The sequence below is a fragment of the Streptomyces sp. NPDC041122 genome, from assembly GCF_055592445.1.
Genome location: NZ_JBVIYQ010000003.1, coordinates 396,608 through 453,293, shown reverse-complemented (window position 1 = coordinate 453,293; position 56,686 = coordinate 396,608). Strand labels below are relative to the sequence as shown.

51 protein-coding genes and 1 pseudogene (2 of these 52 cut by a window edge) are annotated in these 56,686 nt (G+C 73.0%); 26 read left to right on the top strand and 26 right to left on the bottom strand.

The features are described from left to right. Nucleotides 1-316: the 3' end of a 5-methylcytosine restriction system specificity protein McrC gene (locus ACZ6B8_RS14370; protein ID WP_471607402.1), read on the top strand. 998 nt of this gene lie to the left of the window's left edge; only the last 316 of its 1,314 coding nucleotides appear in the window; its start codon lies off the left edge, out of view; it ends in the stop codon at nt 314-316. A gap of 147 nt (nt 317-463) precedes the next feature. Continuing rightward, nucleotides 464-1,846, top strand: a complete 1,383-nt coding sequence (gene phoA, locus ACZ6B8_RS14365; protein WP_471607401.1) for an alkaline phosphatase — start codon at nt 464-466, stop codon at nt 1,844-1,846. 134 nt (nt 1,847-1,980) lie between these two features. On the opposite strand, the gene ACZ6B8_RS14360 is transcribed toward phoA, so the two are convergent. After that, on the bottom strand, nt 1,981-4,254 hold the full coding sequence (locus tag ACZ6B8_RS14360; protein WP_471086885.1) for a TerD family protein: 2,274 nt from the start codon (nt 4,252-4,254) through the stop codon (nt 1,981-1,983). A gap of 289 nt (nt 4,255-4,543) precedes the next feature. On the opposite strand from ACZ6B8_RS14360, the gene ACZ6B8_RS14355 reads away from it, so the two are divergent. Beyond that, a complete protein-coding gene (locus tag ACZ6B8_RS14355; protein ID WP_471607400.1) occupies nt 4,544-6,403 on the top strand; it encodes a bifunctional metallophosphatase/5'-nucleotidase in 1,860 nt (619 codons plus the stop codon). Between the two features lie 129 nt (nt 6,404-6,532). Here ACZ6B8_RS14355 and ACZ6B8_RS14350 read toward each other — a convergent pair whose 3' ends face one another. Then, a complete protein-coding gene (locus ACZ6B8_RS14350; RefSeq protein WP_471607399.1) occupies nt 6,533-6,763 on the bottom strand; it encodes a hypothetical protein in 231 nt (76 codons plus the stop codon). A 199-nt stretch (nt 6,764-6,962) separates the two neighbouring features. Between ACZ6B8_RS14350 and ACZ6B8_RS14345 the strand changes: the two genes are divergently transcribed. Together ACZ6B8_RS14345 and ACZ6B8_RS14340 are read left to right on the top strand one after the other, a co-directional pair. Continuing rightward, the gene (locus ACZ6B8_RS14345; protein WP_471086876.1) at nt 6,963-7,793 is read left to right on the top strand and encodes a DUF1838 domain-containing protein; all 831 of its coding nucleotides are present in this window, start codon (nt 6,963-6,965) and stop codon (nt 7,791-7,793) included. A 171-nt stretch (nt 7,794-7,964) separates the two neighbouring features. Then, nucleotides 7,965-8,330, top strand: coding sequence for a PH domain-containing protein (locus ACZ6B8_RS14340; protein ID WP_361732807.1), 366 nt, complete (start codon nt 7,965-7,967; stop codon nt 8,328-8,330). 76 nt (nt 8,331-8,406) lie between these two features. On the opposite strand, the gene ACZ6B8_RS14335 is transcribed toward ACZ6B8_RS14340, so the two are convergent. Then, the gene (locus ACZ6B8_RS14335; RefSeq protein WP_471607398.1) at nt 8,407-9,252 is read right to left on the bottom strand and encodes a hypothetical protein; all 846 of its coding nucleotides are present in this window, start codon (nt 9,250-9,252) and stop codon (nt 8,407-8,409) included. Nucleotides 9,253-9,359: 107 nt separating this feature from the next. On the opposite strand from ACZ6B8_RS14335, the gene ACZ6B8_RS14330 reads away from it, so the two are divergent. The 4 genes from ACZ6B8_RS14330 to ACZ6B8_RS14315 all read left to right on the top strand — a co-directional run bounded on the left by ACZ6B8_RS14330 (nt 9,360) and on the right by ACZ6B8_RS14315 (nt 13,134). Then, a complete protein-coding gene (locus ACZ6B8_RS14330; RefSeq protein WP_471086869.1) occupies nt 9,360-10,025 on the top strand; it encodes a TetR/AcrR family transcriptional regulator in 666 nt (221 codons plus the stop codon). A 77-nt stretch (nt 10,026-10,102) separates the two neighbouring features. Next, the gene (locus ACZ6B8_RS14325; RefSeq protein WP_471607397.1) at nt 10,103-10,678 is read left to right on the top strand and encodes a GNAT family N-acetyltransferase; all 576 of its coding nucleotides are present in this window, start codon (nt 10,103-10,105) and stop codon (nt 10,676-10,678) included. Nucleotides 10,679-10,810: 132 nt separating this feature from the next. Next, nucleotides 10,811-12,055 (top strand): abortive phage infection protein, encoded by a 1,245-nt coding sequence (locus ACZ6B8_RS14320; protein WP_471607396.1) that lies wholly within the window; start codon nt 10,811-10,813, stop codon nt 12,053-12,055. A gap of 104 nt (nt 12,056-12,159) precedes the next feature. Next, nucleotides 12,160-13,134, top strand: a complete 975-nt coding sequence (locus ACZ6B8_RS14315) for an SGNH/GDSL hydrolase family protein (protein ID WP_471607395.1) — start codon at nt 12,160-12,162, stop codon at nt 13,132-13,134. Here the strand turns inward: ACZ6B8_RS14315 and ACZ6B8_RS14310 are convergent. Both ACZ6B8_RS14310 and ACZ6B8_RS14305 read right to left on the bottom strand, forming a co-directional pair. Beyond that, nucleotides 13,115-13,399, bottom strand: coding sequence for a DUF397 domain-containing protein (locus tag ACZ6B8_RS14310; protein ID WP_471607394.1), 285 nt, complete (start codon nt 13,397-13,399; stop codon nt 13,115-13,117). The genes ACZ6B8_RS14315 and ACZ6B8_RS14310 overlap by 20 nt on opposite strands. Further along, nucleotides 13,359-14,207: a helix-turn-helix domain-containing protein gene (locus tag ACZ6B8_RS14305; protein WP_471086854.1), complete on the bottom strand. Its 849-nt coding sequence runs from the start codon at nt 14,205-14,207 to the stop codon at nt 13,359-13,361. The genes ACZ6B8_RS14310 and ACZ6B8_RS14305 overlap by 41 nt, the downstream gene beginning before the upstream one ends. Before the next feature lie 142 nt (nt 14,208-14,349). Between ACZ6B8_RS14305 and ACZ6B8_RS14300 the strand changes: the two genes are divergently transcribed. The 3 genes from ACZ6B8_RS14300 (at nt 14,350) to ACZ6B8_RS14290 (ending at nt 16,829) form a co-directional block, all read left to right on the top strand. Continuing rightward, nucleotides 14,350-14,808, top strand: a complete 459-nt coding sequence (locus ACZ6B8_RS14300) for a DUF7144 family membrane protein (protein ID WP_471086851.1) — start codon at nt 14,350-14,352, stop codon at nt 14,806-14,808. Between the two features lie 32 nt (nt 14,809-14,840). Next, nucleotides 14,841-16,118, top strand: a complete 1,278-nt coding sequence (locus ACZ6B8_RS14295) for an ion channel protein (protein WP_471607560.1) — start codon at nt 14,841-14,843, stop codon at nt 16,116-16,118. A 330-nt stretch (nt 16,119-16,448) separates the two neighbouring features. Then, nucleotides 16,449-16,829, top strand: a complete 381-nt coding sequence (locus ACZ6B8_RS14290; protein ID WP_471607393.1) for a hypothetical protein — start codon at nt 16,449-16,451, stop codon at nt 16,827-16,829. Nucleotides 16,830-16,875: 46 nt separating this feature from the next. On the opposite strand, the gene ACZ6B8_RS14285 is transcribed toward ACZ6B8_RS14290, so the two are convergent. From ACZ6B8_RS14285 to ACZ6B8_RS14250, 8 genes are all read right to left on the bottom strand, one after another. Next, entirely contained in the window at nt 16,876-18,000 is a 1,125-nt protein-coding gene (locus ACZ6B8_RS14285; RefSeq protein WP_471607392.1) for a transaldolase family protein, read from the bottom strand. A 1-nt stretch (nt 18,001) separates the two neighbouring features. Then, a complete protein-coding gene (locus tag ACZ6B8_RS14280; RefSeq protein ID WP_471088777.1) occupies nt 18,002-19,012 on the bottom strand; it encodes a ketoacyl-ACP synthase III family protein in 1,011 nt (336 codons plus the stop codon). A 38-nt stretch (nt 19,013-19,050) separates the two neighbouring features. Further along, a complete protein-coding gene (locus ACZ6B8_RS14275) occupies nt 19,051-20,157 on the bottom strand; it encodes a VOC family protein (protein ID WP_471607391.1) in 1,107 nt (368 codons plus the stop codon). Between the two features lie 65 nt (nt 20,158-20,222). Beyond that, the gene (locus tag ACZ6B8_RS14270) at nt 20,223-21,008 is read right to left on the bottom strand and encodes an SDR family oxidoreductase (protein WP_471088773.1); all 786 of its coding nucleotides are present in this window, start codon (nt 21,006-21,008) and stop codon (nt 20,223-20,225) included. A gap of 115 nt (nt 21,009-21,123) precedes the next feature. Continuing rightward, on the bottom strand, nt 21,124-22,221 hold the full coding sequence (locus ACZ6B8_RS14265; protein ID WP_471088771.1) for a zinc-dependent alcohol dehydrogenase: 1,098 nt from the start codon (nt 22,219-22,221) through the stop codon (nt 21,124-21,126). A 16-nt stretch (nt 22,222-22,237) separates the two neighbouring features. Further along, nucleotides 22,238-22,693 (bottom strand): pirin family protein, encoded by a 456-nt coding sequence (locus ACZ6B8_RS14260; RefSeq protein WP_471088769.1) that lies wholly within the window; start codon nt 22,691-22,693, stop codon nt 22,238-22,240. Continuing rightward, complete coding sequence (locus ACZ6B8_RS14255; protein ID WP_471088767.1) at nt 22,690-23,517, bottom strand: cupin domain-containing protein; 828 nt, start codon at nt 23,515-23,517, stop codon at nt 22,690-22,692. Before ACZ6B8_RS14255 ends, ACZ6B8_RS14260 begins: the two co-directional genes overlap by 4 nt. Next, nucleotides 23,510-24,811 (bottom strand): sedoheptulose 7-phosphate cyclase, encoded by a 1,302-nt coding sequence (locus tag ACZ6B8_RS14250; RefSeq protein ID WP_471088765.1) that lies wholly within the window; start codon nt 24,809-24,811, stop codon nt 23,510-23,512. Before ACZ6B8_RS14250 ends, ACZ6B8_RS14255 begins: the two co-directional genes overlap by 8 nt. Before the next feature lie 202 nt (nt 24,812-25,013). On the opposite strand from ACZ6B8_RS14250, the gene ACZ6B8_RS14245 reads away from it, so the two are divergent. The 4 genes from ACZ6B8_RS14245 to ACZ6B8_RS14230 all read left to right on the top strand — a co-directional run bounded on the left by ACZ6B8_RS14245 (nt 25,014) and on the right by ACZ6B8_RS14230 (nt 30,044). After that, nucleotides 25,014-25,925, top strand: coding sequence for an NADP-dependent oxidoreductase (locus tag ACZ6B8_RS14245; RefSeq protein ID WP_471607390.1), 912 nt, complete (start codon nt 25,014-25,016; stop codon nt 25,923-25,925). Nucleotides 25,926-25,978: 53 nt separating this feature from the next. After that, complete coding sequence (locus tag ACZ6B8_RS14240) at nt 25,979-27,289, top strand: MFS transporter (protein ID WP_471607389.1); 1,311 nt, start codon at nt 25,979-25,981, stop codon at nt 27,287-27,289. A 198-nt stretch (nt 27,290-27,487) separates the two neighbouring features. Beyond that, the gene (locus tag ACZ6B8_RS14235) at nt 27,488-29,128 is read left to right on the top strand and encodes an FAD-binding oxidoreductase (RefSeq protein WP_471607388.1); all 1,641 of its coding nucleotides are present in this window, start codon (nt 27,488-27,490) and stop codon (nt 29,126-29,128) included. Nucleotides 29,129-29,240: 112 nt separating this feature from the next. Then, on the top strand, nt 29,241-30,044 hold the full coding sequence (locus ACZ6B8_RS14230) for an alpha/beta fold hydrolase (protein WP_471088757.1): 804 nt from the start codon (nt 29,241-29,243) through the stop codon (nt 30,042-30,044). A gap of 70 nt (nt 30,045-30,114) precedes the next feature. Here the strand turns inward: ACZ6B8_RS14230 and ACZ6B8_RS14225 are convergent, their stop codons facing one another. The 5 genes from ACZ6B8_RS14225 to ACZ6B8_RS14205 form a co-directional block, all read right to left on the bottom strand. Next, nucleotides 30,115-30,564 carry a MarR family transcriptional regulator gene (locus ACZ6B8_RS14225; protein ID WP_471607387.1) on the bottom strand — a complete coding sequence of 150 codons (450 nt, stop codon included), beginning with the start codon at nt 30,562-30,564 and terminating at the stop codon, nt 30,115-30,117. Nucleotides 30,565-30,781: 217 nt separating this feature from the next. Continuing rightward, entirely contained in the window at nt 30,782-31,993 is a 1,212-nt protein-coding gene (locus ACZ6B8_RS14220) for an acyltransferase family protein (protein WP_471088754.1), read from the bottom strand. Between the two features lie 43 nt (nt 31,994-32,036). Further along, nucleotides 32,037-33,410, bottom strand: a complete 1,374-nt coding sequence (locus tag ACZ6B8_RS14215) for an MFS transporter (RefSeq protein ID WP_471607386.1) — start codon at nt 33,408-33,410, stop codon at nt 32,037-32,039. 96 nt (nt 33,411-33,506) lie between these two features. Further along, nucleotides 33,507-34,787, bottom strand: a complete 1,281-nt coding sequence (locus ACZ6B8_RS14210; RefSeq protein WP_471088750.1) for a sulfotransferase family protein — start codon at nt 34,785-34,787, stop codon at nt 33,507-33,509. An 83-nt stretch (nt 34,788-34,870) separates the two neighbouring features. Beyond that, nucleotides 34,871-35,515 carry a TetR family transcriptional regulator gene (locus tag ACZ6B8_RS14205; protein ID WP_471607385.1) on the bottom strand — a complete coding sequence of 215 codons (645 nt, stop codon included), beginning with the start codon at nt 35,513-35,515 and terminating at the stop codon, nt 34,871-34,873. A 233-nt stretch (nt 35,516-35,748) separates the two neighbouring features. Between ACZ6B8_RS14205 and ACZ6B8_RS14200 the strand changes: the two genes are divergently transcribed. Further along, complete coding sequence (locus ACZ6B8_RS14200) at nt 35,749-36,945, top strand: IS701 family transposase (RefSeq protein WP_471607384.1); 1,197 nt, start codon at nt 35,749-35,751, stop codon at nt 36,943-36,945. A 40-nt stretch (nt 36,946-36,985) separates the two neighbouring features. Here the strand turns inward: ACZ6B8_RS14200 and glpX are convergent, their stop codons facing one another. From glpX to ACZ6B8_RS14185, 3 genes are all read right to left on the bottom strand, one after another. Beyond that, nucleotides 36,986-38,023 carry a class II fructose-bisphosphatase gene (glpX, locus tag ACZ6B8_RS14195; RefSeq protein ID WP_471607559.1) on the bottom strand — a complete coding sequence of 346 codons (1,038 nt, stop codon included), beginning with the start codon at nt 38,021-38,023 and terminating at the stop codon, nt 36,986-36,988. A 310-nt stretch (nt 38,024-38,333) separates the two neighbouring features. Then, nucleotides 38,334-39,032, bottom strand: coding sequence for an HAD family hydrolase (locus tag ACZ6B8_RS14190; protein WP_471607383.1), 699 nt, complete (start codon nt 39,030-39,032; stop codon nt 38,334-38,336). 103 nt (nt 39,033-39,135) lie between these two features. Next, complete coding sequence (locus tag ACZ6B8_RS14185; protein WP_471607382.1) at nt 39,136-39,765, bottom strand: ScbR family autoregulator-binding transcription factor; 630 nt, start codon at nt 39,763-39,765, stop codon at nt 39,136-39,138. Between the two features lie 120 nt (nt 39,766-39,885). Here ACZ6B8_RS14185 and ACZ6B8_RS14180 point away from each other — a divergent pair, with 120 nt between their 5' ends. Next, nucleotides 39,886-40,836 carry a ScbA/BarX family gamma-butyrolactone biosynthesis protein gene (locus ACZ6B8_RS14180; RefSeq protein WP_471607381.1) on the top strand — a complete coding sequence of 317 codons (951 nt, stop codon included), beginning with the start codon at nt 39,886-39,888 and terminating at the stop codon, nt 40,834-40,836. A 61-nt stretch (nt 40,837-40,897) separates the two neighbouring features. Here ACZ6B8_RS14180 and ACZ6B8_RS14175 read toward each other — a convergent pair whose 3' ends face one another. Then, on the bottom strand, nt 40,898-41,809 hold the full coding sequence (locus ACZ6B8_RS14175) for a LysR family transcriptional regulator (RefSeq protein ID WP_471607380.1): 912 nt from the start codon (nt 41,807-41,809) through the stop codon (nt 40,898-40,900). A gap of 151 nt (nt 41,810-41,960) precedes the next feature. On the opposite strand from ACZ6B8_RS14175, the pseudogene ACZ6B8_RS14170 reads away from it, so the two are divergent. Then, nucleotides 41,961-43,251: pseudogene (locus tag ACZ6B8_RS14170) on the top strand (SGNH/GDSL hydrolase family protein). 39 nt (nt 43,252-43,290) lie between these two features. Here the strand turns inward: ACZ6B8_RS14170 and ACZ6B8_RS14165 are convergent. Then, nucleotides 43,291-43,689: a hypothetical protein gene (locus ACZ6B8_RS14165; RefSeq protein ID WP_471088734.1), complete on the bottom strand. Its 399-nt coding sequence runs from the start codon at nt 43,687-43,689 to the stop codon at nt 43,291-43,293. 56 nt (nt 43,690-43,745) lie between these two features. Continuing rightward, complete coding sequence (locus ACZ6B8_RS14160) at nt 43,746-44,129, bottom strand: SH3 domain-containing protein (RefSeq protein ID WP_471088732.1); 384 nt, start codon at nt 44,127-44,129, stop codon at nt 43,746-43,748. 389 nt (nt 44,130-44,518) lie between these two features. Between ACZ6B8_RS14160 and ACZ6B8_RS14155 the strand changes: the two genes are divergently transcribed. The 3 genes from ACZ6B8_RS14155 to ACZ6B8_RS14145 all read left to right on the top strand — a co-directional run bounded on the left by ACZ6B8_RS14155 (nt 44,519) and on the right by ACZ6B8_RS14145 (nt 48,612). After that, nucleotides 44,519-45,439, top strand: a complete 921-nt coding sequence (locus ACZ6B8_RS14155) for a hypothetical protein (RefSeq protein WP_471607379.1) — start codon at nt 44,519-44,521, stop codon at nt 45,437-45,439. Nucleotides 45,440-45,483: 44 nt separating this feature from the next. Beyond that, complete coding sequence (locus ACZ6B8_RS14150) at nt 45,484-46,533, top strand: endonuclease/exonuclease/phosphatase family protein (RefSeq protein WP_471607378.1); 1,050 nt, start codon at nt 45,484-45,486, stop codon at nt 46,531-46,533. A 72-nt stretch (nt 46,534-46,605) separates the two neighbouring features. Further along, nucleotides 46,606-48,612, top strand: coding sequence for an FUSC family protein (locus ACZ6B8_RS14145; protein ID WP_471607377.1), 2,007 nt, complete (start codon nt 46,606-46,608; stop codon nt 48,610-48,612). A 209-nt stretch (nt 48,613-48,821) separates the two neighbouring features. On the opposite strand, the gene snpA is transcribed toward ACZ6B8_RS14145, so the two are convergent. Continuing rightward, entirely contained in the window at nt 48,822-49,481 is a 660-nt protein-coding gene (gene snpA / locus ACZ6B8_RS14140; RefSeq protein WP_471088725.1) for a snapalysin, read from the bottom strand. Nucleotides 49,482-49,703: 222 nt separating this feature from the next. On the opposite strand from snpA, the gene ACZ6B8_RS14135 reads away from it, so the two are divergent. Beyond that, nucleotides 49,704-50,690 (top strand): LysR family transcriptional regulator, encoded by a 987-nt coding sequence (locus tag ACZ6B8_RS14135; RefSeq protein WP_471607376.1) that lies wholly within the window; start codon nt 49,704-49,706, stop codon nt 50,688-50,690. 187 nt (nt 50,691-50,877) lie between these two features. After that, a complete protein-coding gene (locus tag ACZ6B8_RS14130) occupies nt 50,878-52,185 on the top strand; it encodes a hypothetical protein (protein WP_471607375.1) in 1,308 nt (435 codons plus the stop codon). Between the two features lie 90 nt (nt 52,186-52,275). On the opposite strand, the gene ACZ6B8_RS14125 is transcribed toward ACZ6B8_RS14130, so the two are convergent. Then, nucleotides 52,276-54,372: a PhoX family protein gene (locus ACZ6B8_RS14125; RefSeq protein ID WP_471088719.1), complete on the bottom strand. Its 2,097-nt coding sequence runs from the start codon at nt 54,370-54,372 to the stop codon at nt 52,276-52,278. Between the two features lie 954 nt (nt 54,373-55,326). Here ACZ6B8_RS14125 and ACZ6B8_RS14120 point away from each other — a divergent pair. Together ACZ6B8_RS14120 and metG are read left to right on the top strand one after the other, a co-directional pair. Continuing rightward, entirely contained in the window at nt 55,327-56,172 is an 846-nt protein-coding gene (locus ACZ6B8_RS14120) for a VWA domain-containing protein (RefSeq protein WP_471607374.1), read from the top strand. A gap of 128 nt (nt 56,173-56,300) precedes the next feature. Beyond that, nucleotides 56,301-56,686, top strand: partial view of a methionine--tRNA ligase gene (gene metG / locus ACZ6B8_RS14115; protein ID WP_471088715.1) — the 5' portion only. The gene runs 1,243 nt beyond the window's last position; only the first 386 of its 1,629 coding nucleotides appear in the window; the start codon lies at nt 56,301-56,303; its stop codon lies beyond the right edge, outside the window.

Sequence of the window (56,686 nt, the reverse complement as noted above, 5' to 3'; positions counted from 1 at the left end):
CGAGAAGAAGAACGTCTCCTCCACCGACCGACACCAGCTACTCACCTACATCGCCGGATACACCGACCCCGCCACCCCGCTGGCCCTCGTGGTCCATCCTTCGCCGGACGGCCCCGTGCGACGGGTGCTGCGGGTGGAGGGCCCGCGTGGGCGCCTGGGACTCATCGAGGTGCTGGGTCTGGATACCCGCGGCGCGCCGAAGGACGCCTCCGGGCCACTGCGCGAGGCGATCGCCGGGTTCGCGGGCGTGGGCGGCGCGGGACCAGCCGGGGCCGTCGCCCCGTCGGGGCCCACCGGCGCCGTGGCGCGGCGGTAGCACACGTCACGTCGGTAGCGCACGTCACGTCGCCCCCGCGCCACCAACAAGGCACCGGCACGTCCCGTCCGGTTCATGTGGTGCTGGTGAGGTGGCCGGACCGTACCGGGGGAAGCCCCGTACCGAGACATCCCCTAGGAGTTCCGCATGGCCGGACCGCGTCTGTCCCGTCGTCGCCTGACCGTCGCCGCATCCGTGGTCGCCGCCACCGCCGTGGCGGTGACCGTCACCGCCTCCGCCGGGGCCTCCGACACCAGGGACCAGGCCCGGCGGGCCATCCAGGGCGGCAAGGCGAAGAACGTCATCCTGCTCATCGGTGACGGCATGGGCGACTCCGAGATCACCCTCGCCCGGGACTACACGGTGGGCGCGAACGGCCGGCTCAACATGGACAAGTTCCCGCTGACCGGCGCGTACACGACGTACGCCGTGCACAAGGACGGCACGCCCGACTACGTCACCGACTCCGCCGCCTCCGGCTCCGGCTGGGCCACCGGCGTGAAGACCGTCAACGGGCGCATATCGAAGACGCCGGGCAGCGACAAGGCCGTACCGACGATCCTCGAACTCGCGCAGAAGAAGGGGTACGCGACCGGGTCCGTCACCACCGCCGAGCTCACGGACGCCACCCCCGCCGTCCTCGCCTCGCACGCCACCGACCGCAGCTGCCAGGGCCCGGCCGACATGGCCAAGTGCCCGACGGACACCATCGCCAAGGGCGGGCCGGGGTCCATCGCCGAGCAGAGCGTCGACCACAAGGTCGACGTGCTCCTCGGCGGCGGCAAGCAGCGCTTCGACCAGAAGGTCACCGACGGCAAGTACAAGGGCCTCACGGTCACGCAGCAGGCCCAGCGCCTCGGGTACCAAGTCGTCACCAACGAGCGGGAGTTGGGCGCCGTCAAGAGCGTCAACGGCGGCAAGCCCGTCCTCGGGCTCTTCGCGCCCGGCAACGTGCCCGTCGAGTGGACCGGCAAGGCCGCGGCCAAGGGCGGCACCGAGCCGCAGCGCTGCACGACCTCCAACCCGGGCCGCCCGGCCGGCACGCCCGCCCTGCAGGACCAGGCGAGCAAGGCCATCAAGCTGCTCGAGGCCAAGCAGAAGGCGACGAAGAGCAAGCGGGGCTTCTTCCTGCAGATCGAGGGCGCGTCGATCGACAAGCAGGACCACGCCGCCGACCCGTGCGGTCAGATCGGTGAGACGGCGGCGTTCGACCGCGCGGTGAAGGTGGCCCGCGCCTACGCGGCCAAGCACCACGACACGCTGGTCGTGACCACCGCGGACCACGCGCACACCAGCCAGATCGTGCCGCTGGAGGCGCAGCCGCCCGGCCTCTCCTCCACGCTCGTCACCGACGAGGGCCAGCAGCTGAAGGTCAACTACTCGACGAACACGCCGGGCGCCTCGCAGGAGCACACCGGCACGCAGGTCCGGATCGCGGCGCAGGGCCCGCAGGCGTACCGCGTCCTCGGCGTCACCAACCAGACCGACCTGTTCGGGACGGTGCGGGAGGCGCTGGGGCTGCGCCGCTGAGCTGACCGCGGTGGCGGTGGCGGGCGTGAGGTGTCAGGCCCGCCACCGCGGTAGCCGCGCCGGTCAGTTCTGGTGCACCGGCCGGACGGCGGCGGGATCGCAGTGGTCCGGGCCGGCCGGCTCCTTCGTTCACCTCACTCGCTGAGCGCCAGACCGGCATCCGGTGAGGCGCCCTCCGCCCCTTGCCCGACGAGGGCCTGACGCGGCAGCCGCCTCGCCGACCCCGGCCCCGGCGCCGTTCCCCCTCCCGGTGCGGGCGGGCGCGGGATGGACCGTTCCAGCGGTGCCGCCACCGTCGCGTGGAAGCGGTGCACGGCGTCGTCGACGCTGCGGATGAAGCCCGACTCGGCGTTGCCGCGGCTGCTGCCCATGCCCTTGAAGAGGGAGAGCCGGAATCCGGTGATCTCCACGCCTGCCTTCGGCAGCAGGTCCGCGGGCTCCGGACGCAGCCGCTCCAACGTGCCACGGGGTCCGCCCGCTTCGCCCTCCACCAGCGTCTCGATGTGGAGGTCGGCGGGCGCGTCCGCGAGGGTCCGGATGAGGCGCTTGACGCGGGTCAGGGGATAGCCGTTCTCGGGCGCGGGGATGTCGATGGACGTCCGGAGCTTGCCCGTGCGCAGGTCGGCGGTGACGGCAAGGACGCCGGGCGTGCCCTCGACGCGCAGCTCCGCCAGCAGTCTGCCCTCGCGGCAGAGCTGGTCCGCGCGGGCGGACCGGCGGGCGGCGGGGTCGGTGCCGCGCTTGTACCGCTGGACCGGCAACACCTTCTGCCCGAGTTCACCGCCGAGCCGGAGGCAGACCTGGCGGATGAGACGCTCCCAGCTCTTCACCACCTCCAGGGCGCGGGAGTCCCCCTGGCACAGGGTCTCGTCGTCGATACCGTTGCGCACCGGGACCCAGGCGGCCCCCATGTTCTGGAAGCCGTGGCAGCCGGAGTTCTCGTGCTGGAGGTAGTGCAGCAACTCCTGGAGCAGCCAGGCGTGCGCGATGTTGCCGACGCCCTCGTGCCGGATCAACATCTGGGCCTGATACGTCACTTCGGCCCAGGACAGGTGCCACAGGGCGACCGTGTGCTTGCGCCGGCCGTCGACCTTCACGTCGACCAGCGGGGTGCCTTCCAGGGCGACGTCGTTCGAGAGCGTGATCACGGCCTCGTAGCCCCGGCGTGCGGCGATGTCCATGTACGCCTGCACCTGGTCGGCCCGCAGGGCGTTGCCGTTGGTCTTGGTCTCGACGAGCGCCGTCCACAACTTGCCGGCCCGCTCCACACGGATCACGCCGTCGGGCCGGCGCGGGGTGTCGCCGTGCGGCAGCGAGACCTCGGTGTACGTCTCCATGCGGCCCGCCGGTGCCCCGAACGCGGCGGTGAGTCTCCTGCCGAACTCCGGGATCTGCGCCATCACCGACAACAGCACGGAAGTGGCGCGCATTTCGCGGTCGTGGTCGCTCTTGAGGGCGGAGACCGGGAAGAGCCTGGACTCCTTCCAGGCGTCGTTCTCCGCCAGGGACTTCTTGGCCGCCTTCGGCAGGGTGACCTTCCGCTTCGCGGTGCGGGGGCGGGGTGTGGCCTTCTTCGGTGCCTCGGTCGGCACGGCGGTCGAGGCGGGGGGCGGTGCGTCGGTCGGCGCGTTCGTCGGGGCCGGGTTCGGTTCGAGGGCCGGGTTTGGTTCGAGGGCCGGTTCCGGGCGGCTGCCGCCTCCAAGGCCGGCTTCCTGAGCAGCCCGGGGCGGCAGGGTCTGGGGGACGTTCGCCTGGGCCGCGATCGCCTGGGCCGGGGCCGCTTCGGTGGCGGCTTCCTGAGGGAGGGCTTCCGTGGCGACGGCCGCTTGCGGGCCCGGCTCCGCCGGCGGGTCCGCCTCCGCGTCGTCGTCGATGTCCACACCGAAGTCCGTGGCCAGGGCCGCCAGGCCCGCCTCGTACCCCTGGCCGACGGCCCGGAACTTCCACTCCTCGCCGCGCCGGTACAGCTCGCCGAAGATGAACGCGCCGACCGCTCCCGTCTCGTCGATGCCGAAGCGGAGCAGTCCCTCGCCGGCGCTGTCGGCCAGCGTGAGCTGCAGATCGTCCAGTTCCCCGAAGTGGGCACCGTCGTACCGGCTCGCCGCGACCACGATCCGGGCGACGCCCTGCGGGATCGCGGTCAGGTCGAAGCTGATCCGGTCCCTGTCGCCGCTCCCGGTCGGCGTCTTGCCCAGGAGCTGGACGCCGCCGTCGGCGGCCACCGGGTTGTTGTAGAAGCAGAAGTCGGCGTCGCTCCGCACCCTGCCGTCGGCGCCCAGCAGCAGCACCGACACGTCCGCGTCGCCCTCGCCCGTCGGGCTGGTCCAGTCAAGGCTCACGATCACGGCGTCGGAGTTCTCGCTCAGCGTCGCGAGTCCTACGTTGCCGCCCTTGGTCAACTCGTACACACGCCCACCCCCATCAGGCGCGCGTCGCACACTCGTCGCCCACCCCGGACCGCGCGCCGGACACATCTTGCGATGCCTCTTGTGATGTACGGCACACCGCCGTACATCGGAACTGTAGTACCGGATGAGTACGTCCTGTGGGCGTCCACCGGAAATGCCGGGGGCATAAGGGCGGGAGATAGGGCAGGGCGGGGCCACGCACCCCGCCCCGAGCGCCCATGGAGTGACAATCGGACTACCGCTGGCGTGTCCGGCGTCCATACGATACGTAACTTTATAACTTCCGAGCGTGACTGAATTCGCGCACCGCACTTCCGCTCGCTCCGCCTGTCTCTTCAAACGTGTCGTCCTCGGCTGTGCCGCTCTCGCGCTGGGGATCGTCCTGCTCGTGCCCAGCCTCGGGGCTCCCGCGGAAGCGTCCGCCTCCGCGCGGGCGGTGAAGCCGGCCGCCGCGGCCGCTCCCGCGCCGCACGGTTCCCGGGGCGGCGTGCCCGTGCAGCTCATCGCGCTCAATGATCTGCACGGCAATCTCGACCCCGTGGAGGGAGCCGCCGGGCGCGTGCTGCGGGGCGGCGGCGGGGGGAGCGGTGGTGGCGGGGCCAGGGGGAGCGGGGTGCAGGCCGGTGGGGTGCCGCAGCTCGCCACCCTCGTGGAGAAGGCCCGGCGCGGGCAGCCGAACTCGCTCACCGTGGCCGCCGGCGACATGATCGGGGGCAGTCCCCTGCTGTCCGCGCTCTTCCACGACGAACCCACCGTCGAGGCGCTCGAACAGCTCGGGCTCGGCGTCAGCTCCGTCGGGAACCACGAGTTCGACGAGGGGGCCCGGGAGTTGGAGCGCATGGCGGGCGGCGGCTGTCACCCCGAGGACGGGTGTGCGCCCGGCGGCGGGTACAACGGCGCGGACTTCCCGTATCTCGCCGCGAACGTGACCCGTAAGGGCAGCAGTGAGCCGCTGCTGCGGCCGTACGACGTGAAGCGGCTGCCCGGCGGGCAGCGGATCGGGTTCATCGGTCTCGTCACCAAGGACGCGCCCGCGGCGGTCAACGCCTCGCAGATCCGCGACCTGGAGTTCCGGGACGAACTGCCCGTCGTGGAGCGGTACTCGAAGGAACTGACGCGGATGGGTGTCAGGGCGCAGGTGCTGCTCGTCCACGAGGGCGAGGCCGCGCACGGCGTCGCCGGGCGGGGTGACTGCGACACCGGCGGGCCCGCGGCCAAGCTGCGCGGCCGCATCAAGGGGATCGCGCAGCAGGCGCCGGGCGCGGTGGACCTCGTCGTCAGCGGCCACTCGCACGACTCATACGCATGCACGGTCAACGACCCGGAGGGGAAGCCGCGTTCGGTGACGCAGGCCGACTCCTTCGGGCGGTCCTTCACCGACCTCCGCTTCCGGCTCGACGGCAGCGGGGACGTCATCCGCGGGACGGTCGCCGCGAGGAACCGTGTCGTGCCGGTCAGCACCCCGAAGCATCCCGGGATGGCCGACCTCGTCGAGACCTGGCGCAAGCGGTCCGCCACGGTCGCCGACCGGACCGTCGGCTATATCTCCGGCGACCTGCCGGGCCGCGGCTCGCCGAAGAAGGAGACCCCGCTCGGCAGCCTCCTCGCCGACGCCCAGACGGAGGCGACCGGCGACAAGGGCGCCGACCTCGCCCTGCTCAATCCGGGCGGCATGCGCGCCGACCTCACGCGCCGGGGCGACGGCGCGGTGACGTACGCGGACGCGTACCGCACCCAGCCGTTCTCGACCTCGCTGACGACGATGACCCTCACCGGTGCGCAGCTGATCGCCGTTCTGAAGGAGCAGTTCACCGGCGCCAACGCCGACGATCCGCTGTATCTACAGCTGTCCTCGGGGCTCCGGTACTCCGTCGACATGAGCCGTTCCGGTGGCGCCCGGCTGCTGACGGACACGGTCCGGGTGAAGGGGGAGCCGGTCCGGGCCGGGGGGACGTACCGGGTGACCGCGAACGACTTCCTCGCGAGCGGGGGCAACGGCTTCGGCACGTTCAAGAAGGGGACCGAGCGGGAGGGCGGGGGCGTCACCGATCTGGACGTGCTCGTCCGCTACCTGGAGAAGCACTCCGGCCCCGACTCCCCCGCCCGTACGCCGGCCACCGGGCGGATCACCTTCCTCAAGGGGCGGTGAGGGGGGGGCCGTAAGGGGCGGTGCCGGGGCCCGTAAGGGGCGGTGCGGGGGGTCCCGTAAGGGGCAGTGCGGGGTCGGGTCGCCGGCCGCCGCCTGGCTCGCCGCCCAGCCAGCCGCCCGGCTCGCCGCCTAGCTCCCACCACCGCCGTCGCCGCCGCCGTCGCCGAGGCTGCTGCCGCTGCTGTAGCGGCTGTTGCCGCGGCGGCTCGCCTTGCTCATGGCCGCGACCACGTCCGCGGAGGCGATCGTCGCCTTCGCGACGCCGTGCACCCAGCGCGGGCCGCCCCGCGAGGCCCACAGCACCGCGGCCAGGCCCACCGCCGCGAGTGCCGCCACGATGCCGAGCAGCACGATCATCATCGGCCCTGCCCCTTTTCCGTCCCGTTTCCCGTGAGCATGCGTTCCTTCCTCTGACAGAGGGGATCGCGCCGGGCACGGTTCCGCGCGGGACGGCACCGCGCGGGACGGCACCGCGGCCGGCCGGGCCTTTCGGACACGCCCGGGTCCGGGTGCCCGGTTGTCCGTCCATCGGGCGCGCGCGTCCCGCAGAGTACGGGGCATGACCTCACCCATACCGGAACCGGCCGCACCCCAGACCCCCGCCGCCCAGGCCCCCGCCGCCCGGACCCCCGCCTCCCCCGGCCCCTCCCCCGCGCAGTCCCTCCGCGACCTGGCCCGCACCCGGGGCTCGCTCGACGGTGCCGACGTCACCTACTGGTGGACCGGCAGCGTGTACTCATGGGCGCCCGACGAGCCCTACCAGCGGCTGTTCGGGTTCGAGGGGCTCAACGTCTCCCGGCTCGTCCAGCACGCCGAGGACGGGCCCGACGCGTACCGGCTCCTCAGCCGGGAGGCCGCCTTCTATCTCGACCCCGACAGCGGCGGGATCCTGGAGACCTGGCAGGGGCTGCCGGTCGTCCACGTGTGGAACGATCCGGCCAACCAGCGGTGGCGCCCGTTCCCCGTCCCGACGACCGACCTCGGTGACCAGGTCTGCTTCAGCATGGAGATCCCGCTCGCCTACCCGTCGCCGTTGCCGGTGGCCCAATACCCGCTCAACTCCGCCGGCGACACGTACAAGGCCCTGGAGCTCTTCCAGTTCTTCGTCGACCGTGCCGATCTCGCGGGGCCGGCGCCGAGCGTCCCGGCCACCATGTCGTGGACACGCATGTCCCCCTGGCTGCCCTGGATGGAGCGGGGGCAGCGGCCCGGTGGTCTCACGTACCACTGCCGGGGGCGCAAGCTCGGCTCGTACGGCGAGGTGCCCGCCCGCACCCGCGCCCATGTCGCCCGTCACCACCCGGAGTTCGCGCGCGCCCCTGAGGAGTGGAGCGAGCCGAACGAGACCAGCTGGACGTACTTCCGCAAGCTCCACCCGCCCCGCGGTTAGGGCGCGCGGCCGTGCCACTCGCACGGGCCTTCGATCTTCTCCGCCCGCCCCGATCGCCCGCCCCGATACAGTGGCAAGATCCCGCACTTCACCGCATCACCCCACTCACCCGTCATACGGGCACCCGTCGTGCGGGGCGGGTCCGGGGTGGCGATCACAGGGGGGCCTGCCATGGCACTGTTCGGAAACGCGCACACCGTCGACCCGATGAAGGCGCAGAGCGAGTACGCGCGTCTGCTCGGGCACGGCGAGCAGGTGCACGCCGCGTACACGCTGATACGCGACACGATGCTCTTCACCGACCGTCGGCTGATCATGGTCGACAAGCAGGGCATCACCGGCAAGAAGGTCGAGTACCACTCGATCCCCTACCGCAGCATCACGCACTTCGCGGTGGAGACGGCCGGGCACTTCGACCTCGACGCGGAGCTGAAGATCTGGATCTCCAGCAACCCGACGCCGATGCAGAAGACCTTCACCAAGGGCGTCGACATCTACGAGGTCCAGGCGATCCTGACCCAGTTCGTGGCCCGATAGCCCACCGCGCCGCGGCGCATGGTGTGACCCACCGCGCCGCGGCACACCTCCCCGGGGGGGGGCGGGTTCCGTGGGTTCAGCAGCCCGACGTCGTACGGGGGCGACCCTCCGCCGAGTCCGAGCCCGAGTCCGAGTCCGAGTCCGAGCCCGAGCCCGACCCCGCTCCCCGCCGCGTCCCCGACTCCGCGCGCCTGCGCCACACCGCCCACGCCCCGGCCCCCAGCGCGAACCCGTACGCCGCCACCAGCCCGTGGCCGTTCTCCTGCGTGAACCACATCGCGAGGCCCAGGACCGGGACCGCCGCCGCGAGGAGCCGGTCCGCCACCGCGCTGCCCGCCCCAGCGCTCTCCGGCGCCGCCCCGCCCTTCGACGACGTGAGCGTCCGGATCAGCAGGGCCGCCGCCAGCGTCGCGCCCAGGAAGTACGTCGCGCCCGAACTGCCCGCGAAATTGCGGGGATCCGTGCTCGTGCCGCCGCCGATGCCCAGCAGGTCGTCGATCCGCTCCGGCAGGAGGATGCCGGCCAGGAAGAACAGCAGCGTCGGGCCGCCGCCCCAGTACCAGTGCGCCAGCGCCGCCACGACCGCGAGCGTCGCGATGTTCCAGAGCGCGCCCCCGACCCCGCCGTTCTGCATGAAGACCGACGTGAACACCCGCCACCAGCCGCTCTCGGACGGGTCGGCGTCCAGCGCCTGCATCGCCCCCGGCCAGCTCAGCTGGAGCAGCACGCCCGCCACGGCAAGACCGCCCAGGACGGCCGCGGCCCACGGGAACGGGCGCCCCCGCAGCACGTCCAGGCCCGACGCACGGGTCCCGGCGCCCGCACCCGCCCCTGCCGCCGCCGGCTCCATCAGCGCGCGCCCGCACTTGGCCATCAGCACCATCAACGCCGCGGTCGTCACGCTGAACAACAGTCCGCCCATGTCCCCCGAACCAGCCTTTCCAACAGTGTTCGAAACCGGTCGATGCCGAGGCTAGCACCGGCGGACGCATTTTCAAACAGTGTTTGAAACGCTGTTACGGTGGAGGCATGAAGCTCACCAAGGAGCGGATCGTCGACGCAGGCATGGCCACGTTCGCCGAGACCGGGTACCACGGGCTTTCGATGCGCCAGGTGGCCGACCGGCTCGGGGCTCACGCGGGCAGCCTCTACTACCACGTGCGCGGCAAGGACGAGCTGCTGGCGCTGATGGCCGACCGCGTCTGCCGGCACGCGTACGACGCCGCCGGCGCCGCCCTCGCCGCCCTCCCGCCCGACGCGGCCTGGCAGGACCGGATCGAGGCGCAGGCCACCGAGTTGCGCCGGAGCCTCCTGCGGCATCCGGGCGGCGCCCTGCTCCTCGCCGACAGCCCCGGCACGCTCAGCACCGGCGCCCTCTCCCTGATGGAGCGGCTCCTGGCGACCCTCGTCGGCGCGGGCGTCCCCGTCGCCGACGCGGGTGTCGCGGCCGACGCCCTCCTCAGCCATGTCACCGGGTTCGTCCTCCAGGAGCGGCCGGAGGAACGGGGCGCGGAGGGCGGGGAGTCCCGGGCCGCCGCGCCACCGCCCGTCACCGCCGAGCTCTACGCCGACCTGTGCGCCCGCTTCCCGCTCGTCATGGAGCAGATGCCCCGGCTCGGCCAGGACGAGAAGTTCCGGCGCAGTGTGCGGCTGCTGTGCACGGCGTTCGAGACGCTCGCGGCGGACGTCCCGTGAGCTGTGGGAGCCGTATCACGCGGGGAGTTCGCCCCACCTCGTTGCGGCGGGGGCCTCTCGCGGACCAGCATGGCGTCATGGAGCGGCCACGGCAGATCATCGACTGCGGAGACTTCGTCCTGCGCCGCTGGCGGGGGCAGAGCGACTTCGCTCCGGCGCTCAAGCTGATCGACGAGTCGGTGGAGCACCTGCGCCCCTGGGAGACATGGGTCACCGGGCACAGCGCGGAGAGCACCCGCGGGTTCCTCGCGGCGTCCGGGGCGAAGTGGACGAGCGGTGATGTGTACAACTACGCCATCGCCGGGGGCGACGCTCTCCTCGGCATGTGCCAGGCCTATCGCGGAGCCGATCCCCGATGCCGCTGCCTGGGGTACTGGTTGCACCCCGCCGCCACCGGCCGGGGCACGGCCACCCGGGCGACGGCGGCCCTGGTCGCCGAGATGTTCACGCTGCCGGACGTCGAGTACCTGGAGATCACGCACGACCTGGCGAACACGTCGAGCGCCGCGATACCGCGCCGGCTGGGCTTCACCGAGGTCCGCCGCGAACAGGGAACACCGCCCGCGGCTCCCTCCGGCAGCGGCGTCGTCGTGGTCTGGCGGCTGCGACGTCCCGCCCCGCCCGAGGACGCCCCCAGCCGTCGGCCTGCCTGACCTAAGTCGCCTTTCCCGTACGGGGTTCAGCCCCTCGGACCCGGACGGGCGACCAAAGGACGATGAACCCGTCCCCCTCCCCTCCCCATGCTGGTCGTCGTACGCGACAGACGACGGACGGGAGACAGCGGCATGCGGCACGACGGCAGCGGCAAGGTCAGCGGCATCAGCAGGGGACGGTTTCTGGCGGGGGCCCTCGGGGTCGCCGGGGCCGCGGGCGGTCTCGGCGCGGCCGGGGCGCTGAGCGGCCTCGGCGCCTCCGAAGCCGCCGCCGCGCCCCGCCCCGGCTCCGGTACCCGCCCCGGGTCCGCGTCCGCCCCCGGCCCCCGGCACCCCGGCCCCCGGCACCCCGGCCCCCGGCACCGCGGCCTCACGCACCGAGGCGTCTGCTACGAAGTCGGTGACGGCGAGTCCACCGCCACCCGCTGGACCGCCCCCCGCATGCGCGCCGACATCCGCGCCATCCGGCACGACCTGCACGCGAACACCGTCTCGGTCTTCGGCACCGGTGTGCGCCGGCTCGCCGCCACCGCGTCCGAGGCCGCCGAACGCGGCCTGCGCGTCTGGCTCCAGCCCCGCCTCGCCGACGCCCCGCACCGCGACATCCTCGACCACATCGCGGAGACCGGCCGGCACGCCGAGCGGCTGCGGCGCCAGGGCGCGGACGTCCACCTCAGCGTCGGCGCGGAGTTCGTGCTGTTCGTCCCCGGGATCGCGCCCGGCGACAACGCCCTGGAGCGCGTCGAGAACCTCCTCAAGGGCAACTTCGACCCCGAGAAGATGGTCCGCCGCCTGCACGACTTCATCGCCCGCGCCGCCCGAACCGGCCGCTCCGTCTTCCACGGACCCCTCACCTACGGCGCCGCGCAGGACGACGACGTCGACTGGTCCCTCTTCGACGTCGTCAGCGTCAACTACTACGGCTACCACCGCAGTCGGGCCGCGTACGTCGAGGAGCTCACGCCGTACCTGCGGTGGGGCAAGCCCGTCGCCGTCACCGAATGCGGCTCCTGCACGTACGAGAACGCGCCCCGCGACGGCGGCATGGGCTGGCACGAAGCCGTCGACTACACCAAGGAACCCCCGGAGATCACCGGCGGCCTCCGGCGCAGCGAGCGGACCCAGGCCGCGTATCTCCTGGACCTCTTCGACGTCTTCGAGTCCATGAACCTGCACGCCGCCCTCGTCTACCAGTTCGTCACGCCGGACGCCCCGCACCGGCCGGACGACCCGCGCCACGACCTCGACCTCGCGAGCTACAGCCTCACCAAGACGCTCTGGAAGCGGCCCGGCGACCCGGCGGCCGGCTGGCACTGGGAGCCCAAGGAGTCCTACCGCGCGCTGTCCCGCCACTTCGAACGCGCCGCCCGGCACTGACCCCACCTGCCCGGACCCCCACTTGGCGGGCGGATGCCTTCCGTCCACCCCGCCCGTGTGTTTGCCTGGGGGCCATTTCGGCTGTCTGGGGCGGGAGTTGCCGTATGCGGGCACGGTATCCGTGGGTCGTGGGCGTGCTGGCCGGTGTGCTGCTGCTCGGCGCGTGCGGGGATCCCGGGGGCGGGGGCGGTGACGGCGGCGGACAGCCCGCCGCGCTGCCGGAGGCCCCGTCCGGCGCGGCCCGGGACGCGGACTCCGCCTCTCCCTCTCCGCGTGCCTCCGCGCCGCCGCCGTCCGCCACGACCCGGCAGCGCGCCGCGCGGAACCCGTCCGCCGAACCCCCCAAGGTGCTGTACCTCGGCGACTCCCTCGCCATGGAGAACCAGGACGTCCTCGGCGACCGCCTCCGCGACCGCCTCGGCGCGCGCTACCGCAGCGCGCCCTACTCGGGCACCACCCTCTGCGACTACCTCGACGGCACCGGCGAGGACTCCCTCGTCCCCGACAAGGACAAGGCCGCCGCGCTCGTCCGCGCGGAACACCCCGACTACGTGGTCCTCCAGTTCTGGGGCAACGCGTGGGGCTACACGCCCTGCATGGACGGCATCACCTACGACAAACAACGCGCCAAGTACTACGACCGGTACGCGGCCGACGCGCGGAGGCTGGTCGCCCAGATCCACGCCGCGGGGAACGCGGGGGGCGCGGGGCGTCCGCGTGTGGTGTGGGTCCTCCAGGGGCCCGATCCCATCACGCCCGACCGCGTACGCGGCGTCAACGACCTCTACGAGGCGCAGGCCGACGCCACCGGCGACCTCGTCGCCGACGCGGGGCGGTCCGTCGCCCCCGCGTCCGGCCGCTACACATGGGTCGAGACGCTCCCCTGCACGGCGTACGAGCGCGCCCACCCCGCGTACTGCGGCTCGGGCCGCGCGGCCCTGCACCGGAGCGGCGACGACTACCTGCACTTCTGTCTGGCGCCCACCACGGCCAAGTCCCGCCCCTGCCCGGTGCGTTCGCCGGGCATCCGGCGGATGGCCTCGGCTATCGCCGCACGGATCAGTGCAGATCTCCGCTGACGGTGGCGGCCACGAAGTGGGTGAAGGCGGCGGCCTTCACGGTGAGGGCGGGACCTTCGGGGTTCTTGCTGTCCCGGATCGCGACGTTTCCGTTGCACTGGGCTTGGGCGAACTCGATGCATTCGCTGCCGGTGTCCCCGCTGTACGACGACTTGCGCCACTTCGTGCCGTTGAGGGGGGCGCACTCGATGCAGTCGCCGCCTGTGTTGCCGCTGTACGACGACTTACGCCACCGCGCGTTGGGCAGATCCTGACTGGTCGCCATAATTCTCCTCCATTACGCGGCTGATCAGCTCCGCCGACTTCCCTTCCGGGAGGGCGGCGGCCTGCAAGTTAGCGTAACGGCGGGCGGCTTCGCGGACTGTTTCGGGGTTAGCGGTCATGTGGCCGGAGATCATGTCTTCCGTATAGACGAGCTCGGGATCTGCCTCGAAGCGCAGCAGGTTGAACGAACCGATGAGGCTGGCGTGTTCACCGGCCTCATAAGGCAGGACCTGAACACTCGTCCAGCGCCTGTCGATGAAGTTCAGCAGATGAGCGAGTTGGTCTCGCATGACATCCCGACCTCCGATCGGACGGTGGAGTACCGCCTCGTCGAGGATCACCAACGACAGTGGCGGGCGATCTCGCTCCAGGAGCCGCTGGCGTTCCATTCGGGCTGCGACCAGGTCGTCGAGCTTGCTCGGCATACCCGTACTCAGCACGGCACGTGCGTACTCCTCGGTCTGCAACAGGCCGTACACCAACTGGGCCTGATACGTGGAGATGTACGTCGCCCGCGCCTCCATCTCCGCGTACGCCTGGAACCAGTGCGGCAACTGGCTCCGCAGCACCAAGCCCGCGAGCCGCGAAAAGTGGCCGTCCGTGCCGAGGGCCGCGTCGACCCGTTCCGAGAAGTCCCGCGTCGGGACCCGTTTCGTCGTCTCGACCTGGCCGACCAGGGACGCCGTCACGAAGACGCAGGAGCCCAACTGGCCCTGGCTGAGGCCCGCCGCCTCGCGCAGGCGGCGCAGTTCGGAGCCGTAGTAGTCCAACGGGGACGCCGTGGGATCGAGGTCGCGCGGTTTGACCATGTAGCTCAGCGTAATCAATTCATCGCGCGCGGGTGACCGGAATCACGTAACCCGTGTAACCCGTTCGGCCCCGCCCCGCTCGCCGCCGTCCGCGGCCCGCCGGACGCTGTGAGTCTCTGACGTCGAGACCGAAGGGGTGGCCATGAGCAGCGCGACCGCACCCGGCACACCGGAGCACGGGAAGCACGAGCGTCACCACCACCACGGGACGCGGGCCGAGAGCCCCTGGGCGGCCGGCGGCACGATGTTCGCCGGTGTCCTGATGCTGGTGAACGGCATCCTCGGCATCTTCGAGGGCATCGCGGGCATCGCCAAGGACGACGTCTACGAGCGCATCGGCGACTACGTCTACAAGTTCAACCTCACCACGTGGGGCTGGATCCACCTGGTGCTCGGCATCCTCGTGGCCGTCGTGGGCTGGGGGATCCTCAAGGGTGCGAGCTGGGCGAAGGGAAGCGGCGTCGCGCTCGCGGCGCTGGCCATCGTGGCGCAGTTCCTGTGGCTGCCGTACACGCCGGTGTGGGCGCTCATCTCGATCGCCATCGGCGTCTTCGTCATCTGGGCGCTGTGCAACGACCGTTCCGACATCGCAGGGCCCTGAGCGCGAGCGCACGCGCGCGGGCCGGGGCAGCTCTGCGGAGGCTGCCCCCGCAGGCCCGCGCGCTGGTTCCGCTGATCGTCCCGGCCCTGCTCGTCGGGGTCGGGGCGAGCCTTTTGCTGCTCGCGCTGAGCTGGGTCGCCGAGCGGATCCAGATCACGTTGTGGGAGCGGCTGCCGGACGCGCTGGGGGTGTCCGGGACGTCGGCGGGGTGGATCTTCGGCACGCTCACCGTGGTGGGCGTCGTCGTCGGGGTCGTGGTGTGGGCGGTGCCGGGACACGCGGGGCCCGACCCCTCGACGACCGGGCTCATCGATCCGCCGTTGCCGGTGCGGGTGCTGCCCGGTCTGGCGCTCGCCGTGGTCATCGGCCTCGCGGGCGGAGTGAGTCTCGGTCCGGAGAACCCGATCACGGCCATCAACATCGCGCTCGCCTACACGCTCGGGATGCGGGCGATGCCCCGTACGAACGCGGTCCTGTGGGTGTCGCTCGCGGCGGCCGGGACGGTGGGCGCGCTCTTCGGCACGCCGGTCGCGGCGGCGCTCATCCTCTCCGAGGTCAGCATGGGCGACGATCCGCGGCCGCTGTGGGACCGGTTGTTCGCGCCGCTGGTGGCGGCGGGGGCGGGGTCGCTGACCACGGTGCTGGTCGCGCATCCGACGTTCCGCATCGACGTGCCGCCCTATCCGGGGGTGCGGATGATCGACGTGGTGTCGGCGCTGGTGATCAGTTCGGGGGCGGCGGCGGTGGGGCTGGCGGCGGTGTACGCCTTCCCGTTCCTCCACCGGGCGTTCCGGCAGCTCGGGCAGCTCGGGGGGCCGGTGGTCATGGTGGGGGTGGGCGGGCTCGTACTGGGGGCGCTGGGGGCGCTCGGGGGGCAACTGACGCTGTTCAAGGGCCTGGACGAGATGAAGGAGCTGACCGAGCACGCGGACGAGCACGGGGCGGGGAACCTGTTGCTGCTGGCGGTGGTGAAGCTCGTCGCGCTGGTCGTCGCGGGGACGTGCGGGTTCCGGGGCGGGCGGATCTTTCCGGCGGTCTTCGTGGGGGTGGCGCTCGGGATGTTCGCGCACGCGGTGGTGGGGGCGGTGCCGGTTTCTCTTGCGATCACTTGTGCGGTGCTGGGGGTGCTGCTCGCCACGACGCGGCAGGGGTGGCTGAGTCTGTTCACGGCGGCGGTGGTGGTGAGCGATCTGGCGTTGCTGCCGGTGCTGTGTGTGGCGGCGTTGCCGGCGTGGCTGGTGGTGACGGGGCGGCGGGAGATGTTGGTACGGGTGGGCTTGGGCCCGGCACCCCTCCGGGGCGAGGATTGATGTGAGCGGCGGGTGTTGTTGTGGTCGCTCGCGCCGTTCCCCGCGCCCCTTAAAGGGCTCGTTGTCGGGTGCGGGTGTCGATGGGGTTGCTCGCGCCGTTCCCCGCGCCCCTTAAAGGGCTCGTTGTCGGGTGCGGGTGTTGATGGGTTGCTCGCGCCGTTCCCCGCGCCCCTTAAGGGGCGCGTTGTCGGGTGGGGGGTTGGGCGTCAAGTCGGTGTCTTGTGGGTGGGGTTGGTGGCTGTGGGATTTGGCTTGATCTTGTCTCCGCGCCGGTGAAAGAGTGGTGCCGTATCTCGCTCCCCGCAGGTTTCGCAGACAGGAACATTTGTCATGAGCACTCTCGGGCTCGCCGGAAAGTCATCCGTCGCCGTCGCACTGGCCTGCGCAGCCACACTGTTGGTGCCGGCCACTCCGGCCGCCGCCTCGGACTGGGACCGGAGCTGTTACAGCATCTCGGCCCCCTACAAGGGCATCAGCGAGATCATCGGCAAGGCCGGCAAGACCCGCAGCGGCTGCACGGATGCCACCATCTCCCTGCAGCGTCACCGCTGGTACGGCTGGGAGGAAGTGAAGTGGACCGCGCTTGAGAGCGGCACCAAGATGGCGTGGTGGACCTGCACGGGTTCCGGCACCTACACCTACAAGACCGTCGTGGGCGTCGACTCCAACCTCGGCACCTACGAAAGCGCCGAACGTCGGCTGACCTGCTAGGACGCTCCTCCCGAGCTGAGCTTCGAGGCGGGGCTGAAGCACCCCGTCAGGCGGGGGTCAGCGGGCGGTGCGGTTCGGGGGTGAGCGGCGTCGGGCGGTGGGGGCGTGCCGTCGGGCGGTGCGGGGGCAGGAGCGCGCCCTCGCGGGGGTCCGTGGTCCGCGCGGTGTCCGTCGGCTCCGTCGGCTCCGTGGCCAGGGACTCCACTCCTATGCCGAACCAGTCCAGGTACGCCAGCGTCCGCTCCGCGTCGGCATAGTGGCGCCACACCCGGTCGCCGCTCACCGTGCCGGACTCGGCCAGCACCCGCGCCGCCGCCGGGGTCATCGACGTCGCCGTCCCCCGTGTCACCAGTTCCTGCACGGCGTGCGCCGCGCGGGCCGGGGTGGTGCCGGCCGTCACCCACAGCGGCTTCGGCTCCGGGACACCGGCGGCGGCCAGCGCTCCCCACCGCGCCGAGGAGAACGTCATCTCGTGCGTACGGTGCGCGAGGCGGGCGCACGCCAGACCGGCCCGGCCCCGGAGCGCCTTCGCCTCGTCGGAGCCGATGAGGTCGAGACGGGCGTCGACGTGCCGTTCCAGGGCGTTGACGTCGAAGGAGATGAGGGACGGCGTGCGGGCGGGAGCGGCGTGCGGCCGGTCGAGGGCCGCGAGCAGGGCGGTCGCCACCTGCCCGTACTGGAGCGGCGAGCGCACCCCCGACACCTCCACGGCGGTGCCCAGCGCGATCAGGGCCCGCAGCGTCGCCGCGTCGGCCGCCCCCGCGGGAACGCGGACGAGAAGGTTGGGGCGCGCGACCTCGTCCCGCAGCGTGCGGGCCCGCGCGGCCCAGGAACCGGCACCGGGTCCCGTCGCCGTCCGTTCGGGCAGCGCGACCGAGACCAGGCCCTTGGCTCCCCCGCTCGCGCGGTGCAGCGGGAGAAGCTGGTCGCAGGCCTGTCTGATCTCGTCCACGGACGCACTGCCCATGCGGGCCCCCGCCGGCACGCCCTGCGCGAGCGCGCGCCGGACCTCGCGCGCGGCGCCCCCGGGGGTCGCCGAGACGTCGATCCACACGTCGACGCCCTCCGCCCGCAGTCGCTTCCAGGCGTGATTCACCGCTGCCTCCCCGTACCCGTACTGCCCGTATCCGTCCTCGTACCGCCGTGCGCCGCCGCGCATCCGTGCCCCCACGTCAGACCCTCTCCAGGACCGCGCAGGTCCAGCTGAAGCCCGCTCCCACCCCGACGAGCAGCACCCGGTCGCCGCCGCGGAGCGTGCCGTCCGCCAGGAGCCTGGCCACTCCGGCCGCCTGGTCACCCGCGCCCAAATGGCCCACCGTCAGGCCGAGTTCCTGCAACGTCACCTCGGGCTCGATGCCGAGCGGGGCCAGGCACTGGAGGCGGGAGAGCCGGGCCCCGAAGAAGGGCACGACGACGGCCGCCATGTCGTGGATGTCGCCGCCGGCCTCCGCGAGGCAGTTCTTGACGGCGGACATCATGCCGCTCTCGTTGCGCGTCGTGATCTCCTCCTGGGAGAGCCCGCGCAGGAAGCCCTTCTTGCGGGCCACCAGGTCGAGCGGGCCCGCCCCGTTCGCGCTGTCGAGGAACGGCTCGTCCCCTCGGTGCAGCCCCTCCAGCATCGGCTGCGAGAAGGACGACGTGGCCACGAGGCGCAGCGGGCCCGGCGTGCGGGAGAGCACGACGGCCGTGCCCGCGTCGCCGAACGCGAGGCCCCGGTCGGTGCTCCAGCGCGGGAAGGCCGGACCGGCGAACCGGTCGCCCGTGGTGACCAGGGCGGCCCCGGTGGCGGGGATCGCCGTGAGGCGCGCCGCCGCGTTCTCCAGGGCGCTCATCCCGCCGTTGGACATCTGGCGCAGCTCGTACGCCACACAGTCGCCGTGGCCGAGCACCTGGTCCTGCACGTACGCCGCCGTGTTCCAGAACTCCAGGCCCTGGTACCAGCAGTCGGCGTGGATCAGCAGTCCCACGTCCCGCGCGTCCCTGCCGCTCGCGGCGAGCGCCGTGCGGCCCGCGGCGACGGCGAGTTCGGGCCCGCTGCGCCCGGCGCTCACCGACACCGAGCGCTGTGCGCTCCGCTCGATCTCCGCCGCGGGCAGCAGGCCCGCGGCCACCGCCTCCCGCGCACTGTGCAGCTCCCCGAACTCGGCGGCCGCGCTCGCCACGTAGATGTCGTCCCAGCGCACTCCCCCACCCCTTCCTGATTCCTTGTCCGCGCTGCCGGTCAGCGGTTGGTCCACCGCGGGCTCGGCCCGAACCTGCGGGCCGCCGTGTACCGCTCGTACGGCATGCCGGGCGGCATGTTGAGCACCTCCAGCTGGAAGCCGCCCACGCCGCGGAAGTACACCCAGCGGTCGCCGTGGATCGGGCCGCCGTCCTCGATCAGCTGGGGGTCGCCGAGCACCTCGGCCCCTTCCGTGCCGTGCAGCCAGGCGGCGGCGCGCTCGACGTCGTCGACGAAGAACGCGAGGTGGTGGCCGCCCACGTCGCTGTTGCGGGGGCGCTCGGTGCGGCGGCCCGCGGCCTCGAAGGCGCTGAGCTCGACCGTGGTGACCGGGCCGAGCCGGATCGCCGCGGTGTCCTTGCGGAACGGTCCGTCCACCGCGTACTGGCCGCGCGCCGTCGCGGCGTCCACCGACTCGCTGGAGCGGTAGGCGAGTTCGCCGCCCATCGGGCCGGTGAAGAAGGCGACGGCCTCGTCGAGGTCGGCCACCGAGTAGCCGACGTGGCCGATGCCGAGGGCGCCGGGCAGGCCGCGCTCCCACTCCCCGTCGGGGCGGTAGACGCGCGCGGCGGTGTCCCGCTCGTAGGGCAACTCGGCGGCGAGCTGGCGCAGTTCGATGCGCATGCCCCAGTTGGTGAGGAGGTGGATCCAGCGGTTGCCGGCCGTCGGGCCGCTCCGGTCCGTGCGGGGCTCGCCCAGGACGCGGACGTGCGGGGAGCGGGCGGCCTTGGCGAGCGCCGCGTCCAGGTCGCGCACGTGGATGCCGATGTGGTGGCCGCCGACGTCGGTGAACTCCGGTGCGTCCCGGCGCTGTTCGGGCGCGGTGTACTGGAAGAGCTCCAGGTTGCTGTCCGGGCCGAGCCGCAGCATCGCGATGTGCGCGCCGGCGCGCGGGTGGACGCCGAGCTGGCGCGCCATCCAGTCGCTGTCCGGCTCCTCGACCGGACCGAGCCGGTAGAGGACGTCGGCGCCGAGCACCGTGGTGCAGAAGTCCACGGCCACGTCCAGGTCCGCGACGGTGTAGGCGTAGTGGTCGACGTTGCGGGCGGTGGGGATGGACGGGGCGGTCGTGGTGTCCGCGGTGGCCGTCGGGGCGGTGGGTGACATGACTCTGCTCCAGGGTTGCGGGGTGCACCCGGGGTGCACGCGGGGAGGGGCGGAGGGGGCCGGGATCAGACCGTGCCGGCGTGGGCCGCGTTGGCGACCGCGGCGGACAGCGCCATGCCGCCGTCGATCAGGGTGGAGGTGCCCGTGGTGTAGGCGGCGGCGGGCGACGCCAGGTAGGCGACCAGGGCGGCGACCTCGTCGGGGCGGCCGGGGCGGCCCGCGGGGATGGCGGGGCGGGCGATCTCGGCGGCGTCCAGGCCGGCCGGGACGTTGTTCATCGGGGTGGCGGTCTCGCCGGGCGCCACCGCGTTGACGGTGATGCCGTGCGCGGCCAGGTCCAGCGCCATCGCCTTGGTCAGCGCGCCCAGACCGCCCTTGGCGGCGCAGTACGTGCTGCCCTCCCCGATCGGGATGTGCTCGTGGATGCTGGTGATGTTGATGATGCGACCGCCGCGGCCCTGCGCGATCATCCGCTCGGCGGCGACCTGGCTCAGCCGGAACGGGCTGGTCAGGTTGACGTCGAGGATGCGCCGCCAGTCCTCCAGGGTCTCCTCGACGACCGTCGCGCGCCGGTTCAGGCCCGCGTTGTTGACCAGCACGTCGATGCCGCCGAAGGCGTCGACGCAGTCCCGCAGGGCCTCGCCCGCGGCGGCCGGATCGGTCAGGTCGAGCCCGAGCGTCCCGGCCCGCACGCCGTGCCGCGCGGCGAGGCCGTCGGCGATCTCCTTGGCGGCGTCGGCCTGCCGCCCGTAGCCGACGACGACGTCGCAGCCGGCCGCGGCGAGCGCCTCGGCCACGGCGGCGCCGATACCCGAACTGGCGCCGGTGACAACGGCGATGGGGCGATTCATGAGGGGGCCCTTTCTGGTGGGACCGGGGAGGTCGGTGGGGTGAACGGGGGGGAGGTGGTGGGCGCCCCTGACGCCGGGGGAGGGGGTGTCAGGGGCGGGGCCGACCACCTCCTTCTCAGGGGCGAGGGGTCAGTGACAGGGCCACCTTGGGTGCGGCCCGACGCCCCCTCTCGAGGAGTTCGAAGGCCTGGTCGACGTCGGAGAGCTCGAAGACGTCGGCGATCATGCCCTTGGCCGACAGGACGCCCTCGGCGAAGAGCCGCAGCGCCCGCTCGTAGTAGTCCAGGCCGTGCCGTACGCCGGTCATCGTCACCCCGCGCAGCACCAGCTCGGAGGCGTCGACGGCGGGCAGCGGGTCGCTCGGCACGCCGACCGCGGCGATGCGGCCGCCGACGTCCGCCACCCGCAGCGCCTCCAGGAGCGCCGGCACCGCGCCGGACGCCTCGATGACGACGTCGTACTCGCCGTCGCGCGCCTCACCCGGCAGGAAGGCGTGTTCCGCCCCCATCCGCAGCGCGGCGCCGATGCCCGCGTCGTCGATCCCGACCACGTCGACCGTGCCGGCGACCCGGCGGGCCATCTGCACGGCGAGCAGGCCCATGGTGCCGGTGCCGAAGACGAGGACGCGCTCGCCGGGGAAGACCCCGACCTTGTCGAGCGCCGCGAGCACCGTGACCGCGGGTTCCGCGAGGGCCGCGGCGAAGTCGTCGACGCCCGGCGGGACCTTGGTCAGGGACTGGGCGGGGAGCCGGATGAACTCCGCCGCCGCGCCCTGCTGTCCGTAGAGGCCGACCTCCTTCAGCTGCGAGCACTCGTTGCGGTGGCCGCGCTGGCAGGCCCGGCAGCCCCCGCAGGACAGCATGGTCTGCCCGACGACCCGGTCGCCGATCTGCAACTGCCGTGAGTACTGGCAGTTCCCGGCGATCGCCACCACACGTCCGACCCACTCGTGGCCGAACACGTGGGGCATCGTGGCCCTGCCGTCCCGCACGTAACTGGCGGTGCCGTGCAGGAGTTCCAGGTCGGTGCCGCAGATGCCGACCGTCGTGGGGGCCACCAGGACGTAGCCGAGCTCGGGGCCCGGTATCTCCACCTCCACGCGGCCGACCTTGTTGGTGTCCATGATCGCCGCGGCGCTCATGGAGCCGTTCGGCCAGCGGCCGCACAGCAGGTCGTCCGTGGGTGGCAGCACCTTTTCGTGGTGTTCAGCCAACGTAACCGCTCCTCGGTCAGCGCCCGTCGTCGGTCGGCGGGCGGAAAATCGGGGTCTGCTCGCGCACGGGCAACTCCGGTACGCGCACCGGGAGCCGGGAGCTGACATCGGCCGGCAGCACGCGTACGGCGAGGAGTTCGAGCCCCTCGTCGCCCGCGGTCACCCGCACCGCGGCACGGGACGCGACGAGCAGCGCGCCGCCCGCGACCAGCGCGTTCCCGTCGGCGGCCCCGGCGGTGTCCGTGTGCACCGACGCGGATCCGGCGACCGCGTAGAGGGCGGCCTCCGTGCCGTGGGCCGGCTCGTGCGTCCAGCCGGCGCCGGGGCCGAGACGGATCTGCTCGAAGGACTCGGTCTCGCCGTGCAACATGCCGCGGCGGGCGAGGCAGCGCCAGGTGCGGCCGTCGTCACCGCTCTCGGGGGCGGTGGAGCGCAGCAGCCGGGAGGGCGCCGAGGGTCCGCTGACGATCACTGCGCCGGCTCCGGCGACGGGACGGCGACCTCCGCGTGGAAGAGCTCCAGGCCGTGCTCGCGGTCTGCGCCGATGCGGGCGCGGGTGCCCAGGGGCAGCGTCACGGCCGTGCCCGGGCGGAGCTCCGCGGTGTCGCTGCCGTTCTCGACCCAGCCGGTGCCGGAGAGCACGAACACCATGTGCTCGCGGCCCTCGGCCGCCAGTTCGACGGTGCCGGAGGCGTCGACCGTCTCCAGGGCCAGCGTGCGCAACGGCCCGGTGAAGACGCCGGCGGGGGAGACGGAGCGCTCGGCTCGTAGGTCGTGAAGGCGTGCGGTGGGCACCGGGGGCTCCTCCTTGGCGGAAGCGGGCGCGGGGACGGGGGCGGGGGTGGAGACGGGGGCGGTCGCGCCGAGCGCCGCGCTGAAGCGGGGCGAGCGCATCTCGATGACCAGCCAGGCCAGATCGCTGTCGCCGGTGTTGCGCAGGCCGTGGACGGTGCCGAGGCCGGTGAGGAGCAGCGTGCCGGGCGCGATCGGGTGGGCGGTGCCGTCCAGGTAGATCTCGCCGGTCCCGGAGAGGATGAAGTAGATCTCCTCGGTCCGGGTGTGCCGGTGCTCGCCGCTGACGCCGCCCGGCGGTACGCACGCCCACTCGACGGCCTCCCAGCCGCCGCGCAGGTCCGCGCCGGAGGCGAGCGCCTTCCAGCGGGTCACGCCGGTGGTGCCGTGCACGCCGTGGATGTGGGCGGGGCCGCTGACGTCGCCGACGATCACCTCACCGCCGAGGGTGCGGACGGCGGGGGCCTGCGCAACGGGAGCCGGGGCGTACGCCGTCTCAGACATGCTGCCCCTCCACGAGGTCACGCCCGCGTCCCGCGATCCGCAACTCGGCCACCGCGTCCAGGAGTTCCTGCTCGGTGACGTCGTTGACGAAGGTGACGTCGCCGATGCCGACGGGGAGCGGGAGGCGCTGTTGGCCGTTGCGGTGGCGGACCGTGTCGAGCAGGGCGGCCGTCAGGAGTTCCGGCCGGTCCAGCAGGTCGTCCCAGACGGGCAGTTCGAGGGCGCGCATCACGTCGTGGACGCGCCGGGCGTCGGCGTCGCCGATCAGTCCGCGGCGCCGGGCGAGGACGGTGGTGAGCGCCATGTCGACGCAGACCGCCTCGCCGTGCAGCAGCGCCGGCAGGGCGCTCATCTCGACGGTCGGGCTGAAGGTGTGCCCGTAGTCGACCGAGCGCTCCAGCTTGGCCTCCCACAGGTTGGGCTGGAGCTCTTCGAGCATGCCCTGGATGGCGCGGCGCACGACCTCGCGGGCGGCGTCCTCGCCCGCCTCGCTCTCGCCCTGGAACTTCTCGTTCAGCAGCTGCGGACCGTACTGCTCCAGGACGTCGAAGAGGCGCGCGTCCTTGATCAGGGCGATCTTGAGGATCTCCGCCATGCCGTTGCCGATGTGGCGCCGGTCGAGCGTGGCGAGGAAGGTGCGGTCGAGGAGGGTGAGGTCGGCGGGGAAGTAGGTGCCGAGCCGGTTCTTGTGCCCGTTGAAGTTGACCCCGGTCTTGGCGCCCACGCCCGCGTCGACCAGGCCGATCAGGGTGGTGGGGACGCGGATGAAGGGGGTGCCGCGGCGGTAGAGGCTGCTCGCCAGGCCGACGATGTCCATGAGGACGCCGCCGCCGATGACGATGAGGGGCTCCCTGCGCCGGTCCACGCCGAAGGCGTCGAGCTCCTCGACGATGCGCGCCGCGGTCTCGAAGCTCTTGACGGTCTCGTCGGCGGGGACGACACAGATGACGTGCTCGACGTCGTGGTAGTCGAAGTAGGCGCGGATACGGTTGCCGTGCAGCAGGTCGACGTCGGAGTCGAGCACCACGAACCGGCGCAGCCGCTTGCCGGGGGCCGCGGCCGGCTCCAGCAGGTCCGTGCGCTCGAAGTCGAACAGGCCGTCGGCGACGCGCACTTCGTAGCTGACGGGCTTGGCGGTACGGACCACCCACGCGTCGACGCGCTCGCTGTAGGCGTACAGCCCCGCGCCGGCCTGAGCCGCCGCTGCGTCACCGACGGAGCCGGCCACCCCGTACTCGGCGGCCTGGGCGCGCTCGCTGGGACGGCCCAGAAGTGCCGAATTGTTCCCGGACACGGATCACCTCAACTGGTTCGGAGAGAGCCTCTCGGTTGTGGAGAGCGACTTAATCTATGCATTCTCAAGCATTCAACTGCAAGGGCGTCCGGCCATTTCCGGGACTTGGCGAAGTAGGAACGCATGGGCCGCGCGGCCGGGAGCTGAGAACCGAACGACTGCTACGTTCTCCCGTATTCACATATCTCCAGGAGGAACCCGCGTGCGTGCCAGCACCCTCCCCCGGTACGGGGACCCCGAACTGCTGACCGTGTCCGACCTGCCCCGCCCCGCGCCCGAGCCCGGACAGATCCTGGTCCGCGTCGCGGCCTCGGCCGTGAACCCGGTCGACCTCGAGGTCCGCTCGGGCGCGGCGGCCGGCAACATCCGCCACGGCTTCCCGATGACCCTCGGCTGGGACCTCTCCGGTGTCGTGGAGGAGTGCGGGCCCGGCGTCGACCGGTTCACCGTGGGCGACCGGGTCGTCGCCATGTCCGCCCAGATGGCCACCGGCGTCGGCACCCACGCGCAGTACGTCGCGCTCGACGCCGGCCTGGCCGCGAAGGCGCCGCGCTCCGCCGACCTCCGGGACGCGGCCGCGCTGCCGCTGGCCGGGCTCACCGCCCACCAGGCGCTCGGACTCCTCGACCCGCCCGCGGGCGGCACCGTGCTCATCACCGGCGCGAGCGGCGCCGTGGGCGGGTTCGCGGTCCAACTGGCCGCGGCCCGCGGCCTGAAGGTGCTCGCCTACGCGCGGCCCGACGACGCCGACCGGCTGCACGCCTTCGGCGCCCACGAGACGTACTCCGCCGAGCGCCCGGTGCCGCCCGGCACCGCCGACGCCCTCCTGGAGACCGCGGGGCTGCCGGCCTCCGTCGCCGGTGTGCGGGACGGCGGTCGCGCCGTCTCCATCGTGCCGAGCGCGCCGCCCGTCGCCGAACGCGGCATCGACGTCCGCATGTCCTTCGTCGAGCAGGACGGACGGCGCCTGGAGGAGCTCTCCGCCCTGGTGGACGAGGGGGTGCTCACCCTGCGGGTGGCGGCCACGTTCCCGCTGGCCGAGGTGGGCGAGGCGCACCGGCGGCTGGCCGCGGGCGGCTCGCGCGGCAAGCTCCTGATCTCGCCGTGGGACTGACCCGGCACCCCTCCTGACGTGCCCCGTGCCCCGACCCGTGACTTGGAACAGCCATGCCGTTTGCCCTCTTCCCCTTGATGCTCTGCGTCTTCAGCGTCGGCAGCGCGGAGCTGGTCGTCGCCGGTGTGCTGCCCGCCATCGCCGGTGACCTGGACGTCTCCCTGTCCGACGCGGGTCTGCTCGTGACGGCGTACGCACTCGGCGTCGTGGTCCTCGGCCCGCTCGTCACCCTGGCCAGCAGCCGGGTGCCCCGCACTCCCCTGCTGCTCGGCCTGATGGGCCTGTTCACCGCGAGCAACGTCCTCGCGGCCCTGGCCCCCGGCTACGCGGTCCTGATGGCCGCCCGCGTCCTCTCGGCGATCACCCACTGCACGCTGTTCGCGGTCTGCATCGTCGTCGCGGGGTCGCTGGCGGAGAAGGGCAAGGAGGCCACGGCCGTGTCGCGGGTCGCCGTCGGCCTCAACCTCGCCACCGTCCTCGGCGTGCCGCTCGGCGTCCTCCTGGAGGAGCACCTGGGCTGGCGGTCGGCCTTCTGGAGCATCGCCGGGCTGAGCCTGCTCGCCCTCGCCCTGGTGGCCTGGCGGCCGCCCGTCGCGCCGGTGCCCGTCGCCGGCGGCGCCGTCGACGAACTGCGGGTGCTGCGCAATCCCCAGGTGCAGATCGCCATCCTCATCACCGCCCTGGCGATGGCGGGCGTCTTCACCGCGTACACCTTCGTGAACCCGATCCTCACCTCGATGGGCGGCTTCGACGACTCGACGGTGAGCTGGCTGCTGCTGCTCGTCGGCTGCGGCTCCCTCATCGGCAACCTCATCGGCGGCAAGCTCGCCGACCGGGCGCTGATGCCCTCCCTCGTCGGCGTCCTCGCGGCGCTCGGCGCCGACCTCGCCCTGATGGCGCTCGGCGGCCGGACGCCCTGGCTGCTGCTCGTCCTCCTCGTCGTCTTCGGCGCCGCCTACTTCGCGGTGATGCCGGGCCTGCAGGCCCGCATCCTGACGGCGGCCGGGGACGGCGCGCCCACCCTCGCCATCGCCATCAACATCGGCGCGTTCAACATCGGCATCGCCTTCGGCGCCTGGTTCGGCGGCCAACTCCTCGGCCTGGACCTGGGGTTGCGGGCCGTCATCGCCGCGTCGGCGCTGCTGTCCTGGCTCGCGACGGCCGTCGCCGCCCGCGAGCTCACCAAGGACCGGCGCGCCGCGGGGGCCTCGACGGCCTCGGCGACCGATCCCACCGCCACCCCGCACCGGGCCGTTCCGGCCGGCGCCCCGAACCGGTCCGTGCCCGCGACCACCCCGCAGGGGGCCGTGCCCGCAACCCCGAATCCGTCGGCACCCGCCACCGCCGACGCCACCACGGACTGACGCCACCACCGGCCGGGGGCACCCCCGCCGCCTCCACCACCGGCCGAGGGCCCCCGACACCACCACCGCCCAACCACGCACCCCCCAACCCCACCCCCGGCCGACCCCCCCACCACCGGCCGGCGGTGTGCGGTCACGGGTCGCCCGACCTGCCGCGGCAACCACCCGCGGCACCCGACTTCTCCTGGAGTAGCACTGATGAGTGAGCTCACCCGGCGCAAGGTCCTGCGGCGCTCCGCCGTGGCGGGCGGTGCGGCCCTGGGCGCGGCCGTGCCCGCCGCCGGCATCGCCCACGCCGCCGCGCCCACCCGCGCCGACGCCGCCCGCACCGCCTCCGCCGCGCCTGCGGCGATCACCGTGCGGCCCGACGACATCCGCTACCCGGAGCTGAGCCGCGGCACCAACCAGCGCTGGGTGGGCAGCCCCGACTACGTGCGGCTCGTCTCCAGCGCCGACCAGGTCGTCGACGCCGTCAAGGAGGCCGTCGCCGCGGGCAAGCGGGTGGCGGTACGCAGCGGCGGCCACTGCTACGAGGACTTCACCACCAGCTCCGACATCAAGGTCCTCATCGACCTGTCGCAGCTGACCTCGGTGACCTACGACGCCGCTCAGCGGGTCTTCGTGGTGGAGCCCGGCGCCTGGCTGTCCGACCTCTACTGCACCCTGTTCAAGCAGTGGGGGGTCACCCTGCCCGGCGGCTCGTGCCCGTCGGTCGCGGCCGGCGGCCACATCGTCGGCGGCGGCTACGGCGCGCTGTCCCGGCTGTTCGGGCTCACCGTCGACCACCTGTACGGCGTCGAGGTCGTGACGGTCGACAAGGACAAGACGGTACGCAAGGTCGTCGCCACCCGGGACTCCGCCGACGCCCGCCTGCGCGACCTGTGGTGGGCGCACACCGGAGGCGGCGGCGGCAACTTCGGCATCGTCACCAAGTACCTGCTGCGCACCCCGGGCGCCACCGGCTCCGACCCCGCCCGCCTGCTGCCCCGGCCGCCGGCGGAGCTGCTGACCAGCACCGTCACCTGGTCCTGGGACGGCCTCACGCAGACCGGCTTCAAGCGCCTGGTGAAGAACTACGCCGACTGGTTCGTCGCCCACGGCGGGCCCGACGCCACGCACCTGGACCTGTTCAGCCAGCTCAAGGCGGCGCACCGGTCGGCGGGCGCGATCACGATGGTGACGCAGCTGGACGCCACCCGCTCCGGCGCGCGGGCCGACCTGGACGCGTTCGTCGCGGCCGTCGGCGCCGGGGTGCCGGTCACCCCCGCGGTCAGCACCCAGCGGCTGCCGTTCCTGCACGCCACCAAGTGGCCGGGGTTCGCGGGCGGCGACCCGACGCTCCGCTTCGAGGACAAGTCCGCGTACATGCGGGCGACCTTCCCGGACGACCAACTCTCCGCCGCGTACCACCACTTGACCCGCACCGACTACACCAACCCGGCGGCGCTGCTGCTGATCGCGGGGTACGGCGGCCGCGTCAACGCCGTCGCGCCGGACGCCACCGCGGTGGCCCAGCGGGACTCGGTGCTCAAGCTCCAGTACCTGGCGTTCTGGCAGGACGCCGCGGAGGACGCGCGCCACCTGGCATGGGTCCGCGAGTTCTACCGGGACGTCTACGGGGCCTCCGGCGGCGTCCCCGCACCCGGCCGGGTCAACGACGGCTGCTTCGTGAACTACGCCGACACCGACCTCGGCGACCCGGCGCTCAACACCTCGAAGACGCCCTGGCACGCGCTCTACTACAAGGACAACTACCCGCGTCTGCAGCGGGTGAAGGCCGACTGGGACCCCCGCGGCATCCTCCGGCACGCGCAGTCCGTCGAGCCCGCCGCCGGCTGACCCGCCCCCTGATCTCCGCGGCCCCGAGCACCGGGCCGCGGCGCCGCGCCGGCACCGCCCGGCGCGGCCTCCCCCTCCCGCACGACAGCGACACGACAGCAAGGAGAAAGCGATGCCTTTCGCTTCGACGCACGGCTCCAAGGTGGAGTACTTCGAGACCGGCACCGGTCCCGGCCTCGTCCTGGTCCACGGCACCGGCGGCGACGCGGGGACGTACGACCACCTGCGCGACACCTTCCAGGACCGCCGCACCGTCGTCGTCCCCAACTACTCCGGCAGCGGCGCCACCGAGGACGAGGGCGGCCCGCTCACCCTGGAGCTGCTCGTCGCCCAGATCGACGCGGCGATCGAGGACAGCGGCGCCGAGGGCCCGGTGGACCTGGTGGGCTGGTCGCAGGGCGCCCTCGCCGTCGCCGCCTACGCCGCCGCGCACCCGGAGAAGGTGCGGCGCCTGGTGCTGCTCACCGGCTGGATCAAGAACGACGCCCGCCAGCAGCTCTACTTCGACCTGTGGCACCGCCTCGACCAGCTCGACCACGAGACCTTCGGCCGGTTCCTCCAGCTCAACGGCTGGACCACGGCGCAGGTGAACTCGTTCGGTGTCGCGGGCGTCGAGGAGATGGTCTCGGGCGGCGTCCCCGCGGGGATCGGCCGGCAGATCGCGCTCAACCTGGAGCTCGACATCACCGAGCACCTGCCGAAGATCACCGCGCCGACCCTGGTGATCGGCGCCACCCACGACAACATGATCCCGGTCGCGCACTCACGGGCGCTGCACGCGGCGATCGAGGGCAGCCGGTACGCCGAGCTCGACGCGGGCCACTTCGCGGTCTTCGAGAAGCCGGCCGAACTGGCCGAGCTGATCGCTGAGTTCATCGAGGAGGACGACGCGAAGGGCGGGACCGAGGCGGCCTGAGCCGACAATCCGTACAGAGCCCGGTGGGGCGGTGAGAACCGACGCCACCGGGCTCTGTCGTGTGCCTCCGCTACCGCGCCTCGGGCGCCGGGGCGTGCCGGAGCCGGTTCACCAGGGACGCCGTCTCGGGCTCGAAGGAGGCCAGGTCGAGGGCGAGCGACAGCTCCTTGGCGAACGTGCCCTGCGCCTGGGCGACCAGCTTCTTGCCCTCGGCGGTGAGGTGGGCGAACATCACCCGCCGGTCCTCCTCACCGACCGTACGGGCGACGAGGTCCTCGTTCTCCAGGCGGGTGACCAGACGGCTCATCGTGGACTGGCTCGACCCCACCGAGTCGGCGAGCTCCTGCATGCGCAGCGCGCCGCGCCCGAGGACCGAGAGGGCCGTGAACTCCGATGCGGTCACGCCGTGTTGGCGCTGGAGCTTCTTGTCGAGGGTCGTGCTCACCCCGTTCACCAGGAGCAGCAGCTGCCTCCACAGTTCGAGTTCGCCGTTGAGCCGTCCGCGCGCGGCAGTCGCCATGCCGTCCTTCACCGTCCTGTTCTCGCCTGCGCCCGGACCCCGGCCCCCTTGGAAGCGGCTCGGCGCCCCACGGTGTCGTCACAGCAGTGAATTACTTGCCTTTGCAAGCATAGGTCAAGGTGCGCGGCGAGGGCCAGCATGTGGACGCACGGAAGAGCCGGCGCGCCCCCGGGCGGGGCGCGCCGGCTCTCGTCGTCGCTACCGGCTCTCGTCGTCGCTATCGGCGCCGCGCCGCGCGGGGCTTGGCGAACCGGCGCATCATCGGCATCTCGACGCCCTTGTGCAGCAGCCACGCGAAGCCCAGGCACACCACGAAGTACAGGGCCATGACGCCCATGCCCCCGGCGAAGCCGAACAGGCGGGTCTCGCCGATCAGCGAACGCACGTACACCAGCAGGACGTTGTGGACGATGTAGAAGGCGAAGGACACCTCGCCCAGCCACACCATGACGCGGCCGCGGAAGGGCGAGCGGTCGCCGCGCAGGTCGGTGGTGGCGACGGCGGGGATGAGCAGGGCGAACGGGATGAGCGCCGCCGCGTTGAGCCCGAAGAGCCAGGGCGTGGCGTTGGCGGCGGCGTAGCCCACGACGACGAGGCCGCAGGCGGGCAGCAGCCCCAGGTTGATCCAGCGGCCGGTCATGAGGATGCGGGCCATGACGATGCCCAGGACGAAGTCGAGGGTGCGCACCGGCGGCAGCATGTAGACGGCCCAGTACTGGACCTCGGAGACCGGGAAGCCGTTGGACATGGTGCCGTCGGGCAGCAGCAGGTAGCCGAGGGCCGGGATCGCGGTGATCGTGACGACCAGGCCGCCGGCCCACGCCCACAGCCGCTCGGGCCGGATCCGCGCGATCCACCGGTGCAGCAGCGGGAAGCAGAGGTAGAAGAAGACCTCGCAGGAGAGCGACCAGCTCGGCGGGTTGATGCTCAGGTAGGTGTGGTAGTCCGGGATCCAGGTCTGCAGCAGGAGCAGGTTGGGCAGCCACTGCTGCCAGGTGGCGGTCGCGGCGGCGAACAGCGCCATCGCGCCGATCCAGCCGGCCACGTGGCTCGGGTAGAGCTTGACCAGGCGGCGCCGCCAGAAGCTGCGCGGGGTGTCGTTCGGGCGCGCGGAGTAGGTCAGCACGAAGCCGCTGAGCAGGAAGAAGAAGGTGACGCCCATCCATCCGGTCTTGCTGGCGGCGGCGTGGAAGAAGTCCGAGACGTCGCCGCTGAAGGGGTTCAGGGGCGGCTCCGTCGTCAGGGACGCGTGGAAGAGGAAGACCATGACCGCGGCGATGAAGCGCAGCCCGGTCAGCGAGGGGAGCCGGGCGAAGCCGACGGGTCTTGCGGGCGCGTCGGGGTTCGTGCCGACCGTACTGGCGGCGCCGGCCGAGTCGGCCGGAGCGGCCGGTCCGGCCGTTCCGAGGGGTGCGACATCCGTCGCCATGGGAGCCTCCGTTGGTGAGTTAGATTGCATCCTGATGCAAGAATCAGTGCCGTGAAGCGGACGCCAGGTCCCGCTGGATCGCCTCGAACGAGCGGTTCTTCGTCTCGGGCACCGCGCGGACCACGAAGACCAGCGCGCCGAGGCAGACCGCCGCGAAGCACCAGAAGACGGCGGCCTCGCCGAACCGGTCGGCCGCGGGCAGGAAGAGCTGGCCCACGACGAAGTTGGCGGACCAGTTGACGAGGACGCACAGCGCCACGCCCTTGGCGCGTACGGCGGGCGGGAAGATCTCCGCGGCGAGGATCCAGAAGACCGGGCCGATGCCGACCGCGAAGGCGGACACGTAGAGCCCCATGGAGACCAGGCTGACCCCGTGCGAGGCCCCGCCGAACGCCCCGTTGAGGGCGCAGCCGAGCGGGATGAGCGCCGCCGCCATGCCCACCAGCGAGAAGACGAGCAGCGGCTTGCGGCCCGCCCGGTCGACCAGCGGGATCGCCGCGACCGTCATGAGCAGGTTGGCCACGCCGATGGCGACGGAGTACATGATCGAGTTGGTGGCGGGCAGGCCCGCCCGCCGCATGATGCTGGGGGCGTAGTAGATGATCGTGTTGATCCCCGCGAACTGCTGCACCGCCCCGATCGTGACGCCGATCAGCAGCGCGCGCCGCACGACGGGCTCGGCCAGCATCGTGCGCAGGGTGCCGCGGTTCCCGTCCGGTTCCCGTGCCGCCGTCAGCTCGCCGCGCTCGCGCCGCCGGAGCCACACGGGGCTCTCGGGCACGAAGAAGAGGCCGGCCAGCATCAGGACGGACGGGACGAGGCCCACGCCGAACATCGCGCGCCAGTCGGCGTCCCCGGCGAACCAGAGGTTGATCAGGTACGAGACGAGGATGCCCGCGGTGAGCAGGATCTGGTTCACCGTGATGAGGCGACCGCGCAGCCGGGGCGGCGCCACCTCGGCCAGGTACAGCGGGACGAGCGAGGACGCCGAGCCCACGGCGAGTCCGAGGATCACCCGCGCGGCCACCAGGGTCCAGAAGCCGGTGGACAGGGTGGCGAGGGCGAGCCCGAGCGTGAAGGTGGCAGCGACGACAATGAGCGTCCCGCGCCGTCCCCAGCGGTCGGCGGGTCCGCCGCTCCAGAGGGCGCCGGCCGCCGCGCCGAGGAGCAGCGACGAGATCACCGCCCCCTCCTGGAAGGACGTCAGGTGGAAGTCCTCCTTGAGGAACAGCAGGGCGCCGGAGATGACGCCCGTGTCGAAGCCGAAGAGCAGCCCGCCCAGGGCGACGACCCCGACGGTGAGCGCCAACCGCCAGGCTGGGATGGCCGGTTCGGGTTCCTGGAGCGGGGCGGGCCCCTGGGGCGGGGTGGGCTCGCGCAGGGGTGGTCGCGTCGCCTGGTCGATTTCCACGGTCACCGAACGGCACTCGCTTTCTTGGGTCGGCTTCTTGGGTCGGCTTCTCGGTCTGCTTCTCGGGTCCGCTGCGTGGAGCTGCTGCCCGGGTCCGGCTCCTCACACCCCGTACCTCGCCCGGTACAGGACGAAGCGGCTGGTCAACTCCCGTCGGGAAAGCCCGAATTCGGCGGGCTGGAAGAAGCGCGCGCGGCGCGCCTCGCGGACCGTTCCCTCGACGAACGTCGACACGACGCGGTCGAACATCGGTGTCGCGGTGACGCCCGCGAAGGCGAGCACGGCACGCACCTGCCCGGCCGGGTCCGCGATCAGGTCGTCGAAGGTGAGGTCGAGCAGGCGCCCCCGCGGCACGTCGAGCCGGGCCCGTTCGGCGGCCGCCAGGTGGCGCTCGACGCGGTCGGCCCACTCCTGTCCGGCGGGCCGCACCTGCCGGGCCGTCCGGCCGCGCAGGGCGGTCGCGATGCCCGCGCACGCCGCGACGGTGTCCGCCGGATCGCGGTGCACCTGGACCACCTTGGCGTCCGGGTAGACCCGCAGCAGCTGCCCCAGGTGGCGGGCGTGGAAGGAGTCGCGCAGCACGAGCCGGGAGGCCGGGATCCGCCAGGTGACGGCCTGGATCTGGGCGCGGTGGAAGGCGTACGCCTCCGTCGTGTCCGCCGACTCCAGCCAGGCGGCCCAACCGGGCACGCGCCAGGAGAGCGCCGCCGTCATGCCGTGGAACGCGTTGCCGAGCAGCCGGTGGCAGCCGCCGGGCCGGGTGGGTCCGATGAGCAGCCCGGAGCCGCGCCCCGCGGTGGCCTGCGCCGGACCCCGTACGGCGCGCGCCGCCCGGTCCAGGGCCGCGCGGCGCCGGCGCAGGGTGGTGGCGCGGTCCGTGGGGTCGTGCAGTTCCGCCAGGGTCGGCGCGTCGAGGCCGGGGTGCTCCGCGAGGGCGTTGTGCAGCAGCGCCGCGCCGCTGCCCGGGAGGCCGGTGACGAAGACCGGGGCCCGGATGTCGTTCAGCGCGATCTCGGGTCTCTCCCGCAGCAGCCGGATCATCGCCTGCTGCTTCTGGAGGGCCGACATCAGCTCGGCGCGGGCGGCCGCGCGGCCCTCCGCGTGCAGGTCGGCCTCGGTGTCCAGGGAGTGCAGGAGCCGGTCGAGGGCCGGCAGGAAGCGCAGTCCGCCGGCGTCCGCCTCGCCGTCCTCCCGTACCCGCTCCAGGAGGTCGTCCACGGCGAGCACGTCGCGGCCGGACCCGCCCGTACGCCCGCGCGGCGCGTCGCCGGGTGTCCGGCACGGCTGTGCGCCGCCTCTCCCCCACGCGGGGCCGCCCCCGGGTCCGCCCCAGGGGACGGCCGACTCGCGTGCGAGGACCGCAGGTTCACTCCGTCTGCTCACCGTCCCACCTTCCCGATACGTGCCGGACCGGCCGCCGCGCGCGTGCGCACGCCGGGTCCTGGCTGTCTGCGTTTCCCCTGCGTTCAGGGGCGGTTGACGGGGCCTTTGGCGAGGCCCGGCAGGGCGAGCGCCCAGAGGCGGGAGAGGTGCCGCTCCACGCTGTCGTCGCCCCCGTCCCCGTCCCCGTCGCCGTCCCCGTCCTCGCCCCCGCCCCGCGGTCCGTGCGCCCGTCCCGAGAGGCGGGACTCCGCGCCCGCCAGGAGGTATTCGGCGAGGAGCACCACGTCGCCCGCGCCGACGGCGGGGCCGAGTCCGCCCCGGTCCGCGCGGGCCAGGGCCTCGGTCACCGTGGGCCGCCAGAGAGCGGACCACGAGCCGTCGCCCTCGGGAAGCTCCCGCCACAGCCGCACCGCCGCCCGCACCACCTCGTCCTCCTCGAGCAGCCGCGCCAGGGCGAGGGTGAGCGCGACCACGGTGTCGAGCGGCGGCGCCGTGCTCCGGCCCGCCAGCGCCGCGCAGTCGCGGACGGCGGCGTCCCCGCGGGTCCGCACCGCGAGGGCCAGCCCCGCCTTGGAGGCGAAGTGGAAGGTCAGCGCGCCGACCGAGATGCCCGCGGAGCGGGCGACGCGGCCCAGGGACGTGCCCTCGTACCCCGTGCGCTCGAACTCGCGGGCCGCCGCGCGGACCAGGGCCTCCCTGGTTCTCGCGGCCCGTTCCTGCTTCACCATCGCGCCCTTCCCTGTTCCCCGGAGCATCGGAATCCGCTCCGGTCCTGCACGCCACAGCCACTGTGGGCACTCGGCGCGCCACCGACAACGCCGACTTCCGAAAGTCGACCCCCGCGCTGTCCCGGGCACGCCGGACTTGGCCAAGTAGCGGTCATCTGCCCCCGGGGCTTCAAAAGAAAACGAACGTTCTCTATTCTTGTCGGTGTCAGGCGCCATCACGGGGAGGGAATGCCATGACAGAGCTCCAGGAACACCGGCTGCCCGAGCTGATCGCCGACACGTCGATCACCTCGTACGCGGAGACCGTCTTCGGCCATCTGCGCCGCGCGGACCAGCGGCGCTGGGCCGCGGCGTACGTACTGGGGCTGCTCACCACGCCCGGCCGCAAGTCGGTGCGGCGGCTGGCGGCACAGCTGCACGCGGGACCGACGGCCGCCCAGTCGCTGCACCAGTTCGCCAACGCCAGCCCCTGGGACTGGGACCCGGCCCGCCACGAGCTGCTGCGGCTGGCCGAGCGCCGCACCCGGGTGCGCGCCTGGACCGTCGGTGTCGCGGTGCTGCCCAAGCGCGGCAGCCACTCCTGCGGGGTGCACCAGCGCTTCGAGCGCAGCACCGGCCGTACCGTCAACTGCCAGGTCGGAATCGGCCTGTTCCTGTCGTCGGACTCCGCGCACGTGCCCGTCGACTGGCGGCTGCGGCTCCCCAAGGAGTGGCACGAGGACGAGGAGCTGCGGGCGCGGACGCGCGTCCCCGAGGACGTGCGGCACTGCTCCCCCACGGAGCACGTCCTGCACCTCGTCGACTCGCTCGCCCCGCTGTCCCGGCGGGAACCGGTGCCGGTGGTCGCCGACACGAGCCACCACCCCACGTCCGGGGCCCACTTGGCCACGGAGCTGTCCGCGCGCGGGCGGGACTGCCTGATCGCCGTGCCGCACGGCCTGCGGGTCGTGGCGGAGGGCGGGCGGGCGGCCGCGCCCGGCTCACCCGACGGGACCCTCACCGCGGGCCGGCTCCTCCAGCTGCTCTCCCCGAAGGGGGCGGCGGCCACGGCGGGCGGGCTCCGGCACCTGCCGCCGCAGGCCGACCGGCTGGTCTCCGCCCTGGTGCGGCTGCCCGGGCGGCGCGGTGTCTCGCCCGGCGTCTACCGCCTCTTCGCCCGGCGGCGCCCCGGGGCGCACGGCGTCGGACGCGTCTGGCTCACGAGTCTGCTCCACCCGCCGCTGCACGACCTGCTGCCCCTGGTGCGGGCTCAGTCCGGCACCGTCGCCGCCCTCGCCGACCTCACGGAGAACTACGGTCTGCGCGACTTCGAGGGGCGCTCGTACCCCGGCTGGCACCACCACATGACGCTGGCGTCCGCCGCGTACGCGTACCGCCGGCTCGTGGCGGAAGGGCCGGCGGGACCGTCGCCGCGGCGGCACGTCGCCTGAGCACGTACATCGCCCTGCGCATACGGGACATGACGGCGCCTCAGTTGGCGCGGTCGAAGTCGATCGCGCTGTAGGCGCGCAGCTTCGACAGCCGGTGCGTGGAGTCGATGCGGCGGACCGTGCGGGAGCGCGAGCGCATGACCAGGGACTCCGTGGTGGCGCTCTCGGCGCCGTAGCGCACGCCCCGCAGGAGCTCTCCGTCGGTGATGCCGGTGGCGACGAAGAAGACGTTGTCGCCCTTGACCAGGTCGTCGGTGAAGAGCGTGCGGTCCAGGTCGTGGCCCGCGTCGACCGCCCGCCGGCGCTCCGCCTCGTCCCTCGGCCACAGCTTGCCCTGGATGGTGCCGCCCAGGCACTTGACCGCGCAGGCCGAGATGATGCCCTCCGGGGTGCCGCCGACACCCAGGAGCAGGTCGACGCCGCTGCCCTCGCGGACCGCCAGGACCGAGCCCGCGACGTCGCCGTCCGAGATGAGCTTGATGCGGGCGCCGGTCGCGCGCACCTCGTCGATGACGCCCCGGTGCCGGGGCCGGTCGAGCACGACGACGGTGACGTCCTCGGGCGAGGAGTTCTTGGCCTTGGCGACGCGGCGGATGTTGACGGAGGCGGGGGCGTTGATGTCGACGTGGTCGGCGGCTTCGGGGCCGGTGACGAGCTTGTCCATGTAGAAGACGGCGGAGGGGTCGAACATGGCGCCGCGGTCGGCGGCGGCCAGGACGGCGATGGCGTTCGGCTGGCCCTTGGCGGTCAGGGTGGTGCCGTCGATGGGGTCGACGGCGATGTCGACCTCGGCGCCGGTGCCGTCGCCGATGCGTTCTCCGTTGAAGAGCATCGGGGCTTCGTCCTTCTCGCCCTCGCCGATGACGACGACGCCGTTCATCGAGACGGTGGAGACGAGGGTGCGCATGGCGCGCACGGCGGCGCCGTCCGCGCCGTTCTTGTCGCCGCGGCCCACCCAGCGGCCGGCGGCCATGGCGGCGGCCTCGGTGACCCGGACGAGCTCCAGGGCCAGGTTGCGGTCGGGAGCCGCCGCGGCCACCGTCAGCGGGGAGGACGAGGAGGACGAGGAGGTCGGCAGGGCAGACGTCGGGACGGGAGAGGTGAGCAGGGGCACCGGTGAGACCTTCCGGATCCGGGGGGGGGCGGGCAGCTTCGGACCGGACGTTACTGGCGCCGTGCCGCCCCGCCACGCCCCTCGCCCGAACCGCCTCCGCCTTTGGCAACTCGCCCACAAAGCACCCGTATCGGCCGCGGACCACGCGTCCCGCGCGACGCCGTGCGCCGGCCGGCCGGGGCACCCCCCTCGTGCGCCCCGGCCGGCCCGCGCCGTGACCGGCCTCCCGGGACCGGACCCCCGAGGACCGGCTGTCAGGAGCCGAGTGAAAGGCTCAACTCGGCGTCGTGGCGGGCCAGATGGCGCCCGCGGCGGCCTCCGCGTCGAGCGTGCGCAGCAGCTCCTCGTCGATCGCGTCGAGCGAGTCGACGATGTGGCGCACCGCGAGCTCCTCCATGAACGTGCGCTGGAAGCTGCAGGGGTGACCGACGAACGGCGCACCGAGCCCCTTGGCCGCCTCGGCGACCCGGGCCACGTCGTCCACGAACAGCACCTGGTCGGGGCGGAGGCCGAAGACGTCCCCGGCGATCTCCTTGATGCCCGGCCGGAACGAGTCGGTGCAGACGTAGCCGGGGCCGTCGAAGAGGTGGGCCCAGGTGCCCAGGTGGGTGTCGAAGTGGGACTTGCTCAGGCCGCCGTAGCAGACCACCCGGAGTCCCAGGCCGCGTATCCGCTCGATCAGCTCGGCGGCGCCGGGGTTGGGCCGCACCGGGTGCTCGGCGACATAGCGGTCGCGCTCCTCGAAGTAGAGCTCCAGGGCCTGTTCGCCCGACACGTCGAGGCCGGCCGCGCGGGCCATCTCGCCGCCCGCGACGCGGCGCGGCTGGGAGAGGATGCGGCGCTCGGTCTCCGCGTCGTACACCCCTCCGCGGCTGGTGATGAAGTTGCCGATGACGGGGCTGAAGGTGTCGTTGAGCAGCACGCCGTCGATGTTGAGCGCCACGAGACGCAGGTGGTTGCTGGGCTGGGGCATGGATACGTCCTTGGCTGCGGTTCGGTCGGACAGGGAAATCGGACGGAGAAATGAGGCGGAGAAGGCGGTCGAGGAGGGTGCGGCCGGCGGCCGGAGGCGCGCGTCAGGCGTTGACGGCGGCCTCCCTGGCCTCGCTCACGTCGATGCTCTCGACGGCGCTGTCCGTGGCGATGGCGGGCATGAGCAGCCGCCACATCGCGCGGGTCCGCTCGGGCAGGTCCTCACGGCCGCTGGTCAGCAGTGAGTACGCCTGGAGGCCGGTACACGCGGACACGATGAACTCGGCCAGCGTGCGGACGTCGACGTCCGCGCGGACCTCGCCCGCCGTGCGCCCGTCGGCCAGGCACTCCTCCATGATCCGCGCCCACTCCCGGTACGGAGTGGCGTCGTCGAGACCAAAACCCGTCTGCTCGCTGGTGAGCCGGACGCCCGCGCGCAGGGTCGGGTCCGACTGCAGCTTGTGCGACCACACGAACGTGATGTCCACCAGGCGCTGCAGGCCCTCCGACTTCAGGGCGGGCACGATGCTCGCCGGCTGGGCCCGCATGACGGCGAGAGCCAGCGCCTCCTTGTTGGGGAAGTGGAAGTAGACGGCTCCGAGCGTCACACCGGCGCGGTGCATGATCTCGCGCATGCTGGCGCCGCTGTACCCGCGCTCGTCGAAGACCTCAGCAGCGGCGCGAAGGATTTCCTCACGCGTTTTCTGGGCCCGCTCCTGCTTCGGTTCCGGCATCCGGACGGCCTCTCTCGACAAACAAAAAGAACGCACGTTACTTTACGCGTCATGGTTCTGGGACACCAGAGCCCGCACTCTTCGTTCGGGCATCGACGTCATTCATCCCAGGGGGGACCCATGACTCTCGTTTCGCATGCGCACAGCATCTCTCAGGCTCAACTCCGGCCGGTGCCACAGGAGTTCACACACAAGCGGGTGGGGACCGAAGTACTGCTCACGGGCTGGGCACCCGTGGGCGAGGACCGCGTGACGGTCACCGCCCGGTGGCCGCGCACGCACTCCTTCTACGCGCCCGTCGCCGGCCGGCACGACCCGATGCTGCTCGCCGAGACGCTCCGCCAGAGCATTCCGCTCATCTCGCACGCCCTGTACGAGGTGCCGCTCGGCCACCACCTGATCTGGCAGCACTTCACCTACGAGGTCACGCCCGGCGCGATGTGGGCCGACGGCGGACCGATGGACGTCGAACTCCGCATCACCTGCGGCGACATCGCCCGGCGCGGGGGCCGGCTCGCGGCCCTCACCATAGACATCGAGATCCTGCGGGACGGCCTGCCGCTCGGCACCGCGCGCACCCGGTTCAGCAGCCACGCGCCCGCCATCTACCGCAGGCTGCGCGGCGAGCGGTGCACGGTGTCGAGCGAGGTCGCCCCGATGCCGCTCAGCGGCGCCGTCCCGGTGCTCCCGCCCGCGTCGGTCAACCGGGAGCACGCCGACGACGTGGTGCTCTGCCCCACCGCGGCGCCGGACCGGTGGCTGCTGCACGTCGACTACGCGCACCCCATCCTGTTCGACCACCCCGTCGACCACGCCCCGGGCATGCTGCTCCTGGAGGCCGCCCGGCAGGCGGCCCACGCGGTGCACGGGCCCCGGGCCGGCGCCGTACTGCCGGTCCGCTTCGAGTCGGCGTTCTTCCGCTACGTCGAGTTCGACGCCCCCTGCCTGATCACCGCGACCGTCGAGCCCCCCACTCACCCGGGCGAGCGCCCCTGCGTGTCGGTCACCGCCCGGCAGGAGGACATCGAGGCCTTCTCCTGCCGCGTGACCATGGCGGACGCCACGGCGTGAGCCACACCTGAGGAGCGCCGGGGCGCGCCGGGAGCACCGGGATTCCGGGCGGCGCCCACGCTCAGTACGGCGCGGGCCCGCCCCGCGCCGCCACCGTGTCCCGGACCGCCCGGAGATACGTCTCGGCGCGGGCGTTCACCCCCGCCGTGCGGTGGATCAGCGCCACCTCGGCGTCGGGCACGCCGTCCAGCGGTACGAGTACGACGTCGGGCCGCGAGAAGTACTCCCGCACCGAGGCGACCACCGGGGAGACGCCCTGGCCCGTCGCGACGAGGGTCATCAGCTCCTGGAAGGAGGCGACCGTCCGCACCCGCCGGATCTCCCGTCCGGCGGGCGTCCGGCGCGGCACGTGGAAGTCCCACCAGTACGCGGGCGCGCCGTTCGCGATCCCGAAGAACGTCTCGTCCGCCAGCTCCTCCAGGGAGACGGAGGACCGGCCGGCCAGCGGGTGGCCGAGCGGCACCGCCAACATCCGCTTCTCCCTGATGACGACCGGGCCGACCGTCAGGTCGGGCTCCTCGACGGGCAGGCAGGTGAAGAGCAGGTCGATCTCGCCGTCGCGCAGCGCGCCGAGCGGGTCCCGGTACTGGATCTCCCGCATCCGCACCTCGACGCCGGGGCAGCGCTCCCGGTACGCCGCGAGGACCGGGCCGGTCAGCGTGCCCGCGCCCGCGCCGAGGAAGCCGACGTCCAGCTCGCCCGCCACGCCGCGCGCCACGTCCTTGGCGCGCGCCAGGGCCGCCTCCATCTGCCGGTGCAGCGGCGCCAGATCCTCGTACAACTGGCGGCCCAGCGGGGACATCCGCACCACCCGGCTGGTGCGCTCGAAGAGCGGGGCGCCGATCTTGCGCTCCAGCTTCTTCACCGTCTGGCTGACCCGGGCCTGGGAGAGCAGGAGCCGCTCGGCGGTGTGCCCGAAATGCAGCTCCTCGGCCAGCGTCAAGAACGTCTCCAGCTCCTGGCGTTCCACCACGTACCCCCCCCGTGACCTGCATCGATAAGCGTGACGGCGTCGATCGTTTCACGGATCGGCGTTGATCGGCCGCCCGTCCCGGCGGATCTTTGAGGAGTCGGGACGGCAGCCGCCGCACCGGCCCTTCCCCCTCAACCCCCGGGAGCTCCCGATGATTTCGCGTGCCCGCACCGCCCTCGCCCTCACCGCCTCCGTCGCCGCGCTCGCCCTGACCGCGGGGCTCGCCGTCTCCGGCGCCGAGGCCGCGCCCTCCGGCCGTCCCGACGCCGGGAAGGGGGCCGCGTGGACCGCCGCGTGGACCGCCTCCCCGCAGCGCCCGAGCACCGGTTTCAAGGCCAACTGGTCGGAGGCCGGCTTCGACGGCCAGACCCTGCGCCAGGTCGTCCGCGTCACCGAGGGCGGCGACCGGGCCCGCATCCGGCTGTCCAACGCCTACGGCAGCTCACCGCTGAGGATCGCCGGCGCCACCATCGCCCGCACCGAGAAGGGGGCGCCCGCGTCGGTGCGGAAGGGCTCGGTCCGCCGGCTCACCTTCGGCGGACGGTCGTCCGTGACCCTCCCCGCGCACCGCCAACTCGCCAGCGACCCGGCCGGTCTCGACCTGGACGCCTTCGAGTCCGTGACCATTACGCTGCACCTGGCCGGGACCACCGGACCCGCCACCTTCCACGCCCAGTCCTTCGCCACCAGCTACCGGGCGAAGGGCGACCACGCCGCCGACACCTCCGGCGCGGCCTTCGGCGAGTCGACCGAGGCCTGGTACTACCTCGCGGGCGTGGACGTCGGCGGCAGGGAACGGCCCCGGCGCGACGGGGTCGCCCTCTTCGGTGACTCCATCACCGACGGCTTCGCCTCCACCGCCGACCGCGACCGGCGCTGGTCGGACGCGCTCGCCGAGCGCCTGGCGAAGTCCGGCGACCGGCGGCCCGTGCTCAACGCCGGCATCGGCGGCAACCTGGTCCTCAACGACTCCGCCTGGTACGGCGAGAGGAGCGCCAACCGCTTCGCGCGGGACGCCCTCGACCAGCCCGGCGTCGGCACGGCCGTCGTTCTCCAGGGCGTCAACGACATCGGCTTCAGCGAGACCGACCAGCCCACCTTCAAGCCCGCCCCGGTCGTCTCGGCCCGCGAACTCATCGAAGGGCACCGGGAGTTGATACGGCAGGCCCGCGCCAAGGGCGTCCGGATCGTCGGCGCCACGCTGCTCCCGTTCGGCGGCTCCGACCACGACGGCACGCACGCGGCGGCGGTGAGCGACGCGTTCAACCGGTGGGTGCGGACCTCCGGCGAGTACGACGCGTACCGTCGACTTCGACAAGGCGCTCGCCGACCCGGCGGACCCGGAGCGGATCGCCCCCGCGTACGACAGCGGTGACCATCTGCACCCGAACGACGCCGGGTACCGCGCGATGGCCCGCGCGGTCGACCTGAACGCCCTGTAGGAGCGGCGACGTGGGCGCCCGGCGGGACGGCCCGGGCGCTCACTCCCGCGTGTAGTACCGGTAGAAGACCGCCACGAAGGTCAGCGCCGACACCGCGAGCGACATCCCCACCGACCGCAGCACACTGGCGTCGGTCTGGCTGTAGAGGAAGCCGAACGCGATCCCCGTGAACGCCGTCCAGGACAGGGCGCGCAGCTCGCGGGGGAGCGCGGGCGCGAACCGGTGCAGGGCGAAGAAGACGGCCGCGAAGAGCAGACCGGTCACCACGCCGAACATGACGTTGCCGGTGGTGATCGGCTCGCCGACGCGGCGGATGCCGGACGTCCAGAAGCCGTAGACGATGCCCAGGAGCAGCGGGAGGCCGGCCCACAGGCCTGCGGTCGCGCCGGTTCTGGAGCCGGGGGCGTGGGCGGTGTACGCGGGTGCGGCGTGTGCCATGACGGTTCCTTCCGTGGGGGAAGCGGTACGTCACCGGTCGCGGGAGCGGACGGGTGTCAGCGGTCGCGCCACTGCGGGCACGGATCGTCGGTGGCGTTGCAGTTCGGCACGTGGCGGCCGCCGGTGTCGATGTAGGCGGCGCTCACCCAGCCGCGCTCGCCCTCCAGCCAGTACCAGTGCGGGTCGCCGTGCACGGTGGTACCGCGGACGGCGCATTTGACCCGGTCCTCGCTGCCGTACGGCAGCCTGTCGAGGATCTTTCCGTGGGTGCTCGGCTCGTCCCTGACCTTCAGGTCCGGGCCGGAGACCACGGTGCCCCAGATGGGCCCGTCGTCGTGGTGCGCGGGGACGCCCGTGCTCGCGGCGGCCGCCGTGCCGGCGGTGCCCGCGGCCAGCAGCGTCGCGGCGGCCACCGCCCCCAGGCTCAGAGCGATTCTCATGATCGACCTCCTCGCCCCCTCATCCAGGAAACACCCGTTCGGCCGAGCCCTCCACCGGAACCGTGCGGGGCCCGGGTGAGCGGCGCGTTCTCGGGACCCCGACGGGCCGCTCGCCCGCCCGTGCGGACCGGGCCGCTCGCCCGCCCGTACGGACCGGGCCGCTCCGGGGGTTCCTCGTCGTCCGGGTCGGGGCCGGCGCGGGCGCGCGGCCGGGCGGTGCTCCTCGTGGCGGTGCCCGGGACGGTGACGGTGCGTCTGCACCACCGCGTGCGACGGGGGTTGGGGCGCCGGGGGACCCGCGTCCCGCCGGGCCCGCGCGGCTGACGCCGTTGCCCCATATGCAGTCGCCCCGGTCGCGTGGCCCGCGGCCGGGCCCTTGCCTTGGATGCGTGCCGAAAACCGTCCGCCGTGACCCGCGAACACCCCGCGCCCGCTCCGCCCTGTCCGCCCTCCTGCTCACCCTCGCCTGCCTGCTCGTCCCCCTCGGCACGCTCTCCGTCTGGGCGACGTACGAGATCGGGGACCGGGACAGCTACGTCGCCACCATGGCGCCGCTCGCCTCCGACCCCGCGGTGCGCTCGGCGGTGGCGGACGCGGTCACCGGCTCGGTGATGAAGGAGATCGACGTGGGTCCGCTGCAGGGCACCGTCGAGTCGTTCGTACGGGACGCGGTGCGGTCGTTCACCGAGACGGCGGCGTACAAGACGGCCTGGAACGCGGCGAACCGCGCGGCGCACGACGCCGTGCAGTCCGCCCTCAACGACGCCTCCAACGGCGAGGTCACCATCGACCTGGCCCCCATCACCCAGCAGATCAAGCAGCAACTCAAGGACGACGGCGTGCCGTTCGCCTCGAAGATCCCGGTGCGGCACACCGAGGTCGCGGTCCTGCAGTCCGACGACTTCGGGTGGCTCTGGCGCAGCTTCCACGCGCTGCAGGTGGCGGGGGTGTGGCCGGCGGTGGCGGCGGGCGTCCTGGCCGTCGTGGGCTGCCTGCTCGCCGGCCGGCGCCGCCGGGCCGTCGTCGCCACGGCCGTCGGCATGGCCCTCGGCGCCCTCGCCCTGCTGTCGGCGATCGCGGTCGGCCGGTCCTTCACCCTGGACGACCTGCCGGCCGACATCTCGCGGGACGCGGCGGGCGCGGTCTACGACGCGCTGACGGAGACGCTGCGGGTGACGTCGTGGATCATCGTCGGGGTGTGTACCGCCGTGGCGCTCGGCATCGCGCTGTTCGTCCGGCTGCGGGGCGCGCGGCGGCCGGCGGCCGGCCCGCGGCGCGCGCAACCCCCGTCGGCCCCGGCCCGTCTCTGAGGGAGGATGCGGGCGACGGCACCGACGACGAGAGGCCCCTCCCCTTGGACAGCGCGCACCGGACGGGCGGCGCGGACGGCGCGACGTTCGCCCCCGCCTCCGCCCCCGACACCGCCGAGCGGGCGCCACGCCGTACGGGGCGGGCCGCCGCGTGGGGCGGCGGGCTGCTGCTGGCGGCGGTCAGCGCCGTCCTCGGCTTCCGGATCGCCGACTCCGACGGGCTCACGCCCGTCCCGCAGGTGCTCGCCTTCCTGCCCTGGCTGCTCGTGCCGGCCGGCGCCGGCCTGCTCATGGCGGTGCTCGGCCGGTGGCGGGCCGGGATGCTGTGGGGTGTCGTCGTCCTCGGCCTCGTCGCCTGGTACCTGCAGCCGTACGGGAACACCGACGCGCCCCGCGGCGACGCCGTCGCCGAACTGCGCGTGCTGACGTCGAACGTCGAATTCGGCAACGGCACCCAGGGGTTGCTCCGGGCCGTCCGTAAGGAGCGGCCCGACCTGCTGTTCGTCGAGGAGTGCGACCACGCCTGCGCCACCCTGCTCCGCACGGAGCTGCCCCGCGCCGACTACCCCTACCGCGCGGCCGTCGACGCGAACGCCGCGGACGCCGCGGAGGGCTCGGTCATCCTCGCCAAGGTCCCGCTGAAGCGCGCGGCCGGCATCGACGCCACGCTCGGCATGCCCGGCGCCGTCGCCGACGTACAGGGCCGTCCCGTACGCGTCCAGCTCGCGCACCCGATGCCGCCCGCGCCCCGCCAGGTCGGCCTGTGGCGCGCCGAGCTCGGCGAGCTGCGGGAGTACGCCGCCGCAGGGGACGGCCGGTCCACCATCATCGCCGGGGACTTCAACGCGACCCAGGACCACGCCGCCTTCCGCGCCGTCCTGGACGCCGGGGTGCGCGACGCCGCCCGCCTCGCCGGGACCCCGCGCGCCCCGAGCTGGCCCGCCGCCGCGCCCGCGCCGCTCGGCACGCAGATCGACCACGTCCTGGCCACCCCGGACTTCGCGGCCCGCGACGCGCGCTTCCTGGAGATCGGCCGCACCGACCACCGGGCCCTGGCCGTCACCCTGATCCTCCACGAGCCGGCCCACCCCTGATCTGCACAAAGACGAAACAGCGCGTTGATCCGCCGGCCGGGGCAGGGCCCGTAAAGCGCCGATAATGGGCGCATGCCCCGAGAGTCCCGTCCGTCCCGTCCGGTCTCACTGAGCCCGCTCGCCCCGCCCGACTGGCTGGTCAGGTCCCTCAAACCGCAGTCCGCCCCCGTCCCCTGGGCCGCCGTGGCCCGCGCCTCCGTCGCGATGGCGCTCCCGCTCGCCGCCGGCATCCTCGCGGACAGGCCCTCGTACGGCGCGCTCGCCTCCATGGGCGCCCTCTCCGGCGTCATCGGCGACACCGCCGACGCCTACCGGATGCGGATCTTCAACATCGCCGTGCCGCAGCTCTTCGGCGCGCTCGGCGTCACCCTCGGCACGCTCGTCTTCGGACACGGCTGGGTGGCGGTCGGCGCGGTCACCCTCGTCGCCCTCGTCTCCGGGATGATGTCCACGATCGGCGCCGTCGCCTCCGTCTCGGGGCTGCTCCTGCTGCTCAACTCCGTGGTCGGCGCCGGCCTTCCCATGCCGGGGCAGTGGTGGCTCGCCCCGCTCCTGATGACCGGCGGCGGGCTCCTCGTCCTCGCGCTCGCCCTGCTCGCCTGGCCGCTGCGCTCCGGCGTCCCCGAACGCGCCTCCGTCGCCGCCTCCTACCGCTCCGTGGCCGCGCTGCTCGACGCGGCGGGCACGGACGCGTACGGCGAGGCCCGCACCGCCGTGACCGCCGCCCTGAACCAGAGCTACGACCTGGTCCTCGCCCGGCGCACCCGCGACCACGGCCGCAGCCCGGAACTGGTCCGGCTCGTCGGCCAGTTGAACGCCCTCACCCCGGTGATCGAGGCCGCCCCCGCCGCCGACCAGGCCGCCCGGCACGCCTGCGCCCGGCTGCCCGCCGAGGTCCCGGACGCGGTCCGCGCGCTGGCGGCGGCCGTCGAGCGGGGCGGCCACGCGCACGCCGGCGGGGAACGCCCCGGCACCCGCGCCACGGCCGCGCTCCCCGCGCCCGGGGACCACACCGCCCGCGCCCTCGACCACGCCGTCCGGCACGCGGCGGAGACCCTGGACGACCCCGACCCGCTCGGCGTCATCGAGGCGGAGGACCGCCTCGGCCGCCCCGCCGCCCTGCGCGTCCGCGCCCGCCGCGCCGCCCGCAACGTCGTCCTGTCCTCCGCCTCCTGGCGCTACGGCCTGCGCCTCGCGCTCTGCATCGGCATCGCCCAGGCCCTCGTCTCGCTCATCGACGTGCCCAGGTCGTACTGGGTGGCGCTCACCGTCACCTTCGTCCTCAAGCCCGACTTCGGCTCGGTCTTCTCCCGCGCGGTGCTGCGCGCGCTCGGCACGGCCGCGGGCCTGGTCATCGCCGCCGCCGTCCTCGTCGAGGTGCCGCACGGCTGGTGGGACGTGCCGGTGATGATGCTGCTCGCGCCGCTCATCCCGGCGTTCACCGTGCGCGGCTACGGCTACCAGACGGCGGCGATCACCCCGGTGATCCTGCTGCTCTCCGACATCCTCAACAACCAGGGCGTCGGCCTGGTCCTGCCGCGCCTCGTGGACAGCCTGATCGGCTGCGGCATCGCGCTGGTCGCGGGCTATCTGCTCTGGCCGGAGAGCTGGGGCACCCGGATCGGCGACCGGCTCGCGGACGCGGTGGCGGACACCGCGCGGTACGTGGAGTGCGCGTTCGGCGCCGACGGGGACCCGGCCGCCCGCGCGAGGATGCGCCGCGGCCTCTACCGGGACCTGTCCGTGATCCGCTCCGAGTTCCAGCGCGCCCTGACCGAACCGCCGCCGACCGGCGCGCACGCCGCCGCCTGGTGGCCACTGGTCGTCGCCGTCGAACGCATCCTGGACGCCACGACCGCGGCGAGGGTCCGTATCCGGCACGGCGCACAGCCCCCCGCCCCGGCCGAGGTGGCCGAAGTGGCCCGGGAACTAAGGGGCTTGGCCGGCCGCCTGCGGGCCTCGGTGATCCTGGAGAAGGGCGACGTGGACTTCACGGATACGGCAGAGAACAGTGTCCTGGAGTCCCTGCGCCAGGAGGTGGCGGCGGCCCGAGCCATCACCTCGCCGAAGGTGCCCTGAAAGGGGCGCGGGGAACTGCGCGACCAGCCACAACCGGTCCGCAGCTCCCGACAAGCACGACATCCCGAGGCCCCTGCGCCAAGCAGCGACCGCCGCGCGAAGCGATGGCGTCACCGCAGGGTGACTAAAGGGGCGCGGGGAACTGCGCGACCAGCCACAGCCGGCCCGCAGCTCCCCGACAACCGAGAAATCCCGTTACAGCCCCGCGCTCAGCGCCCGTTGACCTTGTGCAGCGCCTTCGCCAGCCCATTCGCCCAGAGCTGCTCGACCTGCGCCCGCTCCGTCGCGTCCGGCTGCGAGTTCGTGCAGGACGGGCCGGGCCCGCCGCCCGACATCAGCTGGCTGCACGGCCCGTCGTACGTGTCCGGAAGCCCGAGCACGTGCCCGGTCTCGTGCGCGGTGACGCGCGTGGAGTCGTACTCCTGGTTCTGCGCGTAGTCGAGGAAGACGTACCCGTTGCCGTGGCCGTCCGTGCTCGCGTACGAGCCGCGCGGGTCGTTGCCCTCGCGGTAGGAGAAGCTCGCGCCGGAACTCCCAGCCTGGAGCTTGACGTTGGAGACCGCGCCGTTCCAGATGGACGCCGAGCTGGCTATCTGCTGGGCGAAGGTGGGGGCGCCGGACGCGTCGTAGGTGACGGTCACGGACTTCGCGCCGGGGTGGGCCGCGCGCTTCTCGGCGACCGCCTTCACGACGGCCTCGAAGAACGCCTTGTTGGCCTTGGCCTCCGCCGCCGAGCCCTGGTACCGGGCGTACGACGGGGTGGCGGACGCGGAGTCGTGCGCCGCGGTCGTGGCCGAGGCCGAGGTCGCGCCGAGACCGGCGACGGTCAGACCGAGGACGGCCGCGACGGACAGGTAACGCTTGTTCATGTGTGGGGGGCTCCCTACTCGTTCCACGACCGCGTGGGGGCGGTCGGTGAAAGGTGAACGGTTCGGTACCGGTGAGTGTCGGGGAGCCTGGGGCGCGTGGGAATGATGGCAACTCGCGATAGCTCCGGGCTATCACCAGGTCCAGGCCTGCCCAGAACGGCCGGTTCTCATGGGGTTTGAGCGTCTGGTGCGACGGCCGCACCGCCTCTACGCTCAAGCGCCATGGAGCTCGAGGTCAGGCACCTCCGCGCGTTGTGCGCCATCGCCGACACCGGCAGTCTGCACAAGGCCGCCCGCCAGCTCGGCATGAGCCAGCCGTCGCTGACGACCCAGCTGCGGCGCATCGAGCACGCGCTCGGCGGGCAGCTCTTCTCGCGGGAGCGCACGGGCTGCCGCCCCACCCAGCTCGGCCGGGTCGTGCTCAGCCGGGCCCGCCCCCTGGTGACGGAGATGCGCGCCCTGGTCGCCGAGACGCAGGCGGCCGCCGCCCGCGCCGCCGAGGGGCCCCAGCTGCGCATCGGGTCCACCGCCAGCCGCGCCATACCGGGCTGGCTGCGCAGGCTGCGCGCCCGCCTGCCGGGCACCGAGATGTCGCTCCAGATGGACGTGTCCGGGAACGCCCTGCTGCAGATGGTGGTGACCGGCCACCTCGACATCGCCTTCGTGCACGAGGTGGAGGGCTGCCCGCTGCGCATGCCCGAAGCGCTCCGAAGACGCGTCCTGCTCGACCGGGAGCCGCAGTTCGTCTCCCTCGCCGCGGACCACCCCGCGGCGGACCACCCCGTCGTCCGCCTCTCCGAGCTGGCGAGCGACCGCTGGATGGTGGACCCCACGGTCGACGGCGAGTGGGACGGGCTGCGCCGCGTCCTGACCGCGGCCGGGCTCAACCCCCCTGTGCTGCACGGCGATTACCTCACCGCCGCCTCCCTCGTCGCCACCGGCGAGGTCGTCGCCCTCTGCCAGCCCACCTCGCGCGGCAGGACCGACATGGCCGTACGCCCCCTGTACGGCGACCCCCTCGGCGTACGTCTCGTCCTCGCGGCCCGCACCGAGGAGGAGCTCGACGCGGTCTACGGCGAGCTGGAGGCCGCCTACTGGGAGGCGGCGCGGCAGGCGCCCGCCTACACGGAGTGGCTCACGCGGGCCGGCGGGCCCCGGGGGAGCGCCGGGGGGAGCACCGGCGGGACGTTGGTCCCGGCCAGCCGGTGACCTTCGACCAAACCCCCTCTGACCTGCACTTTCAGCCGTTTTACGGTACTGGGTCGCGGCCTGCGCCCACTTGTTACGTTTCCGACGGATGACGCACACATCGCGCCCGTACCTTCGTGTCTGTCGCCACCGCAAAGGGGCACAAAAACGGACAGCTCGATCCGCAGCCACGAGGGAAGTCACCACCATGCGCGCCACCCGCCGTACCTTCCGTACCGCCGCCATCGCCACCGGAGCCATCGCCGCGCTCGCCGCCCCGACGACGACGGCGTTCGCCGCGGACGCCCCGTCGACCCCGCAGGGCCAGGTCGCCCCGGGCGACCAGGACCGGAGTCAGGACCAGGGCCAGGGCCAGGACCAGGGGCGGGACAAGACCAACCCGGACGAGAACAAGAAGGACGAGTCGGGCAGGGACGACAGCAAGAAGGACGACTCCGGCAAGGACCGGACCGACCCGGACGGGAACAAGGACCAGGACGGGAACCACGACAAGGACCAGCCCGTCCCCGGCAGCTGGGAGTCCAAGGGCACGACGAACCTCGGCAAGGGCTGGGCCGCGAAGGTCGACGTCAACGCCTCCGCCCGCACCGCCAAGGCGACGATCACCAAGGACGGCGCCGCCCAGGGCTCCCTCACGGCCTACGAGAAGTCCGCGTCCACCACCATCGACGGCAGCACCTTCACCCTCTCCCCCGACGGCACGGTCACCGCCAAGATCGTGGACAAGGACGGGGACAAGGACAAGGACAAGCCCGTCCCCGGCGGCTGGGTCTCCAAGGGCACGACGAACCTCGGCAAGGGCTGGACCGCGAAGGTCGACGTCAACGCCTCCGCCCGCACCGCCAAGGCCGCCATATCCCTGAACGGCAAGGGCAAGGGCTCCCTCACCGCGTACGAGAAGCCCGCGACCACCAAGATCGACGGCAACACCTTCACGCTGACCCCGAGCGGCACCGTCACCATGACGGCCAAGCCGGCCCCGCCGAAGCCGAAGCCGGACCACAAGCGCGTCTTCGTCCGCGAGTACCGCGACCTCGGCGGCTCCGGGTTCGACGCCAAGGTCTACAAGGTCAGGACGGGCTACGAGGCCGACATGATCGCCAAGGCGCCCGACACCGGCAAGAAGACCGTGTGGGACACCCTGAAGCAGTCGGGCGGCAAGCCGGCGTACGGACAGCACAACGGCGCGCACTTCGTCCTGAACCCCGACGGCACCATGAAGGGCTGGGTCGAGGGCAAGACCCACGGCAACAACCACCACCACAACACCAACGGCACCCACACCAACGGCAACGGCAACGGTCACGCCAAGCCCCAGCCGCGCGACGGCTCCGACCGGGTCGTCCCGCGGGGTGGCGTCAAGGCCGGCGCGGACGGTGTCGAGTCGACGTCCGGCGACGCGCCGCTGATCGCGGCGGGCGGCGGCATGGCGGCGATCGGCGCGGCGGGTCTCGGCTTCGCGCTGTACCGCAGGAACCAGCACCAGGACAGCTGACCGGAACGGCCCAGCCAGGTCTCCGTATACGCCGGAAAGGGGCGCCCCGCGAGCGCGGGGCGCCCCTTCCGCGTACCCGCGCCCTCGCGGTCAGACGCCGATGTCGCGGCCGTCCTCGCGCCACACCGAGACGACCGACGGGCGGACGATCCGGCCGGGGCCGTCCGGCCAGGCGCTCGCCGGCTTCTCCACCGACGCCCCGTCGACCTCTCCCGGATGCTGCACGGAGACGAGCACCCGCCGGTCCTGGACGAGCGGACCGCAGGTCTCCGCACCGGTCGGCATGGTCAGGAACTGCTTGAGCTCGCCGCGCCGCTCACCGCGGGTCGCGACGCCGAACAGGCCGTCGTGCGAGCCGAGTTGGTTGCCGTCCGTGGAGATCCACAGGTTGCCGTGCGGGTCGAAGGCGACGTTGTCCGGGCAGGAGATCGGCGAGACCCGCTCCTTGGGGAAGCCCGCGAAGTACGTCGCCGGGTCCTCCGGGTCACCGGCGACGAGGAACAGCGACCACCCGAACGTGGTCGCCTCCGCGCGGTCGCCCCGCTCGGTCAGCTCCAGGATCTGCCCGTGCTTGTTGAGGTCGCGCGGATTGGCCTCGTCGGCCCCGGCCTTGCCCGCCTTGCCCCGGTCGGAGTTGTTCGTCAGGGCGACGTACACCTTGCCGGTGTGCGGCGACGGCTCGATGTCCTCGGGCCGGTCCATCTTCGTGGCGCCGACCTTGTCACCGGCGAGCCGCGTGAAGACGTACACCTCCTCGGCGCTCATGCCGTCGACGTGACTGACGGCGTGCCCGCCGGGGCCCGCGGTGGCGAGCGGTATCCAGGTCCCGCCCCCGTCGAACTCGCCGTCGCCGGGCAGCGTCCCCTTGCCGTCGATCTCGTCGGCCGGGGAGTCGCCGGTCAGCCTGGCGACGTACAGCGTGCCCTCGTCGAGGAGCGTGAGGTTGTGCTCGTGCGCGGCGCGCGAGGTGCCCTTGGCCATCCGCTTGCTGCCGACGAACTTGTAGAAGTAGTCGAACTTCTCGTCGTCGCCCATGTAGACCACCGGCCGGCCGTCGCGGGTCAGCCGCGGCTGCGCCGCCTCGTGCTTGAAGCGGCCGAGCGCGGTGCGCTTGCGCGGGGTGGACTCCGGGTCGTACGGGTCGAGTTCGACGACCCAGCCGAACCGGTTGGCCTCGTTCGGCTCCCGGTCGAGGTCGAATCGGCGGTCGAACCGCTCCCACTTCCGCTCGGAGGCCTCACCGGTGACGCCGTACCGCTTGAGGCGGGCGGCGGTCGCCGGGTCGGTGACCTTCGCTGCGTTGGCGAAGTACTGGTTGAAGTTCTCCTCGCCGTGCAGCGTGGTGCCCCACGGGGTGGTGCCGCCCGAGCAGTTGTTGAGGGTGCCGAGGACGGTGGTGCCGCGCGGGTCGGCCTGCGTACGGACGAGGGTGCTGCCCGCGACGGGTCCGGAGAGCCGAAACCGGCTGGTGGCGGTGAGCCGCCGGTTGAGCCGGTGGCGCGGCACGGCACGCAGCGAGCCGTCGCGCCGCTCGCCCTCGACCACGACGACGGAGAGGCCGTGGGCGGCCCAGGCGGTCTCGACCTGCTCGCGGGTCGGGTTCTGCGGGTCGTACCCCCGGAACATCAACACCTCGTCGGTGTACTCGTGGTTGGCGACCAGCAGCTGCCGCCCGTGCTCGCGCCGCAGCGGCAGCAGGCTCAGGAAGTCGTTGTTGTAGCCGAACTGCCCGGCCTGCGCCGCGGCGCTCTGCCGGTCGGCGTCGAAGGCGGGGGCGCCGCGCAGGATGGGCTCGCCCCAGCGGATGACGACGTTCTGCCGGTACCCGGCGGGGACGGTGACGGTGTCGGCGGTGTTGGGGGCGACGGGCGCGAACCGCAGTCCGCGCGCTCCCTGGTCGTGGCGCCCGCCGTGCCGCCCCGTGGTGGGCGTGGCGGCGACGGCGTCGGGAGCACCCGGACCCGCCACGACGGCACCGCCCGCCGCGGCGGCGACCGTCACCACGGCGGCGGCGCGCAGCATCGAACGGCGGCTGAGGGCACCGGCGATGACGTCGCCGACGTACGCGTTGTCGCTGGTGTTGGGCACCTCGCCGAAGCACGCGTCGCCGCAGCGGAACCGGCAGGTCAGGGCGGAACGGCCGCCGCTCCCCTGATGCGAGCTGATGATCGGCAGCAGTGTGCGCACGGTTCCTCCGTCGTGGTGGCGTGGCCTGGCCTGGCCTGGCAGGTGGCGTCGCAGGTGGCGTGGCTTGATTCCGCCGTGAGGCTAGGGGCGGGTTCCTGCGGGGCGGCGGCCTGCGGGTGAACGGCGGGTGAAGGGTGAATCCGCGCCGGTGGGGAGGGAGTTACGGACCGGGGGTGCGCGGCGCGCGGCACGGGCGGGTGACGGAGCCCGACCCTGCCCAAGATCGCCTGCGACGGCGGCTAACCTTACGTGTCCGCCCTGGCCAGGGATTATCGGAATCAACTCACGCGAAGGGTTGCGCACATGGGCATTCTGAACCGCCTGCGGAACGCGTTCGGACGGTCACGCAAGGAGAGCGTTCCGGAGGCTCGGGAGCCCGAGCGTGGGGAGTCGTATGCGGCTGCGCCCGAACCGGAGGTGACGCCGGCGTCCTCCTCGTCGGAGGCGGCGGACCTCCCGTCCCCCTCCGCGCCGGCGGACGATGCGTCGCCGGAGGCGGTGACGCTGCCGTCCCCGTCCTCGGAGCCGACCCCGGACCCGCCCCGCAAGGCCTCGGTCCCGTCCCCGAGCCAGGAACCGTCCGCGTCGGCGGTCGACGACCTGGTGGCAGCGGCCTTCGACAACGTGACGGTCCCACCCCAGTCCCCGTCACCGGATCCGAAGGGTGACGCGACGCCGGAGCCGAAGGGTGACGCGGTACCCGAGCCGGAAGCTGACGCAACCTCCGAGCCGAAGTCCGACGCGACACCTTCCGAGCCGGAGGCTGACGCCACCGCTCCGGAGCCGAAGGCTTCCGCCAAGGCCGAGGCCGAGATTCCCGCTCAGACCAAGCCCGAGCCGAAGGCTGACGCCGACGAAGCCGTCACCGCTGTGGGCAAACGTCCCGCAGGGCGATTGGGGTCTCCCCTGCTCGAGCGGAGCCGAGAGCTTGGGGAAGGGTGGGCACAGCCCCCGGTGCCGGGCGAGGACGACGAGGGCGCCAAGGAGGAAGACGCCGAGCCGCAGGCTGAGGTCCTCCCGGCGGACGCCCCCGAGCCGAAGGCTGAGGTCACCCCTAAGGCCACCCCCGAGCCGAAGGCCGACGCCCAGCCGCAGGCTGAGGACACCGCGACGGACGACGCCCAGCCGAAGGTCAAGGCCAAGCCCGCCCTCACCCCCGCCCGCCTCAAGGCCACCGCCCCCGCGCTCGCCGCAACATTCCGCTCGGCCGGCGCCGCCCTCAAGAAGAACGACCTCACCGGCACCCGCGCCCCCGTCTACCTCGTCCTGGACCGCTCCGGGTCGATGCGCCCGTACTACAAGGACGGCTCCGCCCAGGCCCTGGGCGAGCAGGTCCTCGCCCTCGCCGCCCACCTGGACCCCGAGGCCACCGTCCACGTCGTCTTCTTCTCGACGGACATCGACGCGACCGGCACCCTCACCCTCCCCGAGTACGAGGGCCGCATCGACGAGATGCACGCCGCCGCGGGCCGCCTCGGCCGCACCAGCTACCACCGCGCGGTCGAAGAGGTCGTGGCCCACTACGAGAAGTCGGACCACGCCGGCGAGCCCGCCCTGGTGATCTTCCAGACGGACGGCGCCCCCGACGCGAAGGGCCCGGCGACCCAGGCCCTCACCGAGGCCGCCGCGCACCCCCTCTTCTTCCAGTTCGTCGCGTTCGGCGAGCACGACGCGAAGGCGTTCGACTACCTCCGCAGGCTGAAGGCGGAGAACGCGGGCTTCTTCCACGCGGGCCCGGCCCCGCGCGAGCTCACCGACAAGGAGCTCTACGAGGGCCTCCTGGCGACCTGGCGCCCGTAAGAGGTCGTAAGAGGTCGTAAGAGGCCCCACAGCCCCGCGCACCACCCGAGGGGTGGACCCGGAACCCCCGGGTCCGCCCTTCGATATCGATGTGAATCGATCTTCATCAGGCCGTTAGGATTTCGACCATGGCGGCCACTGGATCCGAGAAGCAGGGAGCGGACGAGAACGCGAAGGCGTTCTACGTCTCGACCCCCATCTACTACGTAAACGACGCTCCTCACCTGGGCCACGCCTACACGACCGTTGCAGGGGACGTGCTCACGCGCTGGCACCGTCAGCGCGGCGAGAAGGTGTGGTACCTCACCGGCACGGACGAGCACGGTCAGAAGATCATGCGCACGGCCGAGGCGAACGACGTCACCCCCCAGGAGTGGTGCGACAAGCTCGTCACCGAGGCCTGGAAGCCCCTCTGGGAGCACCTGAACATCGCGAACGACGACTTCATCCGTACGACGGAGAAGCGTCACACCGACCGCGTGCAGGAGTTCGTCCAGGATCTCTACGACAAGGG

Coding starts and splice junctions, on each gene's coding strand:
- phoA (WP_471607401.1), top strand. CDS start 464: ATGGCCGGACCGCGTCTGTCCCGTCGTCGCCTGACCGTCGCCGCATCC.
- ACZ6B8_RS14350 (WP_471607399.1), bottom strand. CDS start 6,763: ATGATGATCGTGCTGCTCGGCATCGTGGCGGCACTCGCGGCGGTGGGC.
- ACZ6B8_RS14345 (WP_471086876.1), top strand. CDS start 6,963: ATGACCTCACCCATACCGGAACCGGCCGCACCCCAGACCCCCGCCGCC.
- ACZ6B8_RS14340 (WP_361732807.1), top strand. CDS start 7,965: ATGGCACTGTTCGGAAACGCGCACACCGTCGACCCGATGAAGGCGCAG.
- ACZ6B8_RS14335 (WP_471607398.1), bottom strand. CDS start 9,252: ATGGGCGGACTGTTGTTCAGCGTGACGACCGCGGCGTTGATGGTGCTG.
- ACZ6B8_RS14330 (WP_471086869.1), top strand. CDS start 9,360: ATGAAGCTCACCAAGGAGCGGATCGTCGACGCAGGCATGGCCACGTTC.
- ACZ6B8_RS14325 (WP_471607397.1), top strand. CDS start 10,103: ATGGAGCGGCCACGGCAGATCATCGACTGCGGAGACTTCGTCCTGCGC.
- ACZ6B8_RS14320 (WP_471607396.1), top strand. CDS start 10,811: ATGCGGCACGACGGCAGCGGCAAGGTCAGCGGCATCAGCAGGGGACGG.
- ACZ6B8_RS14315 (WP_471607395.1), top strand. CDS start 12,160: ATGCGGGCACGGTATCCGTGGGTCGTGGGCGTGCTGGCCGGTGTGCTG.
- ACZ6B8_RS14310 (WP_471607394.1), bottom strand. CDS start 13,399: ATGGCGACCAGTCAGGATCTGCCCAACGCGCGGTGGCGTAAGTCGTCG.
- ACZ6B8_RS14305 (WP_471086854.1), bottom strand. CDS start 14,207: ATGGTCAAACCGCGCGACCTCGATCCCACGGCGTCCCCGTTGGACTAC.
- ACZ6B8_RS14300 (WP_471086851.1), top strand. CDS start 14,350: ATGAGCAGCGCGACCGCACCCGGCACACCGGAGCACGGGAAGCACGAG.
- ACZ6B8_RS14290 (WP_471607393.1), top strand. CDS start 16,449: ATGAGCACTCTCGGGCTCGCCGGAAAGTCATCCGTCGCCGTCGCACTG.
- ACZ6B8_RS14275 (WP_471607391.1), bottom strand. CDS start 20,157: ATGTCACCCACCGCCCCGACGGCCACCGCGGACACCACGACCGCCCCG.
- ACZ6B8_RS14270 (WP_471088773.1), bottom strand. CDS start 21,008: ATGAATCGCCCCATCGCCGTTGTCACCGGCGCCAGTTCGGGTATCGGC.
- ACZ6B8_RS14255 (WP_471088767.1), bottom strand. CDS start 23,517: ATGTCTGAGACGGCGTACGCCCCGGCTCCCGTTGCGCAGGCCCCCGCC.
- ACZ6B8_RS14240 (WP_471607389.1), top strand. CDS start 25,979: ATGCCGTTTGCCCTCTTCCCCTTGATGCTCTGCGTCTTCAGCGTCGGC.
- ACZ6B8_RS14235 (WP_471607388.1), top strand. CDS start 27,488: ATGAGTGAGCTCACCCGGCGCAAGGTCCTGCGGCGCTCCGCCGTGGCG.
- ACZ6B8_RS14230 (WP_471088757.1), top strand. CDS start 29,241: ATGCCTTTCGCTTCGACGCACGGCTCCAAGGTGGAGTACTTCGAGACC.
- ACZ6B8_RS14225 (WP_471607387.1), bottom strand. CDS start 30,564: ATGGCGACTGCCGCGCGCGGACGGCTCAACGGCGAACTCGAACTGTGG.
- ACZ6B8_RS14220 (WP_471088754.1), bottom strand. CDS start 31,993: ATGGCGACGGATGTCGCACCCCTCGGAACGGCCGGACCGGCCGCTCCG.
- ACZ6B8_RS14205 (WP_471607385.1), bottom strand. CDS start 35,515: ATGGTGAAGCAGGAACGGGCCGCGAGAACCAGGGAGGCCCTGGTCCGC.
- ACZ6B8_RS14200 (WP_471607384.1), top strand. CDS start 35,749: ATGACAGAGCTCCAGGAACACCGGCTGCCCGAGCTGATCGCCGACACG.
- ACZ6B8_RS14190 (WP_471607383.1), bottom strand. CDS start 39,032: ATGCCCCAGCCCAGCAACCACCTGCGTCTCGTGGCGCTCAACATCGAC.
- ACZ6B8_RS14185 (WP_471607382.1), bottom strand. CDS start 39,765: ATGCCGGAACCGAAGCAGGAGCGGGCCCAGAAAACGCGTGAGGAAATC.
- ACZ6B8_RS14180 (WP_471607381.1), top strand. CDS start 39,886: ATGACTCTCGTTTCGCATGCGCACAGCATCTCTCAGGCTCAACTCCGG.
- ACZ6B8_RS14165 (WP_471088734.1), bottom strand. CDS start 43,689: ATGGCACACGCCGCACCCGCGTACACCGCCCACGCCCCCGGCTCCAGA.
- ACZ6B8_RS14160 (WP_471088732.1), bottom strand. CDS start 44,129: ATGAGAATCGCTCTGAGCCTGGGGGCGGTGGCCGCCGCGACGCTGCTG.
- ACZ6B8_RS14145 (WP_471607377.1), top strand. CDS start 46,606: ATGCCCCGAGAGTCCCGTCCGTCCCGTCCGGTCTCACTGAGCCCGCTC.
- snpA (WP_471088725.1), bottom strand. CDS start 49,481: ATGAACAAGCGTTACCTGTCCGTCGCGGCCGTCCTCGGTCTGACCGTC.
- ACZ6B8_RS14135 (WP_471607376.1), top strand. CDS start 49,704: ATGGAGCTCGAGGTCAGGCACCTCCGCGCGTTGTGCGCCATCGCCGAC.
- ACZ6B8_RS14130 (WP_471607375.1), top strand. CDS start 50,878: ATGCGCGCCACCCGCCGTACCTTCCGTACCGCCGCCATCGCCACCGGA.